Annotated in this window: 52 protein-coding genes and 2 pseudogenes (1 of these 54 running past the window's edge); 26 read left to right on the plus strand and 28 right to left on the minus strand. The window is 69.5% G+C overall.

From position 1 onward, the window contains the following. Positions 1 to 1,012, minus strand: a 1,012-nt coding sequence (gene zapE / locus JHC79_RS05605; RefSeq protein WP_296389167.1) for a cell division protein ZapE, incomplete at its 3' end; no start/stop codon positions are given. A gap of 34 nt (positions 1,013 to 1,046) precedes the next feature. On the opposite strand from zapE, the gene JHC79_RS05610 reads away from it, so the two are divergent. The 4 genes from JHC79_RS05610 to msrB are packed head-to-tail and all read left to right on the plus strand — an operon-like array spanning position 1,047 to position 5,058. Beyond that, positions 1,047 to 1,769, plus strand: coding sequence for a pyrimidine reductase family protein (locus tag JHC79_RS05610; protein ID WP_296389168.1), 723 nt, complete (start codon positions 1,047 to 1,049; stop codon positions 1,767 to 1,769). Positions 1,770 to 1,819: 50 nt separating this feature from the next. After that, the gene (locus tag JHC79_RS05615) at positions 1,820 to 3,394 is read left to right on the plus strand and encodes an alpha/beta hydrolase (RefSeq protein WP_296389170.1); all 1,575 of its coding nucleotides are present in this window, start codon (positions 1,820 to 1,822) and stop codon (positions 3,392 to 3,394) included. A 51-nt stretch (positions 3,395 to 3,445) separates the two neighbouring features. Beyond that, entirely contained in the window at positions 3,446 to 4,639 is a 1,194-nt protein-coding gene (locus JHC79_RS05620) for a glycosyltransferase family 87 protein (protein WP_296389172.1), read from the plus strand. Continuing rightward, the gene (gene msrB, locus JHC79_RS05625) at positions 4,636 to 5,058 is read left to right on the plus strand and encodes a peptide-methionine (R)-S-oxide reductase MsrB (protein WP_296389174.1); all 423 of its coding nucleotides are present in this window, start codon (positions 4,636 to 4,638) and stop codon (positions 5,056 to 5,058) included. The genes JHC79_RS05620 and msrB overlap by 4 nt, the downstream gene beginning before the upstream one ends. Positions 5,059 to 5,133: 75 nt before the next feature. Here the strand turns inward: msrB and hemQ are convergent, their stop codons facing one another. The 3 genes from hemQ to hemE are packed head-to-tail and all read right to left on the minus strand — an operon-like array spanning position 5,134 to position 8,286. Continuing rightward, positions 5,134 to 5,829, minus strand: coding sequence for a hydrogen peroxide-dependent heme synthase (hemQ, locus tag JHC79_RS05630; RefSeq protein WP_296389176.1), 696 nt, complete (start codon positions 5,827 to 5,829; stop codon positions 5,134 to 5,136). Then, positions 5,826 to 7,232 carry an FAD-dependent oxidoreductase gene (locus JHC79_RS05635; protein ID WP_296389178.1) on the minus strand — a complete coding sequence of 469 codons (1,407 nt, stop codon included), beginning with the start codon at positions 7,230 to 7,232 and terminating at the stop codon, positions 5,826 to 5,828. Before JHC79_RS05635 ends, hemQ begins: the two co-directional genes overlap by 4 nt. 13 nt (positions 7,233 to 7,245) lie before the next feature. Then, positions 7,246 to 8,286 carry a uroporphyrinogen decarboxylase gene (gene hemE, locus JHC79_RS05640; RefSeq protein ID WP_296389180.1) on the minus strand — a complete coding sequence of 347 codons (1,041 nt, stop codon included), beginning with the start codon at positions 8,284 to 8,286 and terminating at the stop codon, positions 7,246 to 7,248. Positions 8,287 to 8,359: 73 nt separating this feature from the next. On the opposite strand from hemE, the gene JHC79_RS05645 reads away from it, so the two are divergent. Both JHC79_RS05645 and JHC79_RS05650 read left to right on the plus strand, forming a co-directional pair. Then, positions 8,360 to 8,953, plus strand: coding sequence for a DUF3000 domain-containing protein (locus tag JHC79_RS05645; protein WP_296389181.1), 594 nt, complete (start codon positions 8,360 to 8,362; stop codon positions 8,951 to 8,953). Between the two features lie 12 nt (positions 8,954 to 8,965). Continuing rightward, positions 8,966 to 10,270, plus strand: coding sequence for a ribonuclease D (locus JHC79_RS05650; protein ID WP_296389182.1), 1,305 nt, complete (start codon positions 8,966 to 8,968; stop codon positions 10,268 to 10,270). A 4-nt stretch (positions 10,271 to 10,274) separates the two neighbouring features. On the opposite strand, the gene dxs is transcribed toward JHC79_RS05650, so the two are convergent. The 3 genes from dxs to JHC79_RS05665 form a co-directional block, all read right to left on the minus strand. Beyond that, positions 10,275 to 12,248: a 1-deoxy-D-xylulose-5-phosphate synthase gene (gene dxs, locus JHC79_RS05655; protein WP_296389183.1), complete on the minus strand. Its 1,974-nt coding sequence runs from the start codon at positions 12,246 to 12,248 to the stop codon at positions 10,275 to 10,277. Between the two features lie 92 nt (positions 12,249 to 12,340). Continuing rightward, a complete protein-coding gene (locus JHC79_RS05660; RefSeq protein WP_296389185.1) occupies positions 12,341 to 13,675 on the minus strand; it encodes a TRAM domain-containing protein in 1,335 nt (444 codons plus the stop codon). Continuing rightward, complete coding sequence (locus JHC79_RS05665; protein ID WP_296389187.1) at positions 13,672 to 15,699, minus strand: APC family permease; 2,028 nt, start codon at positions 15,697 to 15,699, stop codon at positions 13,672 to 13,674. The genes JHC79_RS05660 and JHC79_RS05665 overlap by 4 nt, the downstream gene beginning before the upstream one ends. Positions 15,700 to 15,789: 90 nt before the next feature. Here JHC79_RS05665 and JHC79_RS05670 point away from each other — a divergent pair, with 90 nt between their 5' ends. Further along, positions 15,790 to 16,455, plus strand: a complete 666-nt coding sequence (locus tag JHC79_RS05670; RefSeq protein ID WP_296389189.1) for a TrkA family potassium uptake protein — start codon at positions 15,790 to 15,792, stop codon at positions 16,453 to 16,455. An 82-nt stretch (positions 16,456 to 16,537) separates the two neighbouring features. After that, positions 16,538 to 17,197, plus strand: a complete 660-nt coding sequence (locus JHC79_RS05675) for a TrkA family potassium uptake protein (protein WP_253663341.1) — start codon at positions 16,538 to 16,540, stop codon at positions 17,195 to 17,197. Here JHC79_RS05675 and JHC79_RS05680 read toward each other — a convergent pair. Beyond that, the gene (locus tag JHC79_RS05680; RefSeq protein ID WP_296389241.1) at positions 17,187 to 17,816 is read right to left on the minus strand and encodes a DUF3159 domain-containing protein; all 630 of its coding nucleotides are present in this window, start codon (positions 17,814 to 17,816) and stop codon (positions 17,187 to 17,189) included. The two genes, JHC79_RS05675 and JHC79_RS05680, sit on opposite strands and share 11 nt — an antisense overlap. Before the next feature lie 64 nt (positions 17,817 to 17,880). Then, positions 17,881 to 18,252 (minus strand): OB-fold nucleic acid binding domain-containing protein, encoded by a 372-nt coding sequence (locus JHC79_RS05685; RefSeq protein WP_188492396.1) that lies wholly within the window; start codon positions 18,250 to 18,252, stop codon positions 17,881 to 17,883. A 102-nt stretch (positions 18,253 to 18,354) separates the two neighbouring features. On the opposite strand from JHC79_RS05685, the gene JHC79_RS05690 reads away from it, so the two are divergent. Beyond that, the gene (locus tag JHC79_RS05690) at positions 18,355 to 19,113 is read left to right on the plus strand and encodes an alpha/beta hydrolase (protein WP_296389195.1); all 759 of its coding nucleotides are present in this window, start codon (positions 18,355 to 18,357) and stop codon (positions 19,111 to 19,113) included. Here JHC79_RS05690 and JHC79_RS05695 read toward each other — a convergent pair. Together JHC79_RS05695 and dut are read right to left on the minus strand one after the other, a co-directional pair. Beyond that, positions 19,101 to 19,994 (minus strand): DUF3710 domain-containing protein, encoded by an 894-nt coding sequence (locus JHC79_RS05695; RefSeq protein ID WP_296389197.1) that lies wholly within the window; start codon positions 19,992 to 19,994, stop codon positions 19,101 to 19,103. The genes JHC79_RS05690 and JHC79_RS05695 overlap by 13 nt on opposite strands. Before the next feature lie 6 nt (positions 19,995 to 20,000). Further along, positions 20,001 to 20,501, minus strand: a complete 501-nt coding sequence (dut, locus tag JHC79_RS05700; RefSeq protein WP_296389199.1) for a dUTP diphosphatase — start codon at positions 20,499 to 20,501, stop codon at positions 20,001 to 20,003. 22 nt (positions 20,502 to 20,523) lie between these two features. Between dut and JHC79_RS05705 the strand changes: the two genes are divergently transcribed. Continuing rightward, complete coding sequence (locus JHC79_RS05705; RefSeq protein WP_296389200.1) at positions 20,524 to 21,039, plus strand: DUF3093 domain-containing protein; 516 nt, start codon at positions 20,524 to 20,526, stop codon at positions 21,037 to 21,039. A gap of 73 nt (positions 21,040 to 21,112) precedes the next feature. Here the strand turns inward: JHC79_RS05705 and JHC79_RS05710 are convergent, their stop codons facing one another. Then, positions 21,113 to 21,412, minus strand: coding sequence for a DUF4193 domain-containing protein (locus JHC79_RS05710; protein ID WP_188492388.1), 300 nt, complete (start codon positions 21,410 to 21,412; stop codon positions 21,113 to 21,115). Positions 21,413 to 21,806: 394 nt separating this feature from the next. Here JHC79_RS05710 and cei point away from each other — a divergent pair, with 394 nt between their 5' ends. Next, on the plus strand, positions 21,807 to 22,508 hold the full coding sequence (gene cei, locus JHC79_RS05715) for an envelope integrity protein Cei (protein WP_296389201.1): 702 nt from the start codon (positions 21,807 to 21,809) through the stop codon (positions 22,506 to 22,508). Between the two features lie 25 nt (positions 22,509 to 22,533). Here the strand turns inward: cei and JHC79_RS05720 are convergent, their stop codons facing one another. Next, the gene (locus JHC79_RS05720) at positions 22,534 to 23,382 is read right to left on the minus strand and encodes an inositol monophosphatase family protein (RefSeq protein ID WP_296389202.1); all 849 of its coding nucleotides are present in this window, start codon (positions 23,380 to 23,382) and stop codon (positions 22,534 to 22,536) included. 159 nt (positions 23,383 to 23,541) lie between these two features. Here JHC79_RS05720 and ppgK point away from each other — a divergent pair, with 159 nt between their 5' ends. Together ppgK and JHC79_RS05730 are read left to right on the plus strand one after the other, a co-directional pair. Next, entirely contained in the window at positions 23,542 to 24,339 is a 798-nt protein-coding gene (gene ppgK, locus JHC79_RS05725) for a polyphosphate--glucose phosphotransferase (protein ID WP_296389203.1), read from the plus strand. Between the two features lie 185 nt (positions 24,340 to 24,524). Then, on the plus strand, positions 24,525 to 25,895 hold the full coding sequence (locus tag JHC79_RS05730) for an RNA polymerase sigma factor (RefSeq protein WP_296389204.1): 1,371 nt from the start codon (positions 24,525 to 24,527) through the stop codon (positions 25,893 to 25,895). A gap of 90 nt (positions 25,896 to 25,985) precedes the next feature. On the opposite strand, the gene JHC79_RS05735 is transcribed toward JHC79_RS05730, so the two are convergent. Then, positions 25,986 to 26,537 (minus strand): hypothetical protein, encoded by a 552-nt coding sequence (locus tag JHC79_RS05735; protein WP_296389205.1) that lies wholly within the window; start codon positions 26,535 to 26,537, stop codon positions 25,986 to 25,988. A gap of 110 nt (positions 26,538 to 26,647) precedes the next feature. Here JHC79_RS05735 and JHC79_RS05740 point away from each other — a divergent pair, with 110 nt between their 5' ends. From JHC79_RS05740 to JHC79_RS05750, 3 genes are read left to right on the plus strand one after another with little or no spacing between them, the layout of a single operon-like run. Continuing rightward, positions 26,648 to 27,880, plus strand: a complete 1,233-nt coding sequence (locus JHC79_RS05740) for a histidine kinase (RefSeq protein ID WP_296389206.1) — start codon at positions 26,648 to 26,650, stop codon at positions 27,878 to 27,880. Next, the gene (locus tag JHC79_RS05745; protein ID WP_296389207.1) at positions 27,877 to 28,527 is read left to right on the plus strand and encodes a response regulator transcription factor; all 651 of its coding nucleotides are present in this window, start codon (positions 27,877 to 27,879) and stop codon (positions 28,525 to 28,527) included. Before JHC79_RS05740 ends, JHC79_RS05745 begins: the two co-directional genes overlap by 4 nt. A gap of 60 nt (positions 28,528 to 28,587) precedes the next feature. Next, positions 28,588 to 29,655 carry a DUF5685 family protein gene (locus JHC79_RS05750; RefSeq protein ID WP_296389208.1) on the plus strand — a complete coding sequence of 356 codons (1,068 nt, stop codon included), beginning with the start codon at positions 28,588 to 28,590 and terminating at the stop codon, positions 29,653 to 29,655. Positions 29,656 to 29,665: 10 nt separating this feature from the next. On the opposite strand, the gene JHC79_RS05755 is transcribed toward JHC79_RS05750, so the two are convergent. After that, a complete protein-coding gene (locus tag JHC79_RS05755; protein WP_296389209.1) occupies positions 29,666 to 30,073 on the minus strand; it encodes a DUF952 domain-containing protein in 408 nt (135 codons plus the stop codon). A gap of 19 nt (positions 30,074 to 30,092) precedes the next feature. Continuing rightward, positions 30,093 to 31,040: an EamA family transporter gene (locus JHC79_RS05760; protein ID WP_296389210.1), complete on the minus strand. Its 948-nt coding sequence runs from the start codon at positions 31,038 to 31,040 to the stop codon at positions 30,093 to 30,095. Positions 31,041 to 31,202: 162 nt separating this feature from the next. Between JHC79_RS05760 and JHC79_RS05765 the strand changes: the two genes are divergently transcribed. Then, a complete protein-coding gene (locus JHC79_RS05765) occupies positions 31,203 to 31,409 on the plus strand; it encodes a hypothetical protein (RefSeq protein ID WP_296389211.1) in 207 nt (68 codons plus the stop codon). Positions 31,410 to 31,520: 111 nt separating this feature from the next. Here JHC79_RS05765 and JHC79_RS05770 read toward each other — a convergent pair whose 3' ends face one another. Continuing rightward, the gene (locus JHC79_RS05770) at positions 31,521 to 33,215 is read right to left on the minus strand and encodes a DEAD/DEAH box helicase (protein WP_296389212.1); all 1,695 of its coding nucleotides are present in this window, start codon (positions 33,213 to 33,215) and stop codon (positions 31,521 to 31,523) included. 227 nt (positions 33,216 to 33,442) lie between these two features. Here JHC79_RS05770 and JHC79_RS05775 point away from each other — a divergent pair. Continuing rightward, positions 33,443 to 34,432 (plus strand): annotated as a pseudogene (locus JHC79_RS05775) (YihY/virulence factor BrkB family protein); the annotation flags it as partial. Between the two features lie 13 nt (positions 34,433 to 34,445). Here the strand turns inward: JHC79_RS05775 and JHC79_RS05780 are convergent. After that, positions 34,446 to 34,682: a DUF3039 domain-containing protein gene (locus tag JHC79_RS05780; protein ID WP_188492352.1), complete on the minus strand. Its 237-nt coding sequence runs from the start codon at positions 34,680 to 34,682 to the stop codon at positions 34,446 to 34,448. 83 nt (positions 34,683 to 34,765) lie between these two features. Between JHC79_RS05780 and JHC79_RS05785 the strand changes: the two genes are divergently transcribed. From JHC79_RS05785 to JHC79_RS05795, 3 genes and pseudogenes are all read left to right on the plus strand, one after another. Then, the gene (locus JHC79_RS05785) at positions 34,766 to 35,116 is read left to right on the plus strand and encodes a DUF3099 domain-containing protein (RefSeq protein ID WP_296389213.1); all 351 of its coding nucleotides are present in this window, start codon (positions 34,766 to 34,768) and stop codon (positions 35,114 to 35,116) included. 32 nt (positions 35,117 to 35,148) lie between these two features. Next, positions 35,149 to 36,663 (plus strand): methyltransferase, encoded by a 1,515-nt coding sequence (locus tag JHC79_RS05790; RefSeq protein ID WP_296389214.1) that lies wholly within the window; start codon positions 35,149 to 35,151, stop codon positions 36,661 to 36,663. 131 nt (positions 36,664 to 36,794) lie between these two features. After that, a pseudogene (locus JHC79_RS05795) lies at positions 36,795 to 37,862 on the plus strand (sigma-70 family RNA polymerase sigma factor); the annotation flags it as partial. A gap of 70 nt (positions 37,863 to 37,932) precedes the next feature. Here the strand turns inward: JHC79_RS05795 and JHC79_RS05800 are convergent. Both JHC79_RS05800 and JHC79_RS05805 read right to left on the minus strand, forming a co-directional pair. After that, complete coding sequence (locus JHC79_RS05800; protein ID WP_296389216.1) at positions 37,933 to 40,620, minus strand: bifunctional GNAT family N-acetyltransferase/acetate--CoA ligase family protein; 2,688 nt, start codon at positions 40,618 to 40,620, stop codon at positions 37,933 to 37,935. Between the two features lie 28 nt (positions 40,621 to 40,648). Continuing rightward, complete coding sequence (locus tag JHC79_RS05805; protein ID WP_296389217.1) at positions 40,649 to 41,956, minus strand: acetoin utilization protein AcuC; 1,308 nt, start codon at positions 41,954 to 41,956, stop codon at positions 40,649 to 40,651. 103 nt (positions 41,957 to 42,059) lie between these two features. On the opposite strand from JHC79_RS05805, the gene JHC79_RS05810 reads away from it, so the two are divergent. Beyond that, complete coding sequence (locus JHC79_RS05810; protein ID WP_253663360.1) at positions 42,060 to 42,743, plus strand: metal-dependent transcriptional regulator; 684 nt, start codon at positions 42,060 to 42,062, stop codon at positions 42,741 to 42,743. A gap of 5 nt (positions 42,744 to 42,748) precedes the next feature. Further along, the gene (gene galE / locus JHC79_RS05815) at positions 42,749 to 43,732 is read left to right on the plus strand and encodes a UDP-glucose 4-epimerase GalE (protein WP_296389218.1); all 984 of its coding nucleotides are present in this window, start codon (positions 42,749 to 42,751) and stop codon (positions 43,730 to 43,732) included. A 20-nt stretch (positions 43,733 to 43,752) separates the two neighbouring features. On the opposite strand, the gene JHC79_RS05820 is transcribed toward galE, so the two are convergent. The 4 genes from JHC79_RS05820 to JHC79_RS05835 form a co-directional block, all read right to left on the minus strand. Further along, the gene (locus JHC79_RS05820) at positions 43,753 to 44,814 is read right to left on the minus strand and encodes a DUF4192 domain-containing protein (protein WP_296389219.1); all 1,062 of its coding nucleotides are present in this window, start codon (positions 44,812 to 44,814) and stop codon (positions 43,753 to 43,755) included. Positions 44,815 to 44,908: 94 nt separating this feature from the next. Continuing rightward, positions 44,909 to 45,652, minus strand: coding sequence for a hypothetical protein (locus tag JHC79_RS05825; protein ID WP_296389220.1), 744 nt, complete (start codon positions 45,650 to 45,652; stop codon positions 44,909 to 44,911). Between the two features lie 56 nt (positions 45,653 to 45,708). Continuing rightward, positions 45,709 to 46,335 carry an MBL fold metallo-hydrolase gene (locus tag JHC79_RS05830; RefSeq protein ID WP_296389221.1) on the minus strand — a complete coding sequence of 209 codons (627 nt, stop codon included), beginning with the start codon at positions 46,333 to 46,335 and terminating at the stop codon, positions 45,709 to 45,711. Then, positions 46,332 to 47,420, minus strand: coding sequence for an S-(hydroxymethyl)mycothiol dehydrogenase (locus JHC79_RS05835; protein ID WP_296389222.1), 1,089 nt, complete (start codon positions 47,418 to 47,420; stop codon positions 46,332 to 46,334). The genes JHC79_RS05830 and JHC79_RS05835 overlap by 4 nt, the downstream gene beginning before the upstream one ends. A 260-nt stretch (positions 47,421 to 47,680) precedes the next feature. Between JHC79_RS05835 and JHC79_RS05840 the strand changes: the two genes are divergently transcribed. Both JHC79_RS05840 and JHC79_RS05845 read left to right on the plus strand, forming a co-directional pair. Further along, positions 47,681 to 48,718 carry a PAC2 family protein gene (locus JHC79_RS05840; RefSeq protein ID WP_296389223.1) on the plus strand — a complete coding sequence of 346 codons (1,038 nt, stop codon included), beginning with the start codon at positions 47,681 to 47,683 and terminating at the stop codon, positions 48,716 to 48,718. 3 nt (positions 48,719 to 48,721) lie between these two features. Next, positions 48,722 to 51,220: an RNA helicase gene (locus JHC79_RS05845; protein WP_296389224.1), complete on the plus strand. Its 2,499-nt coding sequence runs from the start codon at positions 48,722 to 48,724 to the stop codon at positions 51,218 to 51,220. Between the two features lie 11 nt (positions 51,221 to 51,231). Here the strand turns inward: JHC79_RS05845 and JHC79_RS05850 are convergent, their stop codons facing one another. The 4 genes from JHC79_RS05850 to JHC79_RS05865 all read right to left on the minus strand — a co-directional run bounded on the left by JHC79_RS05850 (position 51,232) and on the right by JHC79_RS05865 (position 57,047). Further along, complete coding sequence (locus JHC79_RS05850) at positions 51,232 to 53,733, minus strand: non-ribosomal peptide synthetase (RefSeq protein WP_296389225.1); 2,502 nt, start codon at positions 53,731 to 53,733, stop codon at positions 51,232 to 51,234. 84 nt (positions 53,734 to 53,817) lie between these two features. Further along, entirely contained in the window at positions 53,818 to 54,555 is a 738-nt protein-coding gene (locus tag JHC79_RS05855) for an SDR family oxidoreductase (protein ID WP_296389226.1), read from the minus strand. A gap of 78 nt (positions 54,556 to 54,633) precedes the next feature. Continuing rightward, positions 54,634 to 55,767: a GDSL-type esterase/lipase family protein gene (locus tag JHC79_RS05860; protein WP_296389227.1), complete on the minus strand. Its 1,134-nt coding sequence runs from the start codon at positions 55,765 to 55,767 to the stop codon at positions 54,634 to 54,636. A gap of 41 nt (positions 55,768 to 55,808) precedes the next feature. Then, positions 55,809 to 57,047, minus strand: a complete 1,239-nt coding sequence (locus tag JHC79_RS05865; protein WP_296389228.1) for an aminotransferase class III-fold pyridoxal phosphate-dependent enzyme — start codon at positions 57,045 to 57,047, stop codon at positions 55,809 to 55,811. Positions 57,048 to 57,111: 64 nt separating this feature from the next. On the opposite strand from JHC79_RS05865, the gene hrpA reads away from it, so the two are divergent. Further along, a protein-coding gene (gene hrpA, locus JHC79_RS05870) for an ATP-dependent RNA helicase HrpA (protein ID WP_296389229.1) crosses the window boundary here: on the plus strand, positions 57,112 to 57,671 show its start. The gene runs 3,430 nt beyond the window's last position; 560 of the gene's 3,990 nt are visible here — the first part of the coding sequence; the start codon lies at positions 57,112 to 57,114; its stop codon lies beyond the right edge, outside the window.

Raw genomic sequence — 57,671 nt, forward strand, 5'->3', positions numbered from 1 at the left:
AGGTGGCCTTCTCGGCGAAGCGGGACAGCGCCAGCAGCCGCGACGTCGCGCGCAGGTACTTCTTGCGGTAGCCGCCGGCCAGCATCTCCTCGGTGAAGATCTCGTCGAGTTTGCATCCGGAGACCATCAGCGGGATACCCGCGTCGTAGAGCCGGTCGGCCAGGACGACCATCCGCAGCGCGACGGTCTGGTCCGACGCCGGGTGCACGTTCGACACACACACCAGGGTCACCCCGTCGACGAGTGCCTTGTACTTGGACGGGTGCAGCTTGGCGAGATGGGCGCACAGCTCGTCGAAGTCGTCGAGGGTCGCACCCTCGGTCTTCTCTGCCAGGGCGCGCAACTCCTCGTCGGAGGCCGGGTCGGGCGCAGGCGGGAGATCTCGGTGGCGGTAGTCGGGACCGTCGACCCGGATGGTCTCGAACACACCGGAGAGCTTTCGGATCTCGCGCAGGAAGTCCTGCGCGGCGAAACGACCCTCACCGAGCTGCCCGGGCAGCGTGTTCGACGTGGCCGCGATCGACACTCCCTGCGCGGTGAGCTCGGTCAGAAGTCGTGACACGAGCATGGTGTCGCCGGGATCGTCGAGTTCGAACTCGTCGATGCAGATGACGCTGTGCTTCGACAGTCGCTCGACCGATGCGGTGAACCCGAGCGCCCCGACGACGTGGGTCACCTCGACGAACGTCGCGAACGCCTTCGGCTCGGGCATGAGGTGGTAGATCGAGGCGAGCAGGTGGGTCTTGCCGACACCGAAACCGCCGTCGAGGTAGATGCCGACGCCCTGGCTCGGGCTGCGCTTGCCGAGCATGCTGCGTTTGCCCTCGCGCGCCTTGCGCGCCTTGGTGACGAACTCGCGCCCGGCGTCGACCGCCGCAGACTGACTCGGTTCGTTCGGGTCGGGGATGTAGCTCTCGAAGCTCACCTCGTCGAACATCGAGGGCGGGACCATCTCGTCGACCAGAGCCTCGGGCGGCACCTGGGGAGTGCGATCGCTCAACCGTGCCGTCATGTCCCGACAGTAGCGACGCCGTAAGAATGATCTCGTGTACCTCTTGGATAAAGCGACCCAGCTCACAGTCGACCGCGCGAGGCTGACCGACCTCTACGCCCATCCGCCGGCCTCGGACCTCGACGGCAGATGTCACGTACGCGCCAACATGGTGACGTCCCTCGACGGTGCCGCCATGGTGGGCGGGGTGTCGGGTGCTCTCGGAGGCGACGGCGACCACGAGATCTTCGAACTCCTCCGTGACCTGTGCGATGTGGTGCTGGTCGGGTCGGGCACCGTCATCGGCGAGGACTACGGACCCATCCGCGGAGATTCCGACGCCGACACCGCGCCCCGGCTGGCGATGGTGTCGGGCTCGCTGAGCATCGACCCGGACCAGGCCAGCGTCGCCGCCCCCACCACCGTGATCATGACCTGCGCGTCGGCTCCCGAGGACAACCGTCGCCGACTGCTCGACGCCGGGGCGACGCTCGTCGACTGCGGTGAGACCGAGGTCGAGCTCCCGCGTGTGCTGTCCGCACTGGCCGAGCGGGGTCGCCTCCGGGTGCTGTGCGAGGGCGGGCCGGGGCTGCTGGCGAACCTGTACGCCGACGACCTGGTCGACGAGCTGTGCGTCACGATCGGCCCCGCCATCGTCGGCGGCTCGTCCGGCCGCATCACGCACGGTCCCGACGGCGCGCCGACCCGACAGATGCGCCGGGCGCACGTGCTCGCCGACGACGAGGGCTACCTGTTCACCAGGTGGGTTCGCGCCTAGTGCGCACGCACCCACACCGGCACCTCCGAACGAGCCACTAGGCTCGCGGCATGCGCTCTGTCTTGCCGGTTCGACTGCTGTGCGCGCTGTCGGTGGTCGTGGCGCTGGCCGCCGGGTGTGCCGTCGGCCCCGACACCGGTCCGGAGCTGGTCATCGACAACGGCAACGACGGCAACGGACCGGCGTCGAGTGCAGGACCTCCCCCACCACCGCAACTGACCGCGCCGAACGCCGACCTGGCGTGGAAACCGTGCGCGAGTCCGGTCACCGCACGCTTCGGTCTGCCCGCCGTACCCGCGGGTGTGCTGGTCGACTGCGCCGAGTACCAGTCGAGCATCACCCCCGGCGTCGCCACCGTCGACTCCGTCGTCGTCTCCGCCGTCCGCGTCCGCCTGGCCGCGACCCCCGCCGCGGCCGCACCCCTGGTCCTCACCTCCGGCACCGACATGCCGTCGGCGCTCACCGCCATGCTGCTCGCCTCCGCCCCCGGCCGCTCGCTGCTCGCCGACCACCCGATCGTCGCCGTCGACCGCCGCGGGATCGGTGAGAGTTCCCCGCTGGACTGCCTGACCGTCCGCGAGCGCAATTCGCTGCTGGACAACGGTTTCGACAGCAGCGACGTCGCCGGCGGCACCGCGGCCCGACAGCAACGACTGATATCCACCGCCGCCGAGGCCGCCGACGGGTGTTCGGAGACGATCAGTCCGTACCAGGTGGCGTTCACCGCCGCGAACGCCGCGAGCGACATCGAACGGCTCCGCACGATCTGGAAGGTCGACCGGATCGGGCTGCTCGGCGTCGGGTCCGGGTCCGATGTCGCGCTCGCCTACTCGGGGCTCTACCGCAACCGTGTGGGACGCATCATCCTCGACACCCCGACCCCCTACCTCACCTCGGCCCGGGCACGCGGGCAGCAGCTCGCCGCGGGAACCGACGCGGCGCTGGCCCAGTTCGCGACCGTCTGCGCCGCCGCGCGCTGCGCGCTGGGGTCCGACCCACGCAGAGCCATCAACGGCCTGATCCAGCAGGCCGCGCGGGGGCAGCTCGCAACACTCTCCGACGCCGACGTGCTGAGCGCGCTGACCACCGAGTTGGCGCTGACGACCTCCGACCGCGCGGCGACCGTGTTCCGGGTGGCGTCGCTGCTGCAGTCCGCCGTCACCGGTGACGTCGCCCCGCTCACCGCGGCGGTCGCTCGCGCCCGGGCGATCCGCGGTGGCGACGGGCAACTGCTGTCCCGCTGCAACGACACGTCGCAACCTGTGGGCCAGAACGAGATCGGCGACCTGGTGACCTCGTGGACCCAGCAGTACCCACTCACCGGCGCCGACACCGCGCTGTCACTACTGCGCTGCAACGGGTGGCCGGCCGGCCCGGCCGCGCCGCGACCCGCCGGTTTCGACGTCGCCGTGCTCGTGCTCAACGGCGGCACCGACACGATCAACGGCGCGACCGGCGTCGGCGCGGTCGAGCCGCTCGTCCTCGCCGCCAGGGGGACCTCGAGCACCGTCACCTGGGATGGCCTGGGCTACTCGGTCGCCGCCCATTCCGACTGCGCGGCCGACATCGTCGGGCGCTACGCGAACACCGGCACCGTGCCGGACACCGGCGCCTGCCCCTCCTAGTCCTCGGGGTGCCGCGGGCAGATCGGGCGCGGGCCGTAGTACGGTTCGCGGGTGCCGGTTGCCGACAGACGTCTGTTCCCGACCATGGACGTACCGCGGATCGCGTCCGTGGTCCTGTGGCCGATCTCCGTACTCCTGATCATCCAGCGGTCGATCATCCTCGGGGTCAACGGCGATCGGACCGATGACTTCACCCCGGTCTACAACGCCGCCCTGCGGTTCCTGCGCGATCAGCCGGTGTACGCCGAGAACTACAACACCGTCGACCCGCACTACCTGTACCCGCCGTCGGGGACGCTGCTCATGGCACCGTTCGCCTACATCGACCCCGAGCGAGCCCGCTGGTTGTTCATCGCGGTCTCGGTCGTCGCACTGATCGTCTCGGCGTGGTTGCTGGTCAAGCTGTTCGGTTACGCGGTGTCGTCGGTGGCCTTCCCTGCCGTGCTGTTCTTCTTCTTCAGCACCGAGACGGTCGCGCACACGCTGATCTTCACCAACTTCAACTCGTTCGTGTTGCTCGGCGAGCTGGCGTTCATGCTGCTGGCCCTGCGCCGACGGGATCTGTGGGCCGGTGTCCCGCTGGGCATCACGTTCGCGGTCAAGCCCGTGCTCGCGGTACTGCTCCTGCTGCCGCTTCTGAACCGTCAGTGGAAGGTGTTCGTCGGGGCCGTCGGTGTCCCGCTGGTGCTGACCGCCCTGGCGTGGCCGATCAGCGTCGACCCGATGTCGTTCGTCAAGCGGACCGTTCCGTACCTGACCGAGGCGCGCGACTACTACAACAGCTCGATCGCGGGCAACGGTGCCTACTTCGGGGTGCAGTCGTGGCTGATCTACGTGCTCCGCATCGCCTTCGTGCTGATGGCCGTGTTCAGCCTGTGGTTCCTCTACAAGCACTACCGCAGGACCGACGAGCTGCTGTGGATGGCGACGTCGTCGGGTGTCCTGCTCGGCACGTCGTTCCTCGTGCTCGGACTCGGCCAGGGCTACTACTCGATGATGCTCTTCCCGCTCCTGATGACCGTGGTGCGTCCCGGGTCGGTGATGCGCAACTGGCCCGCATGGCTCGGCGTGTACGGCTGCATGACGTTCGACGCTTTCTATTCGACGCGCTGGGCGGCGTTCGGTCGTGCCCTGGAGTACAACAAGGTGACCTGGGGCTGGTCGCTGTTGATGATCGTGGTGTTCTGCGTCCTGCTCTTCCGTCACCTCGACCTCCGACGCGATCGCGCTACCGTAGAGGTATGACTACCGAGTCCAATGCAGGCCCCACCGGGATCGAACTGACCGACGAGCAGTGGCGCGAGAAGCTCACCCCCGAGGAGTACCGCGTGCTGCGGCAGGCGGGTACCGAGGCGCCGTTCGTCGGCGAGTACACCGACACCACGACCACCGGTGTCTACCGCTGCCGGGCGTGCGACGCAGAGCTGTTCCGCAGCGACCAGAAGTTCGAATCGCACTGCGGTTGGCCGTCGTTCTTCAGCCCGCTGGCTGGCGAGGCCATCATCGAGAAGGTCGACCGCTCGATGGGCATGAAGCGCACCGAGGTGCTCTGCGCGAACTGCGGCAGCCACCTCGGACATGTCTTCGAGGGTGAGGGCTACGACACCCCCACCGACCTGCGGTACTGCATCAACTCGGTGTCGATGCGCCTCGAAGAGGCCTGACCCGGCTCCCCCTGTCGGCTCGTCCAGGGGCGCTCATCACGCCTTCGGCGTCGGTGAGCGCTCGTCGAAACGCGCTCAGGGCAGCGCGCTGACCAACTGCTCGACGTCGACGCGTGGACCCGTGAAGAACGGGGTCTCCTCGCGCACGTGCATCCGCGCTTCGGTGGCGCGCAGATCGCGCATGAGGTCGACGATGCGGTGCAGCTCCGGCGCCTCGAACGCCAGCAGCCACTCGTAGTCGCCGAGGGCGAACGACGAGACGGTGTTGGCGCGGACGTCCTTGTACTCACGGGCGGCCATGCCGTGGTCGGCGAGCATCTTTCGGCGATCCGCGTCGGGCAGCAGGTACCACTCGTAGGAGCGCACGAACGGGTAGACGCAGATGTACCGACCCGGTTCCTCGCCGGTGATGAACGCAGGCAGATGGCTCTTGTTGAACTCGGCGGGCCGGTGCAGCGCGACGTTGCTCCAGACGGCGTTGCTCGCGCGTCCGAGCGCGGTGGTGCGACGGAAGTCGGCGTATGCGCGCTGTAGGTCCTCGACGTCGGTGGCGTGCCACCAGATCATGAAGTCGGCGTCGGCCCGTAGACCGGCGACGTCGTAGAGACCGCGGACGACGACACCGGTGGTCTCGAGCTTCTCGAAGAACGTGCGGGTGTCGGCGATCAGCTCGTCGCGGTGCTCCGGGAGCTCCCCGGGGCGGACCGAGAAGACCGAGAACATGAGATAGCGGACCGTGGAGTTGAGTTCGGCGTAGTCGAGGCGGGTCATGGCTCCATCGTGCCACCGGGGCCCGCGCCCGCCACCGCGAGATCGGTCACCACCTGTTCGACGGCGACCCCCGCACGGGCGATGCAGGCCGGCACGCCGACCCCGTCGTAGGCCGAACCGCACAGGGCCAGGCCCGCCGGGCGGTGTGCGGCCACCTCGGCGACGAGGTCGCGGTGCCCCGGTGCGTAGCGTGGCAGCCCGACCGGCCAGCGCTGGACGGCTGCGTCGATCACATCGCGCGACGTCACCGCGGGTCCGGAGCCGCTCAGTTCGACGATCGTGCCCAGATCGGTGATCGCGGCGTCGATGAGATCCCGGTCGGATGTGTCGTCCACGGGGTCACCGAACCGCCCGAAGGACGCCCGCACGAGTCCGGGCCCGGCGGACAGGTGCGACCACTTGCGCGACGACAGGGTGATGGCCTTTGCCGTCGTCGCCTCGCCGGTGGCCACGAGCACACCGGAATGGTCGGGCAGGTCGACACCGGGTGCGACGGCCAGCAGGACCAGGGCCGAGCTGGCGGTCTCGATGCGTCGCAGTGGTGCGGCGAGGGCGGGCGCGCCGACCGCGAGCAGCTCCGCCGCCGCCGGCGCGGGCAGCGCGACGATCACGGCGTCGTAGCCCACCTCGTCGATCGTCCACCCGTGGCCATCGGGGATGAGAGCGCCGACCGGATGATCGAGATGCAGACGGGCGCCGGAGGTCTCGACCAGTCGGTCGACGAGGAGCCGGTATCCCCCGTCCAACGCCCCGAACACCGGTGCGCTCGACGACGGCGGCAGCAGCGAGGTGACCGCGGCGCCGAGGCTGTCGGCACCCGCGTCGAGGCGGGCGGCCAACTGCGGCAGCGCCGCACGCAGGCCGATGTCGTCCGACCGGCTGGAGTACACCCCCGACAGCATGGGATCGACACTGCGGTCGACGACCGAGCGACCGAAACGGTCGGCGACGAGGTCTCCGATCGAGACATCGCCGTCCGAGGACCAGTCCAGACCGCGCGTGGCCTCACCGAGCATCCGCTCCCGGTCGGCCGGGACGATCAGCTCGGCCACCGCCGACACGTCGGCGGGGACACCCATGAGGGTGGGCCGGGGCAGCGGATGCAGGCGACCGCCGGCGAGCACCGCGGGCCGACGGGTGGTGGGCGTGACCACGTGATCGGTCAGACCCAGCTCCTCGATGAGAGCGACCGCCTCCGGTCTGCGCACGATGAACGACTCGGCGCCGGAATCGAGGAGCTGACCGTCGAGGAGCTGGGACGCGAGCAACCCGCCGGGCGAGGGCGACGCCTCGTACACGTCGATCACGGCCTCTGGCCCCAGACGCTGTCGGAGGCGTAGGGCGGCGACCAGACCGGACACCCCGCCGCCGATCACCGCGACGCGCGGATCGGTATCGGTCATCGCGTCACGCGGTTCACAGCGAGTGGACCAGCTCGACGATCTTGGTCAGCACGTCGGGATCGGTGGCGGGCAGGACGCCGTGGCCGAGGTTGAAGATGTGCCCGCCGGCACCGGCGGCCACCGCCCGATCCCCCTCGGCGACGATGCGGCGCACCGACGCGGCGACGGTGTCCCAGGAGGCGGCGAGCATCGCGGGATCGAGATTGCCCTGCAACGCCTTGCCCCCTCCGACGCGGCGACCGGCCTCGTCGAGCGGGATCCGCCAGTCGACGCCGACCACATCGGCGCCGACGTCGCCCATGGCGTGCAGGAGCTCACCGGTCCCGACCCCGAAGTGGATACGGGGGCGACCGAAGTCGGCGACCTCGGCCAGCACCCGCCGGCTGTGGGGGGCCACGAAATGCTCGTAGTCGGCCAGCGACAACATCCCCGCCCAGGAGTCGAACAGCTGCACCGCGTCGACCCCGGCCTCGAGCTGGACACGCAGGAAGGTGATCGTGATGTCGGCGAGCTTGCCCACCAACTCATGCCACGTGTCGGGCTCACCGTGCATCAGTGCCTTGGTGCGCTCGTAGTTGCGGCTCGGGCCGCCCTCGACGAGGTAGGACGCAAGCGTGAAGGGTGCCCCGGCGAATCCGATCAACGCGGTCTCGTCGTCGAGCTGCTCGCGGATCGCGCCGATCGCGTGGCCGATGGACCCCACCGCCGCGGGGACCAGCCGCGGTAGCGCGCGTACCGCGGCGCGATCGCGGACCGGGGAGGCGATGACCGGGCCGGTGCCGGTGACGATGTCGAGGTCGATGCCCGCGGCCTTGAGCGGCACGACGATGTCGGAGAAGAGGATGGCCGCGTCCACGTCGTGCCTGCGGACCGGCTGCATCGTGATCTCGGCGACCAGTTCGGGGTCGAAGCAGGACTCCAGCATCCCGCGGCCGGCGCGGATCTCCCGGTACTCGGGCAACGAGCGTCCCGCCTGCCTCATGAACCACACGGGGCGACGGCTGGGTCGCTCTCCGGTCGCGGCGGCGATCAACGGCTTCCGGAGCTGGGTCATCACGGTGCCAATGCTGCCACGGCTGCGGCGCGCCTCCTACCTCCGGCCACCCGGGCCGCCTACGGTCGCTCGTGTGACCTCACCCGGGGCTTGCGCGGAGCCTGTCGATTTCCGTAGCGCTGTCGACTCGATGCACCAGGCCCGTATCCGTCCGGAGATCGAGGTCGGCAGCATCCGACCGCCGCAGCGCCTGGCCCCCTACAGCCACGCACTCGGCGCCGAGGTGCGCCAGCCCGAACCCGACGGCGAGGTGCCCACCGACTCCGAGGGCAGCGCCTTCGGACGGCTGATCCTGCTGCACGACCCGGACGGCCACGAGGCCTGGAACGGGACGATGCGCCTGGTCGCCTTCGTCCAGGCCGAGGTCGAGGCTGCACTCGCCACCGATCCCCTGCTTCCCGAGGTGGCCTGGAGCTGGCTGTCCGAGGCCCTCGCCGACACCGAGATCACCGCGCTCGGAGGTACCGTCACGTCGACCACCTCGGTCCGGTACGGCGACATCTCCGGTCCGCCCCGTGCGCATCAGCTCGAACTCCGCGCGTCGTGGACGGCCACCGGGATCGCCCTCGCCGGTCATGTCGAGGCGTTCTGTGAGGTCCTGTCGTCCGCAGCGGGGCTTCCGCCGACCGGGGTCACCAACCTCGGCGTCGGCACCACCGCCCCGTAGACAAGGCACCCGATGACCGAATCCGGTCCCCCCGACGTCCCCACACCCGAGGACGAGTCCGTGGACTCCCCCGTGGTCGACGAACCCGAGATCACCCCGCTCACCGAACCGGCCGACGGTGTCCCGCCCGTGCTCAGCACACCGGCGGAGTTCGCCGACGCTGGCGCCCGCCTCGCCGGCGGTGAGGGGCCGATCGCCCTCGACACCGAGCGCGCCTCCGGATTCCGCTACTCCGGTCGGGCCTACCTGATCCAGATCCGCCGTCGCGGGACCGGATCGTTGTTGATCGACCCGATCGACCATCCCGACGCCCTCGGCCCGGTGATCGCGGCGCTCGACGGCCCGCAATGGGTCCTGCACGCCGCCGACCAGGACCTACCGTGTCTGCGCGAACTCGGGTTCGTGTGTGCCGACCTGTTCGACACCGAACTCGGCGGGCGCCTGCTCGGCATCCCCCGGGTCAATCTGGCGGCGATGGTCGCCCACCACCTCGGGCTCGGACTGGCCAAGGGGCACGGTGCCGCCGACTGGTCTCGTCGGCCGCTGCCCGATGACTGGTTGAACTACGCCGCTCTCGACGTCGAGGTGCTGGTGGAACTGCGCGACGCGGTGGCCGCCGAGCTCGTCGCGACGGGCAAGGACACGTGGGCGGCGCAGGAGTTCGACCACGTGCGGACCAAGCCCGACCCCGCACCACGGGTGGATCGCTGGCGGCGCACCTCGTCGCTGCACACGGTGAAGTCGACGCGCGCGCTGGCCGCGGTTCGCGAATTGTGGACCGCGCGTGAAGAAATTGCCGTCACCCGTGACATCGCGCCGGGACGGGTGCTGCCGGATTCGGCGATCGTCGCCGCGGCGCTCGCCGCCCCGCGCTCCGTCGACGAACTGACCGCGCTCCCGGTGTTCGGCGGGCACCGACAACGCCGTCAGGCCCGACGCTGGCTCGACGCGCTCGAGCGTGCCCGTCGCCTCCCCGATTCCGAACTCCCACCGCGCTCGGCCGGCGGCGTGGGCCTGCCTGCGGTCAACCGGTGGGCGGGACGCAATCCCGAGGCGGCGCAACGCCTCTCGGCTGCGAGAACCGCGCTCGCGGCGACATCGGAGCGCGTGGGTACCCCCGTGGAGAATCTGCTCCAACCCGATCTGCTGAGGCAGATCTGCTGGGACGGGGTGGCCGAGCCGGTCACGATCGAGGCGATCGATGAGCGACTCGCGCAGGGTGGGGCCCGACCGTGGCAGCGGGATCTGTGCGCGCCGCTGCTCCTCACCGCGTTCACCACCCCACCCGAGGCGGACGAACCCGCGGCCGAGGCCTGAGCGGCTACTGCTGTTCGGCGCGGCGGCGCTCAGTGGACCGGGCGTCGGTGGACCGGGGATCGGGCGTTTGGGGGTCGGTCACGTCGTCGACCGGGGACGACGACTGCATCGTCGACACCGTCGAGGTGATGGTCCGGGCGATGTCCTGCGCCGTCAGTCCCAGATCGCCGAGCAACTCACCCCGACTGCCGTGGGTCAGGAACTCCTGCGCGATCCCGAGGTTGTGCACCGGGACGTCGAGACCGGCGCCGCGCAACCGGTCGCCGATGGCCGATCCGACGCCGCCGTGCACGCCGCTGTCCTCCACGGTGACGACCAGTCGGTGCGTCCGGGCGATCTCGACGATCGAGTCGGCCACCGGGAGCACCCAACGCGGGTCGATGACCGTGGACTCGATCCCCTGCCGCGCCAGGCGTTCGGCGGTGTCGACGGCCAACGCGCAGAACGCACCGACGCCGACGATGAGGACGTCGGAGGCCTGCGGAGAGGAGCGGTAGAGGACATCGGTCCCGTCGGAGAGCCGTTCCACGGAGCGGATGTCTTCGGGCACAGCGCCTTTGGAGTATCGCAGGGCGGTCGGACCGGTGTCGGTGTCGAGCGCCTCGCCGAGTTCTTCGCGCAACCGGACCGCGTCGCGGGGTGCGGCGACCCGGAGCCCTGGAACGAGCGCCATGAGCGACAGGTCCCACATGCCGTGATGACTCGGGCCGTCCGGACCGGTGACGCCCGCGCGGTCGAGGACCAGGGTCACCGGCTGCTTCAGCAGCGCGACGTCCATCAGCAACTGGTCGAAGGCGCGGTTGAGGAATGTCGAGTAGATGGCGACGACGGGATGCATCCCACCCAGGGCCAGACCCGCGGCGGACGTGAGCGCGTGTTGCTCGGCGATGCCGACGTCGAACAGACGATCCGGGAAACGCTCGCCGAACGGCGCGAGGCCGGTGGGGCCGGCCATCGCCGCGGTGATCGCGACGATGTCGTCGCGGCGTGCACCGGCCTCGAGCAGGGCGGCGGAGAACACCGACGTCCAGTCCTGGGGCGGCACGCTGGTGGCACGCCCGGTGAGCGGGTCGCTGATACCGATGGCGTGCATCTGGTCGGCCACGTCGGCCTCGGCGGGTGCGTATCCCATGCCCTTGCGGGTCACGGTGTGCACGATCACCGGTCCGCCGAACGACTTTGCGTGCGCGAGAGCGGTTTCGAGCGCCTCGAGGTCGTGGCCGTCGACGGGTCCGACGTACTTCACGCCGAGGTCGGTGAACATGGCCTGCGGGGCGAGGAAGTCCTTGATGCCGCTCTTCATGCTGTGCAGTACCGCGTAGGCGAGCGATCCGACCATGGGCACACCGGTGAGCATGCGGCGACCGTCGTCGAGGAGTTTCTCGTAGCCCGGCTGCAGTCGGAGTCCGGCCAGGTGACTGGCGAGGCCGCCGATCGTCGGCGCGTACGAACGCCCGTTGTCGTTGACCACGACGATCAGCGGGCGGTCGCCGGCGGCGATGTTGTTCAGCGCCTCCCAACACATGCCACCGGTGAGCGCCCCGTCGCCGACCACGGCGACGACGTGACGCTGCTCGTCGCGGAGCTCGAAGGCCTTCGAGAGTCCGTCGGCGTAGGACAGCGACGCCGACGCGTGCGACGACTCGACCCAGTCGTGCTCGCTCTCGGCACGCTCCTGGTAGCCGGTCAGACCGCCGCGCTGGCGCAGCGTGTCGAACTGGTCGCGGCGGCCGGTGACGATCTTGTGTACGTACGACTGGTGGCCGGTGTCGAAGATGACTGCGTCGGACGGGGAGTCGAAGATCCGATGGATCGCGAGCGTGAGCTCGACCACGCCGAGGTTCGGACCCAGGTGTCCCCCGGTGGCCGCGACCTTGTCGATGAGGAACGCGCGGATCTCGCCGGCCAGATCGACGCACTCAGCGGCCGACAGGTCCTTGAGGTCCTGCGGCGAACCGATCCGATCCAACACACCCATCGACGCTCCTTCCACGTGCGTTCGGCCAGTCTACGGAAAGCCGGGGGGCCTGCGGCGCCGTCGTCACGTGTCGTGGCCCACCGTGGCGGAGTTCACCGGGTCGGGACGAGTGCCGCGATCGCCTCGACGTGGTGCGTCATCGGGAAAGCGTCGAATCCCTCGATCTCGGCCGGTCGGTACCCGAGATCGCGGTAGGTGCCGAGGTCGCGGGCAAAGGTGGCGGCGTCGCATCCGATGTGGACGACGAGGCGCGGCTCCGCGGCACAGATCGCGCCGACGACCCCCGCCCCGGCGCCCGCACGCGGCGGGTCGACGACGACGATGTCGGGCGCGTCGAGGGTGTCGACGGCATCGGCGACGGGTGCCCGGACGATCCGCACCCGGTGGTCGCCGGCGAACGTGGCCTCGGCTGCGGCCACCGCGGCCGTGTCGGCCTCGACGACGAGCACGCGATCGAGACCGTCGACCGAGTCGACGAGTTGACCGGCGAAGACCCCGACACCGCCGTAGAGATCCCAGGCCACGCGTGCGGACGGGGCGTAGGCCTGCGCCATCGACACGATCGTGGCGCCGTAGCGGGACGGTGCCTCGCGGTGGGCCTGCCAGAACGCGGTGACCGGGAGGTCCCAGCGTCGGTCGTCGACGCGGTGCACGGCCATCGCATCGCCGGCGATCACCGTCTCCACGCTGCGGGGTCGGGCGGCACGCGAGCGTTGGGCACGCCCGCGGTCACCGCTGTAGGACCGGTTGCTGCGTCGGCGTCCCTGCCGGTCGCGGGTCCGTCGATCCGACGGCTCGGGTGGCCCCTCCGAGGTGATCTCGGTGAGGTGGCGGGCTCCGTCGTCATCGCGCACCACGACGAGCTCGGATCCGGGACGGTATCGGTGCGCGGTGAGGTCGGCGAGCAGACCGTCGACGGGTTGCGCGCAGTCGACACCGACGACGATCGCGTCGGAGGCGTGTACGTGCATGCCGGGGGTACCGGTGGCGTCGACGCCCATCCGTACCCGGGTGCGCCACCCGGTGGGCGCCCCGAGCGAGCGGACCGGGACCTCGAACTGCCCGGCCTCGAACCCGCCGACCCTCTCGAGCAGATCACTGATCACGAGGCTCTTCATCGTGCGAGCGTGGGTGTCGTCGACGAAGGAGAGATCACAGCACCCCGCCCCCGCCGCCGCGGCCGGACACAGCGGGTCGATCCGATGGGGTGAGGGGTCGAGGATCTCGATGACCCGGGCGTGGCAGAACGACGGCTTGCGGGCGTCGGTGACCTCGACGAGCACTCGTTCGTCCGGCAGCGCGTTGCGCACGAACACCGCACGGCCGTCATGGCGTCCGACGACCACACCGCCGTGTGCCGCGCGCAGGCCGTCGATCTCGAACCGGTCCCCGACGGTGACCGTCGTCGCGGGCCGTTGATCGCTCACGAGTCGGCCGGACCGGAGGGTCGGTCACCGGGGACCATGCCGCGGCGGGTGTCACCCGGGGCGTTGTAGACGCGATCGCGGTTCTTGCGCCGGTCCGATGAACTGAGCTGCCACGGAACCGAGGTCACCATCACTCCCGGCTCGAACAGCAACCGTCCCTTGAGTCGTAGCGCCGACTGGTTGTGCAGGATCTGCTCCCACCAGTGACCGACGACGTACTCCGGGATGAACACGGTGATGACGTCGCGGGGCGACTCCCGCCGCAGGCGACGCACGTAGTCGATGACCGGGCGGGTGATCTCGCGGTACGGCGACGCGATCACCTTGAGCGGGATGGAGATGTCGCTGCCCTCCCACTCGGCGACCAGGCGGCGGGTGTCGCGGTCGTCGACGTTGACCGTGATCGCCTCGAGGTTGTCCGGGCGGGTCGCCCGCGCGTAGGCCAGCGCCCGCTTGGTGGGCAGGTGCAGCTTGGACACCAGGACCACCGAATGCGTACGACTGGGCAGGATCGTCTCGAAGTCGGTGTTGTCGAGTTCGGTCTGCACCGACGCGTAATGCCGGTGGATGAGCTGCATCAGGACGTAGATGGCGACCATCGTGACGATCGCGATCCATGCCCCGGCCAGGAACTTGGTGATGAGCACGATGATCAGGACCGTGCCGGTCATCAGCAGGCCGATCGAGTTGATGACCCGCGACCGCTGCATGCGGTTGCGCGCGCTCGGGTCGGTCTCGGTGCGCAGATGTCTCGTCCAGTGCCGGACCATGCCGATCTGGCTCAGGGTGAACGACACGAACACACCGACGATGTAGAGCTGGATCAGGGCGGTGACCTGTGCACCGAAGGCGGCGACGAAGACGATCGCGGCGATGGCCAGGAACAGGATGCCGTTGCTGAACGCCAGCCGGTCGCCGCGGGTGTGCAGCTGGCGCGGCAGGTAGCGGTCCTGCGCCAACACCGAACCGAGGACCGGGAAGCCGTTGAACGCGGTGTTCGCGGCGAGCACGAGGATGAGTGCGGTGACGATGGTGATGAAGTAGAAGCCGGGGGTGAAGTCGCGGAACACGGCGTGCGCGAGCTGCGCCACGAGCGACTTCTGCTGGTAGTCGGCCGGCGCACCGGTCAGATCCTTGGCCGGGTTCTCCACGTACTTCGCGCCGATCTTCTGGGCGAGCACGATGATCCCCATCAGCAGCACGACCGCGATCCCGCCGAGCAGCAGCAACGTCGTCGCGGCGTTGCGCGACTTGGGCTTCTCGAACGCGGGGACGCCGTTGCTGATGGCCTCGACACCGGTCAGCGCCGCACATCCGGACGAGAAGGCCCGCGCGATCAGGAAGACGAAGGCGATCCCGACGAGATGGCTGTTCTCGGCCTTCACGCCGAAATCGGCGGTGTCGGAGGAGACGTCGGTGCCCAGGATGAAGATCTGGATGAAACCCCAGATCAGCATGATCACCATGCCCGCGATGAACGCGTAGGTGGGGATGGCGAACGCGGTCCCCGATTCACGGATACCGCGCAGGTTGATGCTGGTGATCAACACGATGGCCGCGATACAGAACAACACCCGGTGCTGCTCCACGAACGGGATCGCCGAACCGATGTTCTCCGCTGCCGAGGAGATCGAGACCGCAACGGTGAGAATGTAGTCCACGAGCAGGGCGCTGCCGACGGTCAGACCGGCGCGAGGCCCCAGGTTGACCGTGGCGACCTCGTAGTCACCACCGCCGGAGGGGTAGGCGTGCACGTTCTGCCGGTAGCTGGCGACCACGACGACCATCACCACCGCGACGGCGAGACCGATCCAGGGTGTGTAGGTGTACGCCGAGAGGCCCGCGACCGAGAGGACCAGGAAGATCTCCTGCGGGGCGTAGGCCACCGAGGACATCGCGTCCGAGGCGAACACCGGCAGCGCGATGCGCTTCGGCAGCAGTGTGTGTCCGAGTTTGTCGCTGCGAAACGGGGTACCCAGAACCATCCGCTTCGTTGCGACGGACACCTTCGACATTCGGGACACGTGGCAACCATAGGGCGTGGTGGGTCCCCGGGCGACGCGGGGCGGTACGGTTCGATGCGCAGGTCCGAGCGCCTACCGAGGAGGCCGCAGGTGCGGGTTGTGATCATGGGGTGCGGCCGCGTCGGTTCGTCGCTGGCCCTCGCCCTCGAGGACAAGGGACATTCGATCGCCGTCGTCGATCGAGACGAGTCGGCGTTCCGTCGCCTCGGTCCCGGTTTCCGCGGCACCACCGTGCGCGGAGTGGGCTTCGACCAGGACATCCTCCGGTCGGCAGGGATCGCCGAGGCCGATGCGTTCGCCGCGGTGTCATCCGGCGACAACTCGAACATCATCGCCGCCCGCGTGGCACGGGAGACCTTCGGTGTCGAGAAGGTCGTCGCCCGGATCTACGACGCGAAACGCGCCGCGGTCTACGAACGTCTGGGCATCCCGACCGTCGCCACCGTCCCCTGGACCACACAGCGGTTCGTCGCCGCGCTCGGCGAGGGCAGTCCCGCCACGGCGTGGAAGGACCCCTCGGGGTCGGTGGTGGTCACCCTGATGGCGTTCCACGAGTCCTGGGTCGGCCAGACGGTCAAGGCCTTCCAGGAGGAGACCGGAGCTCGTGTGGCCTTCATCAACCGACTCGGCAATGCGCTCCTGCCCGAGCCCCGCACGGTGCTGCAGCAGGACGACAACGTCTTCGTCGCGGTGCTGCGTGACAACCGGGAGAACGCCGCGGCGATCGCCGGCGCGCAGCGGGACGGCGGCCAGTGAACATCTCCGACCACCGGGTGGCTCGCGCCCGGCCGATCCGCCCGTCCGTGGGCGGCACCGTCTCAACCGAGGGAACACGTCGATGAAGGTGGCCATCGCCGGTGCCGGCGCGGTCGGGCGGTCGATCGCCCGCGAACTGCTCAGCAACTCCCACGAGGTGATGCTTCTCGAGCGTCAGCTCGACCACATCGACTCCTCGGCCGTGCCGGGTGCGAGTTGGGTCAACGCCGATGCGTGTGAGCTCGACAATCTCGAACAGGCCCAGTTGCAGACCTACGACGTGATGGTCGCCGCGACCGGCGACGACAAGGCGAATCTCGTCGTCAGCCTGCTGGCCAAGACCGAGTTCGCCGTGGGCCGTGTCGTCGCCCGCGTGAACGACCCCCGCAACGAGTGGCTCTTCGACGAGGCATGGGGTGTCGACGTCGCGGTGTCCACCCCGCGCATCCTCGCCTCCCTGGTCGAGGAGGCGGTGTCGGTGGGTGATCTGGTGCGGCTGATGACGTTTCGGCAGGGTCAGGCCAACCTGGTCGAGATGACCCTGCCGCCGAACACGGCGTTCGCCGGGAAACCGGTACGCAAACTGGATCTGCCGCGCGACGCCGCGCTGGTGGCGATCCTGCGGGGTGGACGGGTGATCGTGCCGCAGTCCGACGATCCGGTGGAGGGCGGCGACGAGCTCGTCTTCATCGCACCCGCGGAGGTCGAGGAGGCACTCCGCGAGGCGATCCTCAATCTCTAGAGGCGATCTCGCCGGTCGGCTCGGAATCGGTGTCGGCCTCGGTGTCGAGCACCGACTCCTCGATGCGTTCGGCCCGGCGCACCAGTAGCACCGTTGCCAGGGCGGCCAGAGCGGTCAACGGCCACCCCATCCCGATACGCGCCGCGGCGAGCAGACCGGTCTGGTCGGAGTCGTAGAGAAACGACTGGACCAGATATCGCACCCCGAACAGGGCGGCCCAGATGGCGGTCGCGATGTCGTATGCGATCAGCGTCCGACGGTGTTTGCGCCAGGCGGTTCCGTTGGCGTTCACCACGTTCCAGATGACACCGACCAACGGCCAGCGCACCACGATGGACAGCACGAACACCCCGGCGTACAGCACTGACGTCCAGATCCCGAACAGGAAGAAACCCTTGGCGTCGCCGGTGCGGTGGGCGATGAACACACAGATGGCGACACCGAACAGCCCGGATACCGCCGGCTGGATCGGTTCGCGACGCAGCAGTCGGAACGCGAGGACGGCGACGGCGACGGCAACGGCCGCGACGATGGCCGGGGTGAGGTCGAAGATCGAGTTGACCGTGACGAAGACGACGATGGGGACCGTCGAGTAGATCAGACCGGCGATGCCGCCCATCTGCTCGAGCAGGGTCGGGGCGACCCGTTCGACCTCTTCCGTCACCGTCGGGTCGGACTCGGGGTCAGTCGTCACCGAGGAGCTCGTAGTACGGGTTGTAGATCACCTTCGCGCCGTCCTTCTCGCCCAGCCGACCGCGGACGGTGAGCTTGCGGCCGGGCTCGATGCCCGGGATGCGATTGCGGCCGATCCACTTCAGGTTCACCACATCGGTGCCGTCGAAGAACTCGGCGACCACACCGGTCTTGGCTGCCTTCGAGCAGGTCTGGACGGAGCGGAGCTCGCCGAGCATGCTGACCTCTTCACCACGCGCGCAGTCACACGCGCGTTGGGCTCCGGTCGCCTGCGACTCCTCGGAGATCTTCTCGGCGTCGAGCTGCTCGAGATCCTCGGTGAGCCTCTTGGTGAGGCGTTTGAGGTATCCGGCTGCGGTCATCTCCACCCTTTCGGTGCCTGCGGCACTGGGGCTGCTCTGCCCCTCTTGCGCCAGCGTAACCCCCGTCCGCGCAACCCACCACCTGCGGGGCAGTATCGCGGTATGACCGACTCCGACACCGAATTCGCGACCGTCTCACCGAGGCCATCTGCCCTGGTCGCGCTGCCGGGAACCGGATCGGACGCCGACTACGCCCGGCGGGCCTTCACGCCGGCCGCGCGGGCACTCGGGCTCGAGTTGATCGCGGTGGACCCCTCGGCCGACGGCATCGAGGTGGGATACCGGAGGGCGCTCGACGCCGCTGCCGCGCAGCACCGACACCTCCTGGTCGGCGGCGTGTCGATCGGGGCGTGCGTGGCACTGGACTGGGCCGTGGACGACGAGCGGTGTGTCGGCGTGTTCGCGGCGTTGCCACCGTGGCTCGGCTCCGCCCACGATGCACCGGCGTCGCACAGCGCGCGGTACACCGCCGAGCTCATCGACCGCCTCGGCCTCGAGGGTGCGATCGCGGCCATGGTCGCGGGCAGCCCGGCGTGGCTCGGCGCGGAACTTAGTCGGTCGTGGTCGGCCATCGGGCCCGTGCTGCGCGCACATCTCGACGAGGCCGCCGTCCTGCCGATCCCGACCCGCGACCGGGTGGCAGCACTGCGGGTCCCGTTGATCATCACCGCGGCGGTGGACGACCCGGTGCACCCGATCGCCGTCGCCCGACGCTGGGCCGAGTGCGCACCGCAGGCGGTCCTGCGGTCGGTCACCCTCGAGCAGTGGGGCGCCGACGCCGCGATCCTCGGACGCGAATGCGTCCGCGGGTGGCTCGCGGCGATCGGCGCGCAGAGTCCGTCGCGGTCTCAGCGACCCTGACGGCGACGCAGGCGTTGCAGAGCCGATCCCGACGAGCGACGGGCCGGCTCGGGCTCGGGTTCGGGTTCCGGTTCGACCTCGGCGACAGGGTCGGCGTCCGGATCGGGCTCGGCGATCACCTGGGCGCGGGCGATCTGCTCCCGCGCGCCCTCCCCCTCGGTCAGCGAGTCGATGACCAGCTCGTCGGCGGGTGTCGACTCCTCGACGGCGTCCACCGTGGCCGCGCCCGGCTCGGCGCCCTCGGTGGCCATGTGTTCCTGGGCGGCGGCGACCTGCTCGGCCAACACCGGCGGCAGGATGACCGGCAACGCGTCGCGCGGTGGGTGTGGATCCGACCCGCGCCGTACGACCGACTCGCTCAGCACCGCACGCGCGACCGGGGCCAGGTCGTCGGCGAGTTCGGGCGGGCCGCTGCACACGCAACGGACCATCCAGCGCGGCCCGTCGACACCGATGAACCGGTGTACCGCGCCGGGGACGGCGGCGACCACCTCGCGGCCCCAGTGACCGTCCTCGATCGCGGTCTGCGCGCCCTCGGTCTGCAACGACTCGACGAGCTCGCCCACGACCTCACGCCACATGCCCGGTGACCGCGGTGCCGCGAACGCGGCGACGCTGATACGTCCGTGCGGTGTGACGAGGTAGACCGCCTGCGGTTGGTGGTCGGCGGTCATCTCCACGGTCACCTGGCCGCCCTCGACCACCGGGACGAGAACCGACCCCAGATCGAGGTGCGAGTTGCCCAGGTCGATCTCGGACGCCAGGTCCTCGATGTCGTACGGACCGCGACCGGCGCCGATCTCGGCGGGTCCGGAATCCGGACCCGTGGCGGGGTCGACGTCGGTGGTGTCCTTGGAACGGGATCCGCGTCGCGCGGCCATATCTCCTCAGCCTTCTTCGTCCGGGGCGGGTCGGTCGGTGTCCGACAGCAGCGCATGTCCGCCGCTGGAACCGTAACCGCCTGCTCCCCTGCTGGTCTCGTCGAGTGAGTCCACTTCGACGAATTCCGGTAGCTCGACCCGCTGCACGAGCAGCTGTGCGATCCGGTCGCCGCGGGCGATCGAGATCGGCTCGCCCGGGTCGAGATTGATCAGGCACACCTTGATCTCGCCGCGGTATCCGGCGTCCACGGTGCCCGGTGTGTTGACGATGGACAGACCCGCGCGGGCCGCGAGACCCGAGCGGGGATGGATCAGCCCGACCGTCCCCACCGGGAGCGCGATCGCGATGCCCGTGGGCACCAGCACGCGTGCGCCCGGGGCCAGGACGGTGTCGATCGCGCTACACAGATCGACGCCTGCATCACCGGGATGGGCGCGTACGGGAGCGGGGATCGTGGGATCGAGTCGCCTGAACGCGACCGTCCCCACCTGCACATCGACTGCCACGAACGCAGACTACGCTGGAGCGGTGGCTTCGTTCTCATCGACCGACGCGAGGAATTCCCCGCCGGTCACCGACCGTTTCAGCGAACGTCTGCGCGTCCCGTGGTGGTGGTGGCTGGCCGCGGCCGTCGTCGTCGGCGTCTTCGGGTACGAGCTGCAACTGTCGCTGCACAAGGTGTCGTGGAGCCCCGTCGTCTACGTGATCCTGGCCCTGCTGGGCGCGTGGATGTTGTGGTCGATGGGACGGGCGCAGATCCGGGTGAGCACCGACGGGGAACTCTTCGCGCACAAGGCGCATCTACCGGCGACGGTGATCACCCGGGCGGCCACCATCCCGGCGACGGCCAAGAGTTCGGCGTTGGGACGTCAGCTCGACCCGGCGGCGTTCATGATGCACCGCGCGTGGGTCAAGACGATGGTCCTGCTCGTCCTCGACGACCCGGACGATCCGACGCCGTACTGGTTGGTCAGCACGCGCCGCCCCGGAGAGCTGATCGCCGCGCTCGGCATGACCGACGCCGCGGCGACCGACGAGGCCTGAGCCGCAACGTTGCCGTGAAACGACGATGCGCCGACCCGCCCGAGGGCGGATCGGCGCATCACCGATATGTGTGTCAGGCGCAGTCGACGCAGATGCGCGAGTTGCCGTTCTCCCGAGCCAGACGGCTGCGGTGGTACACGAGAAAACAACTCGTACAGGTGAACTCGTCGGCCTGCTTGGGGACGACACGCACCGAGAGTTCTTCGCCGGAGAGGTCTGCTCCCGGGAGTTCGAACGACTCGGCGGTGTCGGCTTCGTCGACGTCGACGGACGCGGCCTGCGCCTCGCTGCGACGTGCCTTCAGTTCCTCGAGCGAGTCCTCGCTGAGGTCCTCGGTCTCGGTGCGACGTGGGGCGTCGTAATCAGTTGCCATGGGGTTTCCGCCTTAACTTCAATACTTCCGACTAGCGCTGCCGCCCGGACATCTCACTTGGTGTCCGACGGCGCCATCACTGCCGTCGACCCGGTTTCTTCGAGTCGGCCGCTCTGCCCCAACACAACGACGGTTATGGGCAATTTGTTGCCCGTGCGGAGCGGAACTTCAGTGATGTCTGCCACACCCGGCGAAACCGTGTTTCTGTGGCTGGAACCCGGGGAGCGGGCGAAGCGTAGCGCAATGGATTCCCAGGGTCAACAGCGAGTCGCAGGGTGATCATGCGCGGTCGGCGTTTAGAGTGTGATGCGCTGCCCCGGAAGGTGCCGACACGACGTGGTCGGCCACGACGACGTCGCGGGCGCGGCCGACCCTCCGGAAGGATGTCAGACCCGTGGTTTCGCAGATCACCACCGGATTCCCCACCGACGATCACGGACGGCCGTTCCGGCGTCGCCGTTACATACCGTTCGCCATCGCGACGATCGTGCTGCTCGTCCTGGGGATCATCATCTGGGCGAGCGCGCTCGCCGACGGCGACTCGTCGTCGGTGAACACGTCCTGCAACCAGCCGCCCGCGCCGTCCGCCGCGCCCTCGGAGTCCGCGGGTGCCCCCACCTCCGCGGCAGCCGCCCCGTCGCTGACGACCGTTCCCTCGGCCGACCTGATCGACGTGGCCCCCGGGGCACTGTCCACCTTCCAGGTACGTGTGCTCAACGCGTCCGCCCAGCGGGGACAGGCACGAACGGTGCTCGACGACCTCACCTCGCAGGGGTTCACCCCCGCCACCGACACCCCGTACGCCGACGACACGATCTACGACCAGAACCTCGCGTGCGTGGGACAGATCCGATTCGGGCAGGCCAGTCGCGCCGCGGCCGCCGCCCTCTGGCTGGCCGAGCCGTGCGCCGAACTCATCGACGACGGCCGCAGCGGAGCGGTCGTCGACCTGGTGCTCGGCACCGGTTTCACCAGCAAGGAGCAGTCCCAGGACGCTCAGGCCGCACTCGAGTCGCTGCGCTCGGCCGACCCGAAGAATCCCAAGACCGGCGCGGATCCGGCCCTGGTCCGCGCGGTGCACAACTCGTCCTGCTGATCGCCGCGTCGCCCACGACGCAGGGTCAGGGCAGGGACCCGAGTGCTCCGATCCGTTCGAGCAGCGCGGTGAACTCGGTCGCGATACCGGGCGCGACCGCCATCGTCACCGCGCCGTCGGACCCACGGGTCTCCGGTCCGGGCACGCTCACCACGGCCCCGGCCTCCTCGGCGATCAGCGCCCCGGCAGCCCAGTCCCACGGGTTGAGTCCGTGTTCGAAGTGCGCGTCGACCGACCCCGACGCCACCATGCACAGGTCCAGCGCGGCGGATCCGACGCGCCGCAGATCCCGCACCTCAGGCAGCAACTCGGCGATCACCGCGCCCTGCGCACGACGTCGTTCCTCGTCGTAGCCGAACCCGGTGGCCACCAACGCCAGGGCCACCGAGGTCACATCGGTGCAGCGCAGTGGTGTCGGTCCGGACCCGTCGTCGCGGAACGCACCCGCTCCGCGTGTCGCCGAATAGGTGATGCGACGGGCCACGTCGACCACGGCGCCGGCGACAGAGACCCCGTCGACCTGCGCGCCGATCGACACCGCGTAGGCCGGGATCCCGTAGAGGAAGTTGACCGTGCCGTCGATCGGGTCGACCACCCAGCGGACTCCCTCGGGTACCTCCACCGTGCCGCCGTCCTCTTCCCCGAGGACGGTGTCCTCGGGGCGCAGACGGGTCAGCGCCGCGCGGATCAGGGTCTCGGTCTCGGTGTCGGCCACGGTGACCGGATCGGTCGGCGTGCTCTTCGTGGTGACCGACGACGACCGCGGCGGCGCCTCGGCATCGTCGAACAACTCGCCCCTGCGGACGCGGGCGTGGTCGGCGGCGGTCTCGGCGATCTCGATGGCGATGGCGGTCAGTTCCGCGGCGGATGTCACCCGGCAACCTCAACACACGGCGCACCCCGGTGTCGCCGCCACCCGGCCGACACCCCCCGGTGCGGGCGGGCCGTATCGCCGACAGCGAGCGGCGTTCCGACGGCATGACTAGCCTTGAGCGCGTACCGGAGTCGGACGATCGCATGGAGGACACACGTCATGTCGCAAGCCGCCAGCCCGGGTGCGGACGCACCCATCACCGACACGCTCGGCCGCGCCTTCGGCGTGGACGTCGGCGGGTCCGGCATCAAGGGCGGCATCGTCGATCTCGACACCGGCGAACTCGTCGGTGACCGGTTCAAGGTGCTGACCCCCCAGCCCTCCACGCCGGCTGCGGTCGCCGCGGGCATCAAGGAGGTCGTGGACCACTTCTCCTGGGACGGCCCGGTCGGCGTCACCCTGCCCAGCGTCGTCTCCGGGGGCGTGGTCAAGACGGCCGCGAACATCGACAAGGGATGGATCGGGAGCGATCCCTACGCCCTGTTGGCAGGCGTTCTCGGCGACCGTCCGCTCGCGGTCCTCAACGACGCCGACGCGGCCGGCATGGCCGAGGACGCGTACGGCGCCGGACGCGACGCCAAGGGCATGGTCATGTTGCTGACCTTCGGCACCGGCATCGGTTCGGCGATCCTGTTCCACGGCAAGCTGCTGCCCAACACCGAGCTCGGACACATGGAGGTCGGCGGCAAGGAGGCCGAGCACCAGGCGTCGTCGAAGATCAAGGAGGACAACGACTGGTCCTACGAGAAATGGGCGGGGCACGTGTCGAACGTGCTGACGGCCTACGAGAACCTCTTCTGGCCCGATCTGTTCATCGCCGGCGGCGGCATCAGCCGCAAGGCCCACAAGTGGATCCCGCACCTCACCAACCGCACCCCGGTGGTCCCGGCCACGCTGCAGAACACGGCTGGGATCGTCGGTGCCGCGATGGCCGTCGGCGCCCGTCTGAGGGTCTGACCCGGCCCCGATCGGCGCAGGTCCGGGGCGTCAGCCGGTGTCGGTGGGCGTGGTGTGGAGACCGAGCGGCCCAGGAATCGTTACAATGTGTCAGTCGGCACCAGTTACCGGCCCTCAAGTCCCCGCTCCACCGAGGTGATCGCTCGGTGTGAAGCCACATGTTTGAAGTCTGTGAAAGGTCGTACGTGGCAGCCACCAAAACTCGCCAGGAAACCGAGAGCGAGTCACAGGACGTGACCGCATCGGCGCCGGCGAAGAAGACCTCGGCCCGCAAGGTCGCCGCCAAGAAGGCACCCGCGAAGAAGGCCCCGGCCAAGAAGGCCGCGCGTAAGGCCGTCGCGAAGAAGGCGCCCGCCAAGGCCGCCGACGGTTCGGCACCCGACGAGGCCACCGCCGAGACCATCGACGACATCGACGCGCCCGAGGGCGAGATCGATGCCGAAGAGATCGTCGTGGACGACGTCGAGGTCGATGACGACGACGACACCACGACCGCCAAGGTGAAGCCGGCCGCGAAGGCCGACGCCGAGGAGATCGAAGAGCCCACCGAGGAAGACAAGAAGTCCGGCGACTTCGTCTGGGACGAGGACGAGTCCGAGGCGCTGCGCCAGGCCCGTAAGGACGCGGAGCTCACCGCATCGGCGGACTCGGTCCGCGCCTACCTCAAGCAGATCGGCAAGGTCGCCCTCCTCAACGCCGAGGAGGAGGTCGAGCTCGCCAAGCGCATCGAGGCCGGACTCTTCGCCACCGAGCGGATGCGTCGCATCGCCGACGCCGGTGAGAAGCTGACCGTCGCGCAGCGTCGCGACCTGAGCTGGATCTCCCGGGACGGCAACCGCGCCAAGAACCACCTGCTCGAGGCCAACCTGCGCCTCGTCGTGTCGCTGGCCAAGCGCTACACCGGTCGCGGCATGGCATTTCTGGACCTCATCCAGGAGGGCAACCTCGGTCTGATCCGCGCGGTCGAGAAGTTCGACTACACCAAGGGCTACAAGTTCTCCACGTACGCCACCTGGTGGATCCGTCAGGCCATCACGCGCGCCATGGCCGACCAGGCCCGCACCATCCGCATCCCGGTGCACATGGTCGAGGTCATCAACAAGCTCGGCCGCATCCAGCGCGAGCTCCTCCAGGATCTGGGCCGCGAGCCCACACCGGAGGAGCTGGCCAAGGAGATGGACATCACGCCGGAGAAGGTGCTGGAGATCCAGCAGTACGCGCGTGAACCGATCTCGCTCGACCAGACCATCGGCGACGAGGGCGACAGCCAGCTCGGTGACTTCATCGAGGACTCCGAGGCAGTCGTGGCCGTCGACGCCGTGTCGTTCACCCTGCTGCAGGATCAGCTGCAATCGGTGCTCGAGACGCTGTCCGAGCGTGAGGCGGGCGTGGTGCGTCTGCGCTTCGGTCTCACCGACGGTCAGCCGCGCACCCTCGACGAGATCGGCCAGGTCTACGGCGTGACGCGTGAACGCATCCGTCAGATCGAGTCGAAGACGATGTCGAAGCTGCGCCACCCGTCGCGCTCGCAGGTACTGCGCGACTACCTCGACTAGTCCCACCCGCTCACACGACTGCGCCGCCCCGGAGATCCTCCGGGGCGGCGCAGTCGTCGGTCGAAGGGTCGGTGGTGTGTTCGCTCACGCTTATGAGCGGATCCTGCTCCCCTGGTCGAACAGTGCCCACGCGGGGCCGGTCGCGAACCAGATCGCGGTGATGATCCCCACCAGCGGGAAGATGCCGTACAGGTCGTGCGCCTGCTGGTCGTCGGCGACCGTGAGAGCCAGACCCAGGACAGCGACGCCGGCGACACCAGCGGCCAGCAACCACCGCGCGAAGCCGATGAACTCGTGGTGGACGGCCTCCGGCCCGTGTTTCGGACGCGGCGTGGGCGCCGGTCCGTCGAAGAACCAGTGCGCGCACCGCACATCGGCCCACCGGATCATCGAGTGTCCGAACGCGACCGTCACCCCGAGGTAGATGCCCGCGATCCGGTGGATCTGCTCCACCGGGGCGCCGGAATGCAGGTCGAGGGCCACCGCCACGAGGAGCACCAGATCGACCACGGGCACCGTGCGCAGGATGAGCGTCGACGCGCGGGGAGCCCGCAGGCCGTAGCGCACCGCGAGTCCGGCGAACACGACCACCCAGAAGCCGATCTCACAACCGATGATGACGAGGAGCACGGGGGATTCCATGTCCCCCAGCCTGCTGGGCATGCCCGTCGTGCACATCGGCCGCACGCACGAGATCACCGGGGCACCGTCATCACTTCGGACGATTCGCCCGCCGTGTCGCACGTGGTGTGATGGTCGTCCCGAACGAGGAGGAGGCGGCGGCGATGTGGAGTCGGGTGGCCGAACGGCCGCGTCTGCGTGACGTCCTCGTGTGCCTGGCGTTCCTCGCGCTCGGCCTCGTCCTCTACGCCGCGGATCTGACCGTCATCGGGGGCAACTCCGGGTCACCGTTCGATCTGCCACGCTGGGTCGCGCTGATCACCCTGGTGACCGCGTGCGCCGTCCAGTCGCTGCGATCCACCGCACCCGGGGTGTCCTTCGCCCTGTGCCTCGCCGTTGTCGCGGTCGATGTCGTTCTCGCACAGTCGATATCGGTCTGGCTGGTGCTGTCCGACATCGCCTACGCCGTCGCGCTCTACGCCGGCCGCCGCACCGTGCACGTGATGTACGCGACGGTCGGGGCCATCACGGTGCTCGCGGTCGCGTCGGTACTCGCCGTAGACGGCAGCTGGCGTTCGGTTCTGCTGATCCTGCTCTGGTTGCTGGCGCTGGTCATCTCCCCCATCGGGTACGGACGCGCCATCGCCGAGCACCGGCTGGCCGCGCGGAGCGAGCGTGAACGGTCGCTGGCCGTCGCACAGCTGGCCGCGCGTGACCGTGCCGACGCCGTGGCCGATGAACGCCGCCGTCTGGCCCGCGATCTACACGACATCGTCGCCGGACACCTGTCCGGCATCGCGTTGCAGTCGGCCGCCGCGCTGCGCGCCGGGCCCGGCGCGCCCATCACCGCCGAGGTGCTGGCCTCGGTGCGCAGCAACAGCGTGGAGGCGTTGGGTGAGATGCGCACCATGATCGAGGTTCTCGGAGGCCTCGACACCGAGGCCGGGCCCGACGACCACCAGGAGCAGAGCCGCCGGACGGCATCCCTGCGTCGCCTCGACCGCCTCGTGACCACGGCGCGCACGGCGGGTTCACCGGTGACCGTGACCGGGGAGGTGCCTACCGAGATCCCGCCGTCCACCGACGTCTGCGCCTACCGGATCGTGGCCGAGGCGCTCACGAACGCGGCCAGACACGCTCCCGCACAGCCCATCTCGATCACCCTGGGCGCCACCGACACCGATCTGACCGTGACGGTGCGCAACCCGCTGGCCGGCGATGGCCACCCGCTCTGCGACGTGCGACCGTCGCACGGGTTGGTGAACATGGCGCTGCGGGCCGAGTCCGTGGGCGGGCGCTGCTCGGGCGCGGTGCACGGAGAGCACTGGGTCGTCGATGCCTCGCTCCCCCTGGCGGCGCGGTGAGCATCACCGTGGTGATCGCCGACGATCACGCCGCCATCCGTTCCGGCCTGGCGCTGCTGCTCGGTCAGATCGACGACATCGCCGTCATCGGCCAGGCGCGCGACGGGGACGAGGCGATCGAGATCGTGCACCGATTGCACCCGGACATCCTGCTGATGGACATCCGGATGCCCGGCACCGACGGCATCGCCGCGACCGCGGCGATCACCCGTGCAGACGCAGCCGCCGTACTCGTCCTCACCTCGTTCGACATCGACGACAACGTGTTCGACGCCCTCCGCGCCGGGGCGAGCGGGTTCCTGCTCAAGACCGCGGAGACCGAGGACATCATCGACGCCATCCGTGCCGTCGCCCGTGGGGACGCAGTGCTCGCGCCCGCGGTGACGCGGCGCGTCATCGCCAGGGCGACCGCAGCGGCCACCTCCGATTCGGCGACACCGGACCGACCGGGAGTCGACCTGTCGGTACTCACCGACCGGGAACTGGGCGTACTCGAGTGTCTGGGCCACGGCCTGTCGAACGCCGAGATCGCCCGGGAGCTGTTCATCTCCCAGACGACGGTGAAGACGCATGTGTCGCACATCCTGACCAAGCTCGATCTGCAGTCCAGGGTGCAGGCGGCGATCCTCGCCCGGGGATCCCGGTGAACACCGCCCGTCCTGAACATGTGCACGGCACGGACAGACGAGCTGTGATCCAATCACTCGGTGCTGGGACTTCTCCGACCGTGCCTGCGCGGGTCCGACCCCGAGGTGACCGAGCTGTGGCGCGCCCACATGTGCGGCGTCTGCGTCACCTTGCGCGACCGACATGGGCAGTGGGCCCGGGCGACCCTCAACACCGACGCCATCGCGGCATCGGTGCTCCTCGAGGCGCAGCAACCGATCTCCGATCGCCGAAACCGGGCCGGCCGCTGTGCTTTTCGCGGGATGCGGCCGGCCCAGGTCGTCGGGGTGGACTCGCTCAGCGTCCGCCTCGGGGCGACCACGTCGCTCGCGCTCGCTGCGGCCAAGGCCGCCGATGAGGTCGGCGAATCCGCAGCGAACCTGTCCGGGCACACGCGGATGCGGGCATCGGTCGCGAGAGGCGTCGCCGGACCACTCCGTCGACACGCAGGTCGTGACGAGACCGTCGGCGCAGCACTCGACACCACGCTGATCGTCGATCGCATCGCCGGGCAGGCGTCGATCGAACAACGATCGGTCGAGCTCGACGAGATCGTTGCGGAAACCGAACGTGCGTGTGCCGACGTGTTCGCCGCGACCGCCGAACTCGCGGGCCGACCCGACAATCGCGCACGATTGGCAGTCATCGGTGCCGCGTTCGGGCGATGTGGCCACCTCGTCGACGCCGTTGCGGATCTCTCCTCCGATCGCGCCACCGGCGCCTACAACCTCATCGACGCGACGGGGGTGTCGATCGACGAGCTACGACATGAGTGTCGGCGCCTCCATCGGGTCATCACCGAGGAGGTCGCCCGGCTGTGGCTGCGCGACGACCGCCTCGTGCGCGCGATGTTGATAGGTGGCCTCCGGCACTCGATCTCCGATGCTTTCGCGGACGTGACGCCGTCTGCCGGTGAGCGACGCCCGCGAGACGAGAAGCGAGTGCTTGTCGCGCTCGGGGCGGCGATGTGTGCACTCGCTCCGCGGCAATCCGCGGCCGACGGGTCCGAGGACGGGTGGTGCAAGAGTTTCGTCAAGGACTGCTGCGGGGACTGCTGTTGCGACTGTTCGGACTGCTGTGATTGCGCCGACTGCTGCGACTGCAGCTGAGGTATCGGCCTCAGTCGAGGGTCGTGCGAGGCGCGAAGGTTCCGTCCGGGCCGGGAAGGAAATCGTGTACCCGGGCCACCGCGGTGACCGGGAGCGGGCCGTAGAGGTGCGGGAACTGCATACCGTCGGGGTGCGGTGGATCGCCGTCCTCCCAGACGATGTCGGCGGGCACCCGCGCCGGATCGATCTCCAGCAGGACCAGATCCGTACGGTCCCGGTAGATCGCGTTGGCGGGGATGTGCACCTGCTCGAGCGCCGACAGGTGGATGAAGCCCACCTCATCGAGTGACTCGGGCGCCAGCCGCCCGTACGCGTGCGCACGGACCCAGTCCGGCTTGGCGCACAGATGCACGAGCGGCGACGGGTGCGCCTGCGACGAGGGGGACGCGGAGGAGGGAGATCGAGTCGAATCGGTCATCGCTGTCCACGGTGCCACATCACCCGGGCACCGCGGGCGCAGAACCCACCTCGTCGGCACGATCGGTGCCCGCGGACAGGGTGATCGCGACGATCACCAGGGCGATTCCGACGAGTTCGGTGATCGTGGGGACCTGCGCCAGCACGACCGCGCCGACGAGCACCGCGGTCGCGGGCAGCAGCGCCAGCATGAGCGCGAACCGCCCCCGCCCGATCCGGGTGAGCACCACCTGGTCCAGCACGTAGGGAATCACGCTCGACAGCACGCCGACGGCCGCGACCGCGGCCACCACACCTACCGACAGCCCGACCGATCCTGTGATCTCGCTCACGCCGAGGACGACGGGCGCGCTCAGCAGACCGGCGACCGCGAGCCCGACGCCGAGGTCTTCCACGCCGGTCCGCCACCGTCTCGGACCGCCCTGCTCGGTCGCCGTCGCGCCCGACACCCGCGCTCCGAGAACGATGTACCCCGCCCACAGGACGCCCGCGAGGATCGCGAACGACAGACCGAACACCGACCCGCTCGGTGACGCCCCGCTGGCCAGGACGACACCGGCCACCACCGCGACGATGGCCGCGACGCCGCGTGGCCCTCGGGTCGACACGGCGGCGACGGCGGTCGGTCCGATGAACTCGATGGCGACCGCCACCCCCAGGTCGATGTCGGAAATGGCCAGGTAGAACGCGACGTTCATCCCGGTGGTGACCAGACCGAACATCGTCGCGCGCAGCAGACGTCGTCGGTCACGCACCACCCAGACCGGTCGCGTGATCGCGACCAGCACGATTCCCCCGGTGACCGTGCGCAGCCACGCGATCACCGCGGGGTCGGTGTGGTCGAACAGGGGCACCGCGATGCCCGCACCGAGGTATTGACACACCGCACTGACGACGAACAGCACCCAGACGAATCGAACCGGATCGCCGGACGGACGCCTGCTCGAGCGAGACGTGAGCGCTCTCACCGCCGCCTCCCACCACGTGTTACGGGTGCATGACGAGACAAGTCCCCGGGCGCGGGAACAATACGGGGACGCGAATCGTCTGAGAGAGTGAGAGAAGCCCACCATTCCTGGTGGGTCAGCTCGCGAAGGGAAGCGTTCGCGCTCGCCCGGGACGGAGGAACCATGTCAGATGTCATCACCACCACCTCGATCTCCATGCCCCTCACCGCTGCCGACCGTTGTGACCGTTGCGGGGCAGCAGCACGCGTACGCGCCGAACTCCCCGCGGGAGGCGAACTGCTGTTCTGCCGCCATCACTACAACGAGCACGAGGCGCGCCTGGCGGACCTCGGTGCCACAGTGACCCGTTCCGAAGAAGAACTGGTCTGACCTCATAGCCACTGACCTCCGGTGTCCCCCACGGGTGCCGGAGGTCAGTGCTATCCGGACCGATGCGGTTCGTCGCGTGCCGGTCGGTGCCGGCGACGCAGAGATCTCGCGTCACTTCCACTGACGAAGCGCACTGATGCGTTCCTTGAGCTGATCCACGGTGGCCATCGCCGTCGGCGGCCCACCGAGTCGTGACCGCAACTCGTTGTGCACCAGACCGTGGGGTTTGCCGGTCCGATGATGATGCATGGCGACCAGACCGTTCAGTTCCCGGCGCAGCGCCGCCAGCTGCGGACCCGTGCCCACGTCGGGTCGGGGCGTCGGCGCCACGGGTTCCGCCGATCGAGCCGCGACCTGCTCGGTCTGACGCTTGCGCAACAGATCCCGGACCTGGTCGGCGTCGAGCAGACCGGGTAGACCCAGATAGTCCGACTCCTCGTCGCTGCCCGCGAACGTGGCGGTGCCGAACGAGGAACCGTCGTAGATGACCTGATCGAGTTCGGCGTCGGCGTGGAGCGAGATGAACGCCGGCTCGTCGTCACCCGGCTCGTCGGCGACCTTGTTGGCCTCGGCGAGCAGCTTGTCGTCGAAGCCCTCCTCCTCGCGGTGCGGCTTGCCCAGCACATGGTCGCGCTGCGCCTCGAGTTCGCTGGCCAGGCGCAACAGCACCGGCACCGACGGCAGGAACACGCTCGCCGTCTCCCCCGGTCGCCGCGAGCGTACGAATCGGCCGATGGCCTGCGCGAAATACAGGGGGGTCGAGGCGGAGGTGGCGTAGACCCCCACGGCCAGACGCGGCACGTCGACTCCCTCGGAGACCATGCGGACCGCGACCATCCATCGGTCGTCGGACGCGCCGAACTCGTCGATCCGCGACGACGAACTCGGATCGTCGGACAACACCAGCGTCACCGGTGACCCGGAGATCTCCTCGAGCAGTTCGGCGTAGTCGCGGGCGGTCTTCTGGTCGGTGGCGATCACCAGCCCGCCGGCATCGGGCACGCCACCGGCCCGCAACTGACCGAGGCGGGTGTTGGCGGCGGTGAGCACGGCCGGGATCCAGTCGCCGTGGGGATCGAGAGCGGTGCGCCAGGCACGGGCGGTGTGCTCGGCCGACAACGGCTCGCCGAGACGCGCGGAGAACTCCTCACCGGCGTTGCTCCGCCAGCTCGCCTGTCCCGAGTAGGCCAGGAAGACCACGGGGCGCACCACACCGTCGGCAAGGGCGTCGGCGTAGCCGTAGCTGTGGTCGGGCTTCGAGCGCAGCGCGCCGTCGCCGTCGGGTTCATAGGTGACGAACGGGATCTGTGAGTCGTCGGAGCGGAACGGTGTCCCGGTGAGCGCGACCCGACGCGTCGCGTCGGAGAACGCCTCGGCGATCCCGTCGCCCCAGCTCTTGGCGTCACCGCCGTGGTGGATCTCGTCCATGATCACGAGGGTCTTGCGGTTCTCGGTGCGTACGCGGTGCCGGAAGGGATGGGCGGCGACCTGGGCGTAGGTGACCACGACACCGTCGTAGTCGGCGCTGGTGGCGCCCGCGGAGTTGCTGAACCGGGCGTCGAGCGCGATGCCGACCCGCGCCGCGGCCTGCGCCCACTGGTACTTGAGGTGCTCGGTGGGTGCGACCACCGTGATCTGCTCGACGGTGCGGTCGCCGATGAGCTCACTGGCGATCCGCAGACCGAAGGTGGTCTTGCCTGCGCCCGGCGTCGCGACGGCCAGGAAGTCCCGTGGCGCGGTGGCCAGGTACTTCGTCAGAGCGCGGCGTTGCCATGTCCGGAGCGACGCGGACGCGCCCGGAACCATAACCTCGGAAATCGACAACTCCTCGACGTACAGCGGCTGGTGACACCGTGAAACGGCCGCTTCGACGGCGCGCGGGTCGAGGATTATCGTACCCCGCCGCGGCGACGTCCCACCGACACGCGAACGGCCCGGGTCGCCCATCCGCGGACACGATCGGGGATGCTGATGACATCGATGCCACCGGCGATGTTGACGAGACGGGTCCTGGGCGCTCCGCGTCCCGGAGCGGTCCGCCCGTGGTGCGAAGCCTGCCCCGATTGTTCTGGCGCACCATCGTCAAGGCCTGGGACGACTCGATTTTCGGCATGTCGGCGCAGGCCGCCTTCTGGCAGACGCTGTCCCTGCCGCCCCTGCTGCTGGGGCTGCTCGGCAGTCTGGGCTATGTCGGCGGGTGGTTCGGCCCCGACACGCTCGAGACGATCCGCAGCGGCATCGTCGAGTTCGCGGGCGGGGTGTTCAGCGACAACGTCGTCGACGAGATCATCACGCCGACGGTCAACGACGTCCTCGCGCGCGGACGCGGCGAGCTGATCTCGCTGGGATTCGTACTGTCGCTGTGGTCGGGGTCCTCGGCGATGTCGAGCTTCGTCGACTCGATCAACAAGGCCCATGATCAGCATGACGTGCGAAACGCGGTGTGGCAGCGGGTGTTCGCGCTCAACCTCTACGTCGTGTTCCTGGTCGTGTCGATCTTCATGCTCCCGCTGGTGGCGCTGGGACCGACCTACATCAACGAGATCATCCCGGACGCGTGGCACCCGGTGAGCACGAACCTGATCGACTTCGGCTACTACCCCGCCGTGGGCGTCCTGCTGATCGTCGCGCTGACCACGCTCTACCGGATCTCACTGCCCAAGCCACTGCCCTGGCACCGACTGGTCGCCGGTGCGGTGCTGGCCGCGGTGGTGTTCTGGGGCGCCAGCGCCGCGCTGCGCGTCTACCTCGGCACGATCACCAAGACGGGGTACTCCTACGGGGCGCTCGCCACACCCATCGCGTTCCTGCTGTTCACGTTCTTCCTGGGTTTCGCCATCGTGATCGGCGCACAGTTCAACGCCGCGATCCAGGCCACCTGGCCCACCCTCGCACCGACCCACGTCGAGCAGGTCAAGGACTGGGTGTCCCAGCAGACCACCGACCTCACCGATCAGTTGAAGTCGATGCCCAAGCGGATGCAGACCGGACCCATCCGCAAGCAGACGCGCCCGCCGCGGTGATCCGCTGCCGGACTCACTCGTCCTTCTTCATCTTCTCGTAGATCTTCTTGCACTTGGGGCACACCGGGGAGCCCGGTTTGGGCGAACGGGTCACCGGGAAGACCTCACCGCAGAGCGCCACCACGTGGCTGCCCATGACCGCACTCTCGGCGATCTTGTGCTTCTTGACGTAGTGGAAGAACTTCGGTGTGTCGTCGTCGGTGGTCTCATCGGTGTCGACGTCGGGGCGCTCGATCGTCTGGGTGTCCATGGCAGACATTGTGCCCGATGTCTCAGGGTCTCCACACGTTCATCTGAGCTGCACCGATGCATTACTGAACAGAAAGTGCAACAGTGGAGGACGTGGCACATGAAGAGGCACGTGAAGCGATTCTCATCACCCAGGCGCAGGTGTCCCAGGACGCCCAGCACAAGGCCCGGGTGCGTCGATACCTGACGCTCATGGCCTTCCGCGTTCCAGCCCTCGTCATCGCCGGCATCGTCTACGGCGCCACCGGCTCAGGACTGCTCGCGCTGGCGGTGATCGCCCTGTCGATCCCGATCCCGTGGGTGGCGGTCCTGATCGCCAATGACCGCCCGCCCCGCGAGAAGGGCGAGATCCCCCGATACAAGTGGTCCGGCGAGGCCAACCCTCCCGCGGTCGAGGCGACCCATTTCCGTCAGCTCAAGGGTCACGACAACTGATCTCGGCGCCGCACGTGGCACCCTGATCACCCATGACCTCGCCACCGATCACCCCGGTCGATGACCTGTACACCATCGCCCCACGCCTCCGAGAGGCGTTCGAGGCGCATCGCTACGACGCCGACGGGGTGCTCGACCTGCTCGGGGTCGACGCCCACGCCGCGCTCGGACGGGCCGAACCGGTCCCGGTCCGGCGGGCCTGCCGCGACGCCGGCGAACTCGGCACCCTGATCCGGCTGCTGCTGCTCGACGACGCGTGTCCGCGGTCGGAGGTGGCCGCGGCTCTCGGCCCGGTCGAGGTGGACGCGGCCGTCGCGGTCGGTCTGCTGCACACCGACGGCGACGATGTCCGCGCGGCGATCGACGTCCGTCCCCTCGACTCCGGTCACGGCACCCGCTGGCTGTTCTCCGACCTCGACGGCGCGATGCGGCCGACGACGATCACCCCCGATCACGTCCTCGGCGTCGGGCAGGCGTCACTGTCGCTGCTACGGGCCACGGTCGAGCCGGCCGGACGCGTCCTCGACCTGGGAACCGGATGCGGCGTGCAGGCGGTGCACGCGTTGTCGTCGGCCGACCACGTCACCGCCACCGACATCACCGCGCGGTCGCTGGCCATGACCCGCGCGGGACTGGCCGTCAACGACATCGCTCCGGACCGGTACGACCTGCGGACCGGACCCTGGTTCTCCCCCGTCGGATCGCAGAGGTTCGACCGGATCGTGGCGAACCCGCCGTTCGTGGTGGGACCACCGACCGTGACCCACAGTTATCGCGACTCGGGGCTGGACCTCGACGGTGCCAGTGAACTCGTGGTGTCCGGAGCCGCCGATCACCTCACCGACGGTGGGACCGCGTGCATGCTCGCCTCCTGGGTGATCACCGGCGACGACTGGCGCGACCGGGTCGCGTTGTGGATCCCCGATCACGGCGTCGACGCATGGGTGGTGCAGCGCGATGTCGCCGACCCGGCGCTCTACGTCGGGACGTGGCTGCGGGACGCCGGATACGACCCGCGGTCGGGCGCCGGGGCCGCACTCGCCGACGACTGGCTGGCGCATTTCGAGCGTTCCGGGGTCGAGGGCATCGGTTTCGGTTTCGTGTTCCTGCGCTCCACCGGCGAGCCCACCGATCTGATGGCCGAGGAACTCTCGCACGCGATCGACGACCCACTCGGTCCCGAGGCATCGGACTATCTCGACCGGGTCGCCTGGCTGCGCACGGCGGACCTGCAGACGTCCCGGTTCTCTTCCGCGGACGGTATTGCGTTGGAACAGGTCTCGACCCTGTCCGCGGGATCGGCCGCCGACGGGGTCGGATGGGGTGAGGTCGTCGCACGCCTGCACCGCACCGACGGCCCGCGCTGGACCCACGAGATCGACTCGTGGGGCCGCTCGTTGGTGGCCGGCCTGCGGGCCGACGGACTGCCCCTCGAGGACGTGGCGACACTGCTGGCCGCGGCGACCGGCGAGGAACCCCCACCCGGCGCCATCGAGGGGTTCGTGTCGGCCCTGGTCCGCCACGGCCTGCTGCTCCCTGCACCCTGAGGTCCGGCCGGCACCCCATCGGCAGGTGTGACGGGCGTCTCCCGGGTTCCCGATATCGGGATGTCTCACGGGTTCTCAGCATCTTCTCAGAACGGAGAACGCATCGGCGCAGGTCAGCCGGGGTGGGGCGAGAACGGGCGGGGGAACTATTCGCGGTCGGCGAACCGTTGGACCCTATGAAGACACACGCTCGCGAGGAGGCCGATATGACCATCACCACCGCCACCACGACAAGGCCCGCAGACACCGTGCGGCCGCAGATGACCGATGCGGATCTCGATGCCCAGAGCCCGGCTGCAGACCTCGTCCGGGTGTACCTCAACGGGATCGGTCGCACCGCTCTCCTCAACGCCGAGCAGGAGGTCGAACTCGCGAAGGCGATCGAGGTCGGCCTGTACGCCAAGCACGTGTTGGCCACGAAGAAGCGGCTGTCGCCGACGAAGAAGCGCGATCTGGCGCAGCTCGTCCGCGAGGGCGAGTCGGCGCGGTCGCATCTGCTGGAGGCCAACCTCCGACTCGTCGTGTCGCTGGCCAAGCGCTACACCGGCCGCGGGATGCCGTTGCTCGACCTCATCCAGGAGGGCAACCTCGGTCTGATCCGCGCGATGGAGAAGTTCGACTACGCCAAGGGTTTCAAGTTCTCGACCTACGCCACCTGGTGGATCCGTCAGGCGATCACCCGCGGCATGGCCGACCAGAGCCGCACCATCCGTCTCCCCGTCCACCTCGTGGAGCAGGTCAACAAGCTCGCCCGCATCAAGCGTGAGCTGCACCAGCAGCTCGGCCGTGAGGCGACCGACGACGAGCTCGCCGCCGAATCGGGCATCCCGGCGGAGAAGATCGCCGATCTCCTCGACCACAGCCGCGACCCTGTGAGCCTGGACATGCCGGTGGGCAGCGACGAGGAGGCGCCCCTGGGCGACTTCATCGAGGACGCCGAGGCCACCTCGGCCGAGAGCGCCGTCATCGCCGGTCTGCTCCACACCGACGTCCGCAGCGTGCTGTCGACCCTCGACGAGCGTGAGCAGCAGGTCATCCGCCTGCGCTTCGGCCTCGACGACGGTCAGCCGCGCACCCTCGACCAGATCGGCCGGCTCTTCGGGTTGTCCCGTGAGCGTGTCCGTCAGATCGAGCGTGAGGTGATGGCCAAGCTGCGCCAGGGCGACCGCGCCGAGCGGTTGCGCGCCTACGCCAGCTGAGTTGGCGTTCCGACACGACGGCCCCCGATCATCCGATGATCGGGGGCCGTCGTCGTCGGCTCGAGGAGCGTCAGCTCAGCCGGCGCGGTCCCGCGTCGCGCCGGGACGGGACCGGTCCGACCCGGACACGACCGGAGAGCACGACCGCGCCCGACACCGACGCCAGCACGGGGTCGAGTACGAGCTCGCGCACCTCCGGGATGTCGTCGACGAGCGTCGACACCCGCACCAGCAGATCGACCAGCGCATCGGTGTCCACCGCGGGTTCACCCCGGTAGCCGGCCAGCAACGGTGCCGATCTCGGCGCGCCCACGAGATCGCGGGCATCGGCCTCGGTGAGCGGGATGGCCCGGTAGGCGTGGTCGCCGAGCAGGTCGAAGGTCGCCCCGGCCAACCCGAAGGCGATGAGCGAGCCGAACGACGGGTCGTCGCGCACCCGGATGACCGTCGCTACGCCGCGGGGTGCCATGCGCTGGACGTGGAGCCGTCGGTCGCCGGTGAGCGCGACCAGTTCGTCGAACGCCGCCCGGACGGTGCCCGGACCGGACAGGTCGAGGCGGGCCCCCTCTCCATCCAGCCGACCCCGCCACCGCGACGAGACCGCCTTGACCGCGACCGGGAACCCGAGCGACCGGGCCGCCTCGGCGGCCGCGTCGGCGTCGGAGACCTCGGCGAAGTCGGTCACGTGCACGCCGTAGCGCGCGAGCAGCCGCGCCGAGTCCTGCTCGTCGAAGGCCAACGTCTCGTCGGTCCCCACCTGGGTCGAGACGATCGCGGCCCGCACCATCTCGCGCGCGGTGTCGGAGTCGACATCGGCCGGCCGGATGACCTCCGATTCCGGCGTGGCACGCCACTGCGCGTATCGCCACGCCTGACCCAGGGCGGACGCGGCCCGCTCGGGCGCGGGATAGGACGGGATCGACCCCCACGTCGGCACCCCCGACTCGTCGCGCACGGTCAGGTTGTCCGGGATGCCCTCGACGGCGAGGAACGTCGACACGACGGTCTTGTCGGCGCCTGCGGTCGCCTCGGTCAACGCCCGTGCGTAGGTGTCGGCGGCGACCGCGACCGGCGGGACGAACACCGCGATGACCGCGTCGACCCCGTCGTCGCCGATCACCCGGTGCAAAGCCTGGGAGAACTCGTCGGCCGCGGCGGCCGGACCGAGGTCGATCTGCTCGACGACGCGGAGGCCGAAGCGCTCCCCCGCGGTCGCCGCCAGGACCCCCAGCACGGTCGAGTTGCCGACGATGCCGACACGCGGGCCGCGCGGAAGGGGCTGGTAGGCCAGCACGGTCGCGCAGTCGAAGAGGTCGGCGATCGTGTCGACCTGGATGACGCCGGACTGTTCGAGCACCGCGCGCGCACTGGCGTCGTCGAGGGTGGAGTCGCGCCGCACCTGCGACGGCGCCACCGACGAGCGTCCCGACTTCACCGCGACGATGGGCTTGTTGCGCGACACCCGACGTGCGAGACGGGAGAACTTGCGGGGGTTACCGAAGCTCTCGAGGTAGAGCAGGATCACGTCGGTCTGCGGGTCGGTGTCCCAGTACTGGAGCAGGTCGTTGCCGGACAGGTCGGCGCGGTTGCCCGCGGAGACGAACGTCGACAGGCCGAGTTGCCTGCGGGCGGCGGTGTCGAGGATGGCTATGCCCAGGGCCCCGGACTGGCAGAAGAACCCGATGCGCCCACGGCCCGGCACCCGCGGCGCGAGCGTCGCGTTCAATGCGACATCGGGGCTGGTGTTGATCACACCCAGGGCGTTCGGTCCGACCAGGCGCATCCCGTGCGCGCGGATCTCGTGGACCAGCGTCCGCTCGGCGACGGCGCCGACGTCACCGGACTCGGCGAAGCCGGCCGACACCACGACCATCGTCTTCACCCGTTTGCTCAGACAGTCCTGCAGCACGTCCTCGACGGTGTCGGCGGGCACGGCCACGATCGCGAGGTCCACGGGGTCGGGGATGTCGCGGACCGAGGGATAGGCACGGATGCCGCGGACGGCGCGGGCCTCGGCGTTGACCGGGAACACCGGTCCGGTGAACCCACCGCTGATCACGTTGGCCAGCAACGCGTTACCGACCTTGCTCGGATCGGTCGACGCGCCGATGATCGCCACCGACGTCGGTCGCAGCAGGTTCGCGACGCTGCGCGACTCCGAACCGAGTTCGCGGGCGTTGCGGACGGTGCGCAGGGCGTCGGTCGGGTCGATGAGGAATTCCACGTGCACCGTCGACCCGTCGAAGCTGCGGGTCAGCTGGTAGCCGGCGTCGCGGAACACCGCCAACATGGCCCGGTTCTCGGTGAGGACCTCGGCCTCGAACCGGGTGAAGTCGTTCTCCGCGGCCGCGCCGGCGAGGTGCTCGAGCAGGACGGTGCCCAGGCCACGTCCCTGGTGGTCGTCGGCGACGACGAACGCCACCTCGGCCGACTCCGGGCGACCGAGGCTCGCGAGACCCTCGTAGATGCCGACGGCGATGATCTCGCCGCCGAGCAACGCCACCAACGCGACTCGGGTGCGGTGGTCGAGCGTGGTCATGTGGACGACGTCGCGGGGCGACATGACCGGGTAGGGGCCGAAGTAGCGCATGTACCGCGTGCGCTCGGAGAGCTTCGAGTGGAAAGCGACGATCCGGTCGGCGTCGGCCGGGACGATGGGCCGCAGGTGCACGGCACCGCCATCGGAGGCGAGCACGTCGGCGATCCAGTGTCGTGGGAAGTCCCACGGGCCGCCTCCGGTCTCGATCGGACCGGTCACGGCCGACCCGCCGGTATCCGCGCCGGCGTCAGTCACGGGGATCAGCCGGATCGAGTCCGTGCAACGGGAACACCGCGGACCGGGTGGCGAGGATGGCCGCGTCGGTGGACTGGTGCAGGTGAGCCGAGATCCCGTCGGGTGCGTCCTGCCCCCAGTTGCCCTCCCACGCGTGGAAATCGGTGTCACCACCGTCGGACATGGTGTGCGCGGGGACCTCGGTGACGAAGTCGGGGTGCACGGTGCGTGCGGCGAGGGCGGCCGTGTCACACCAGTCGTCACCGGTGGGGGTCGAGGGGTCCACGTCGCGTCCCAACGCCGCGGCCATCAGATGGGTCCAGATCCGCGGCACGACGTCGGCGACGCCGTAACCGCCGCCGCCGACCGCGAGCCAGCGTCCGTCGCAGTGGGTGTCGGCGAGGTCGCGCATCGCCAGGATCGCGGCGCGCTGGCCGTCGATCGTGAGCCCGAGGTCGGTGAGCGGGTCGGCGCGGTGACTGTCGGCGCCGCACTGGCTGACGATCACCTGCGGTCGGAAACTGCGGACCAGCGACGGCACCACGGCGTGGAACGCCCGCAGCCACAACCGGTCCGGGGTGTGCGGGGGCAGCGCGAGGTTGACGGTGGTGCCGTGTCCCGTCTCCGGTCCGATGTCCTCGGGGTATCCCGTGCCCGGCCACAGCGTCGCCGGGTGCTGATGCACCGACACCGTCAGCACCCGCGGGTCGCCGGCGAACCTGTTCTGGACACCGTCACCGTGGTGGGCGTCGATGTCGATGTAGGCGATGCGGTCGAATCCGCTGTCCAGCAGGTGGGCGATCGCCACGGCGCAGTCGTTGTAGACGCAGAACCCCGACGCGCGGGCGGGCATGGCGTGGTGCATCCCACCGCCGATGTTGACCGCTCGGCGTACCGACCCGGTCGCGATGGCGTCCGCGGCGGCCACCGTGCCCCCCACCAGCAGGGCCGAGGCCTCGTGCATCCCCGGGAACACCGGGTTGTCGACGCTGCCGAGGCCGAAGATGCGTTCGGCCACCGCGGGCGAGAAGCCCGACACCGACCCGCCCGCGGCCATCTCGCCCGCCGCGCGCACCGCCGCGATGTACTCCCGTCGGTGCACGGTCTCGAGTAGTGCGTCGCCCGCCGACGCGGGCGCCCGCATCTCGACGCCGTCGAGCACGCCGAGGCCGTGCGCGAGGGACATCGTCAGCGCCAGACGGATCGGGTTCATCGGGTGGCTCTCACCCCACCGGTAGCGCAGGAAGTCCTCGCTCCACACGATCAGCGAGTCGTCCGCCGCGGGGCCGGTGTCGGCGCTCGCGACCGTGTCAGAACTCATGGGCCCAACGGTAGTGGTCCGCGGCTGTGAAAGATGTGGCTCGGATACGGGTAATCTGGTCACCGGCTCGATGGGACTGGCCGTATGACGGAGGGTTGGCACTGTGAACGATCTGGTGGACACCACCGAGATGTACCTACGCACGATCTATGACCTGGAAGAAGAGGGCATCGTCCCGCTGCGCGCACGCATCGCCGAGCGCCTCGACCAGAGTGGCCCCACGGTGTCGCAGACCGTTGCCCGGATGGAACGGGACGGCCTGCTGCGCGTCGCGGGTGACCGGCAGCTCGAGCTCACCGAACACGGCCGCACCCTGGCGATCTCCGTGATGCGCAAGCACCGGCTCGCCGAACGCCTGCTCGTCGACGTGATCGGCATGCCCTGGGAAGACGTGCACGCCGAGGCCTGCCGGTGGGAGCACGTGATGAGCGAGAACGTCGAGCGTCGACTCGTCGAGGTGCTCGAACACCCCACGACCTCGCCCTACGGCAACCCGATCCCCGGCCTCGAACTGCTCGGTGTCGAGAGCGGCCCGGCGGTCGGCGACGCCACCCGGCTGTCCGACCTCCCCGAGGGTGAGCCGGTCGCGGTGATCATCCGCCGTCTGTCCGAGCACGCTCAGGACGACCCGAGCCTGATCACCGCACTCCGTGAGGCCGGTGTGGTCCCCAACGCGCGCGTCACCGTGACCAGCGACCCGGGGTCGGTGACCATCAACACCCCCGGACACGCAGGGCTGCGGTTGTCCTCGGAGATGGCCCACTCGGTGCACGTCGAGAAGGTCTGAGAAGGGTGAAGCTCCTGGTGACCGGCGGCGCCGGTTACGTCGGAAGCGTCTGTGCCCGCGTCATGATCGACGCCGGGCACGACGTCACCGTCGTCGACAACCTGACCACCGGCAACCGGGACGCGGTTCCCGAGGCGGCCGCCTTCGTCGAGGGTGACGTGGGCGCGTTGGCGTCGGAGATCCTCGGCGGCGGGTCCTTCGACGGGGTGCTGCACTTCGCGGCGCAGTCGCTGGTCGGCGAATCGGTCGAGCAGCCCGAGAAGTACTGGCAGGGCAACGTCGTCGAGTCGTTGAAGCTTCTCGAGGCGATGCGCACCACCGGGACCCCCCGGCTGGTGTTCTCCTCGACCGCCGCCACCTACGGCGAGCCCGACGCGGTGCCGATCGTGGAGTCGTCGCCGACCCGGCCGACCAACCCCTACGGCGCGACCAAGCTGGCGATCGATCACGCCATCACCTCCTACGCCAACGCGCACGGACTGGCGGCGATCAGCCTCCGGTACTTCAACGTCGCCGGCGCCCATGGCGGGGCCGGTGAGAACCGGCGCGTGGAGACGCACCTGATCCCGATCGTGCTGCAGGCGGCGATGGGACACCGGGAATCGGTGAAGATCTTCGGCACCGACTATCACACCGACGACGGCACCGCGGTCCGCGACTACATCCACGTCTACGACCTGGCGCGTGCGCACGCGCTCGCGCTCGAGGCCGCCGTCACCGGCCGACACGCGATCTACAACCTCGGCAGCGGCTCCGGTTTCTCCGTGCGGCAGGTCATCGAGACGTGCGCCGAGGTCACGGGTCTCGACATACCGGTCGTCCACGCGCCGCGTCGCGCGGGTGACCCGGCGGTGCTGATCGCGTCGAGCGACAAGGCCATCGGCGACCTCGGCTGGGAGCCGACCAACACCGCGCTGCCGACCATCGTGGCCGATGCGTGGGAGTACACCCAGGCCCTCGGCGACCGCGCCCACTCCGCCTCCGCCTGATTCCCCTCGGCCTGATTGCCTCAGCCGGCCGCGCGCTCGGTGGGCGCGGGCATGATCACGCCGAGCCTGTCCGCGGCGGCGTAGCTGGTGGGGAGCAGTTCTTCGAGGGTCGACGGCCGCAGTCCGGCCCGCAGCGACCGGTCGAGAAGCGCTGCCAGCGAGTAACCCACGTCGGAGTCGAGTGCGCAGTCGAGGGCGACGCCCGCCATCGCCCCGTCTCCGCGCACATAGTGCAGGTGGCCCAACAGCGTTGCTGCACAGGCCCTGCCGCCCCCGCGCAACCGTCGGGTCAGCTCGGCCCACACCGCCTCGGCCGCGTCGGAGACGTCGGAGACCGCCAGGGCCAGCAGCGCATCGCGCACCGGGGGTCGGCGGATCGCCGCCTCCAGGACCCGCAGCTGCACGCAGTCGACGTGGGTGTCGAGCCCGTGCAGGACGGCGTCGAGCACTCGCCGCAGCAGCTCGCTGTCGTCGACACCGGCGGCCGCGGCCTTCGTTCGTGAGTCGACGGCGTAGGTGCACGAGGGGTCGGCACAATGCGTCGTGCGGGCCGTCGAGTCGACCATCTCGCGGCGCGATCGGAGCACGACGCGGCCGGTGGTGACCGCGTGCGCCACGGCCATCGCACTCGACCGCGGATCATCGAGGATTCCTCGGTCACCATGGGTGCCCATCGCTCCCCACCGGGTCAGCCACGGTTCACCCAGAGCCATGTCCGCGACCACGAAACCGGTGTACAGACCCACGTCCTCGAGACCCGAGTCGATCAGTGCGAAGAGGTGATCCCAGCACGGGGCGTCGATGTCAAAACGGTCATCGATGACGAGGGCGATGACACCGGATGTGTTGTCGCGCAGACATATCTCGCACAGGTGGGCGATCATCACCTCCATCGCCTCGGTGGCGATGCCGTCGGAGTCGAGGTCGAGATCGTGTCGCATGGTCACGCCGATCCTGGTGCCGCTCGCGTCGAACGCCAGCAGGACCAGGGATCGTTCGGGGATGAAGCCCACCATGGCGGGCACGGCGGCGATGAGGTCACCGGGGTCGCGGAAGGTGACGGTGCGCGGTTCTGTGGTCATGTCAGCCACTGTGCGTCCCGACGACGACATCGCCGGGCCTCGGCAGGGTGCGACGGTCAGGTTGTGCACAGGAGGGCCGACACCCACAGTTGCGCTACCCCGACCGCGACTTCTGCACCGCCTTGGTGAAGATCGCGTCGAGCGCTTCCCCGTCGGGTCGTGAGCCGGAGAACGACAGATAGCTCGCGAAGACACGGACGCCGTCGTTCTGGGCCGCGAGCACGGTGGTGGACTGGGTCAGCGTGGTCGGCGCCTGTCCCGAACGCACGACACGGCGAAACGCCAGCGACTGCTGGGACTCGACGGGCGAGGGGGGCAGCACCTCCGCACTCACCTGCGCGGTGACGCCCCCGATGTCGGTGGTGTACGACGCGCACCGGCGGATCTGGTCCTCGAGGTCGGACAACGGTGTCTGTGACGTCGTGGTCACGACGGTGAGGGCGCCTCCGGTGCTCGACATGCCCACCAGCACCACCGATTCGCCGTCACCCGACGGGATCTGCGGGGGCTCACACCCCGACGGGGTCACCGTCGTCCCCGGGGCGTGACCACTGAGGTCTGCGAGCGCCTGCCCGGCCTGCTCACTGCGCAACCGGGTCGCGGGGTACGACGCCGGGAAATCCGCCGGTGTCAACGACAGCCGGTCGAGCCGGGCCGACGAACCGTCCGACGAACCCGAGGGTGCGCCCGACGCGGCCACCGGGTCGCCGTCGACGCCGTCGGCGCAGCCGGCCACCGCGATGAGCACACACAGCGCCAGCGCACCCACTGCCGCCGACGAACGCCTCGACGACCGTCGGACGGGACGGCCGTCGAGGCGGCGAGGCAGGAATGTCACCACGCAACTGTGCCACCGGACGGCGGTCCGGGACGGGACCGACACGACGACGCGGCTCAGTTCCCCCGCGCGATCCATTCCTCGAGGTGTGGGGCCTCCGCCGACACCGACGTGGAATCGCCGTGCCCGGTGCGCACCGACGTCTCCGGGTCGAGGGTGAAGATCTTGTCGCGGATGGACTCGATGATGGTCGGGAAACTCGAGAACGACCGCCCGGTGGCACCCGGTCCGCCGGAGAACAGCGTGTCGCCGCTGAACAGGACGCCCGCCTCGGGTGCGTACAGGCAGCACGACCCCGGCGAATGCCCCGGGGTGTTGATCAGGATCAGCTCGGTGCCGGCGACGGAGATCCGTTGGCCGTCTTCGATGTCACCGTGGTCGACCTCGGGATGGGTGTCACGCCACAGCATGTCGTCACCGGGGTGCAGGAGGATCGGCGCGTCGAGGCGGTCGCGTAGTTCCGGGGCGACGGTGATGTGGTCGTTGTGCCCGTGCGTGGCGACGATGGCGCGCACCGTACGCCCGGCCACGGCCTCGACGATGGGGTCCGCGGAGTGGGCCGCGTCGATGACGACGACCTCGTGGTCGTCACCGACGATCCAGATGTTGTTGTCGACATCCCAACTGCCGCCGTCGAGTTCGAATTTCCCGGACGTGACCACGTGGTCGATGCGCAGGCTCACAGGAGCACCACCGAACGCAAGACCTCGCCGGCCTCCATCTTGTGGAACGCCGACTCGATGTCGTCGAGTCCGATCCGTTCGGTCACGAACTTCTCCAGCGGCAGCCGTCCCTGCTGATACAGGTCGACCAGCATCGGGAAGTCGCGTTCGGGAAGGCAGTCGCCGTACCAGGACGACTTGAGTGCGCCACCGCGGGAGAAGAAGTCGACCAGCGGCAGTTCCAGTGTCATCTCGGGGGTCGGCACACCGACGAGGACCACGACGCCGGCGAGATCCCGCGCATAGAACGCGGTCTCATAGGTCTCCGGTCGACCGACGGCATCGATGACCACGTCGGCGCCGTTGCCGTCGGTGAGCTCCTGGATCGCGGCGACGACGTCGTCGACCTGCGATCCGTCGATGGTGTGCGTGGCCCCGAGGTCGGTGGCCCAGTCCAGTTTCCGCTGATCCCGGTCGACGGCGATGATCGTCGTCGCACCGGCCAGGCGGGCGCCCGCGATCGCCGCGTCGCCGACGCCACCACATCCGATGACCGCGACACTGTCACCACGGACCACCCCACCGGTGTTCATCGCCGCGCCGAGCCCGGCCATCACCCCGCACCCGAGCAGACCCACCACGGCGGGGTCGGCGTCGGGGGCGACCTTGGTGCACTGCCCCTCGTGGACGAGCGTCTTGTCGGCGAACGCACCGATGCCCAGCGCAGGGGTGAGTTCCGTTCCGTCCTCGAGCGTCATCGGGACACTCGCGTTGAACGTGTCGAAGCAATACCAGGGACGCCCCCGCTTACACGCCCGACACTGTCCGCACACCGCGCGCCAGTTCAGGACGACGAAATCTCCGACGGCGACATGGGTCACCTCGTCGCCGATCTGCTCGACCCGCCCGGCCGCCTCGTGGCCCAGCAGGAACGGGTACTCGTCGTTGATCCCGCCCTCGCGGTAGGCGAGGTCGGTGTGGCAGACCCCGCACGCGGCGATGTCGACGATCACATCGCGCGGCCCGGGGTCGGGCAGGGTGATCGAGACCACCTCGGTCGGCGCCCCCTTGCTCATCGAGACAACCCCGCGAACCTGCTGTGGCATGCGTTTTCCGCCCTTTCGTGACGTCTGTCGGGCACATCCGGTCGATGGACACCTGTCCAGAACATCTCGCGACCAGTGTGTCGTGCATCTCCGAGTTTGTCATGCGCGAACGGGCATACCTGCTCCGCGGGGAACACCCGACCCCGTCGCGGTCGTTGCACAGAGGCGAACGTCCCCACACAGATATCTCGGCCCCGGCCGAGAGTCATTTGGCCGTCGATGCGGCGGTGGGCGACAATTGCGCCGACAAGGAGGCCACGATGGACGAGAAATCCACGTTGTACGAGCTGGAGTTTCCCGTACCCCAGGTGACCGGTGACGAGGGCACCGGCCCGGTTCTGGTTCACGCGATGGAGGGTTTCGCGGACGCGGGACACGCCGTCGCGTTGGCGGCCGAACATCTGCGCGACAGCCTCGAGTCCGAGCTCGTCGCCACGTTCTCCACCGACGAGCTGATCGACTACCGCTCGCGTCGTCCCACCATGGAGTTCTCCGGCCAGGAGTTCACCGACGTCGAGATGCCCACGCTGACGATCCACGCGATCCGCGACAACGCCGGTCGGCCGTTCCTGCTGCTCGCCGGCGCGGAACCGGATCTGCGGTGGGAGCGGTTCGTCGAAGCCGTGCGACGCCTGTCCGATCATTTCCAGGTGTCGTCGGTGGTCGGCCTGAACGCGATCCCCATGGCCATCCCGCACACCCGACCGTCGTCGATCACCGCGCACGGTTCCGACCAGGAGATGCTCGGCGACCTCCCGCGGTGGGGCAGCGAGCTGAAGATCCCCGCCAGCGCCTCGATGCTCGTGGAGCTGCGGATGGCGCAGAGCGGGTACGACACCGCGGGCCTGTCGGTGCACGTGCCGCACTACCTGTCCCAGGCGCAGTACCCGGGCGCATCGGCCACGCTGATCCAGTCACTGGCCAAGGTCACCGGGCTGGACCTGCCGGTCGCCGCACTCGAGAACGCAGCGGCCAAGGTGCGCACCCAGGTCGACGCCGAGGTCTCGGGCAACACCGAGGTCGAATCGGTGGTGTCGGCGCTCGAGAACCAGTACGACGCGTTCAACAGTGCGCAGACCGAGAAGGCGTCGCTGCTCGCGGCCGAAGAGGCGCTACCCAGTCCGGACGAACTCGGCGCCGAACTCGAACGCTTCCTCGCTGACCAGGTCGACACGTCGACCGCAGACCAGGTCGACACGTCGACGGCAGACCAGGTCGACACATCGACCGCAGATCAGCCGGACGTGACCCCGGACGACGACTCCGACGACGATGCGCAGCCGGGTTCTGCCGGGTGATGCGTGAGCGGTGACGCACCGGCCACCTTCATCCCCTCGGGGACGTCGGACCCCGACGAGCTGTTCGACGAGTTCTCCCGCTGGGCGGAATCGCGGGGTCTGACGTTCTATCCCGCGCAGGAGGAAGCGCTCATCGAGCTGGTCTCCGGGGCCAACGTACTCCTGTCCACCCCCACCGGGTCGGGTAAGTCCCTGGTCGCCGCGGGCGCGACGTCGTTCGCACTCGGTCGCGGTCAGCGCACCTTCTACACCGCGCCCATCAAAGCGTTGGTCAGCGAGAAGTTCTTCGACCTGTGCGCACAGTTCGGGGCCGACTCGGTGGGCATGATGACCGGCGACGCCACCGTCAACGCGGGCGCACCGATCATCTGCGCCACCGCCGAGGTGCTCGCCAACCTCGCGCTGCGCACCGGGGCCGATGCCGACGTCGGACTGATCGTCATGGACGAGTTCCACTACTACGGCGACACCGAACGCGGCTGGGCCTGGCAGGTCCCGATCGTCGAGCTGCCGCGCGCCCAGTTCCTGCTGATGTCGGCCACCCTGGGGGACGTCACGTTCTTCGCCGACGACCTCCGACGCCGCACCGGCCGCGAGACGGCGTCCATCACCGGCACCCAACGGCCGGTCCCCCTCGACTACTCCTACGTGCTGACCTCGGTGCACGACACCATCGAGCGGTTGATCGAGGCCGACCGGGCACCGGTCTATGTCGTGCACTTCACCCAGGCGTCTGCGGTCGAACGCGCCCAGGCCCTGCTCAGCGCGAACATCTGCAGCCGCGAGCAACGCGACGCCATCGCGGTCGCGATCGGTGATTTCCGATTCACCTCCGGCTTCGGCAACACGCTGTCGAAACTGGTCCGCGCCGGGATCGGTGTGCACCACGCCGGGATGCTCCCCCGCTACCGACGACTCGTCGAACGCCTTGCGCAGCAGGGACTCCTCAAGGTGGTGGCCGGCACCGACACCCTCGGTGTCGGTATCAACGTCCCGATCCGCACGGTGCTGCTCACCGGCCTGACGAAGTACGACGGCGTCAAGACACGCCATCTGCAGGCACGCGAGTTCCACCAGATCGTCGGTCGCGCCGGCCGGGCCGGCTACGACACCCGCGGCTTCGTCGTCGCCCAGGCCCCCGAACACGACGTCGAGAACGCGCGTGCGACCGCGAAGGCCGGCGACGATCCGAAGAAGCTCAAGAAGATCCAACGCAAGAAGGCCCCGGAGGGTTTCGTCTCGTGGGGCGAGCCGACCTTCGAACGGCTCATCGCCGCGCCGCCCGAGCCGCTGCGGTCGCACTTCAAGGTCACCACCTCGATGGTGATCGACGTGATCGCCCGTCCGGCCAACTGCTTCACCTCGATGCGTCATCTCCTCGAGGACAACCACGAGCCGCGCGAGCGGCAGCGCAAACACATCCTGCGGGCGATCGAGATCTACCGGGGACTGCGCACCGCGGGCCTCGTCGAGTCGATGGAGCCGGACGCCTCGGGCAAGGCCGTACGGTTGACCACCGACCTCCCGGCGAACTTCGCGTTGTCGAACCCGTTGTCCTCCTTCGCGATCGCAGCGCTGGAGATCCTGGACACCGACGACCCCGGCTATGCGTTCGACGCGCTGTCGGTCATCGAGTCGACCATCGAGGACCCCCGACCGATCCTGCGCGCGCAGCGCAGCGCCGCACGCGACGTCGCCATCGCCGAGATGAAGTCCGACGGCATCGAGTACGACGAGCGAATGGAGCTGCTCGAGGAGATCACGTGGCCCATGCCGCTGTTCGACCTCCTCGAGGGGTCGTTCGAGATCTACCGGCGCGGACACCCCTGGGTCTCCGGCACTCCCCCGTCACCGAAGTCCATCGTCCGCGAGATGGTCGAGCAGGCCATGGGGTTCAACGACTTCGTCGCACGCTACAAACTCGCGCGCAGCGAGGGAGTCGTGCTCCGCTACCTCACCGACGTCTACCGGTCGGCACGTCACGGCCTACCGACCGCGCAGCACACCCCCGAGCTCGACGATCTCATCGAGTGGCTCGGCGACCTGGTGCGCCGGGTCGACTCCAGCCTGATCGACGAATGGGAACAGCTCACCCACCCCGATGACGACAGCGCACCCACCGACGCCCGTCCGCCGACCACCGGTCCGAACCTCCGCGCGTGCCGGGTGCAGGTACGCAACCACATGTTCGCACTGATCAGCGCCGTATCGCGGCGGGACTGGCCCACGCTCTACCGGACCCACCCCGATGTCGCGTGGAGCGAGGAGCTCGCCGAGTACTTCGACGAGTACGGCGAGCTCGACGCCGGACCGCAGGCCCGCAGTCCGCAGCTCTTCGCCCTCGACGAGAGCGACGACGTGTGGCGGGTCCGTCAGACCTTCGACGACCCGCAGGGCGACCACGGGTGGTCGTTGACCGCGCAGGTGGAGATCGCGACCGACCCGGACGTCGACGAGTCCGATCGAATCCGTGTGACGGACATGGAGATCCAACCCGGCTGAACCGGGCGCCGTCAGGCGTCGAGCACGTCGTCGACGATGGTCGCCACCTCACCGACGTAGGGCTCGTGCAGGAGTTCGACGTGCCCGCCGCGCACCGGCCGGATGTCGACCGCACCGCTGGTCACCGCCTGCCACCACTGGCGTCGATGACGGGTTCCTGGCGCGGCGAGAACGGTGATCGGGGCGTCGATCCGGCGCAATCGGTGTCGGTCGGTGAGGCGTCCACCGAGGCGGTAGAAGATGATCCACTGCGTCACCGGGTCGAAGATCACGCGTCCGGCCAACGGGATCTTGGCGACCAACGCCACCAACTGCCGCTTCGACACCGAGACGTCGGGTTGGTACTGCACCTCGGGTTCATCGATCTCGTCGGGGTCGGCGGCGGGCGGATCCTCGGGGTCGAGATCGGCGATCAGCTTCTCGGACAACGACGTGTCGATCGCGATCAGGTGACGCGTCTGCTCACCTCGCTCGGCGAGCTGCGCGGACATCTCCAGCGCCACGACACCGCCCATCGAGTGTCCGGCCAGCAGGTACGGCCCGTGCGGCGCCACTGCGGTGATCAGGTCCACATAGCGGCGCGCCATCGCGGTGACGCTGCGATCGGGGCGTCCTGTCCGTTCGAGCCCGAGAGCCTGCAGGCCGTGGACCGGCCGGCCCGGTGTGAGGTGTCGGGCCATCGCCATCAGTGACGACGCCGGACCGCCTGCACCGGCGACCACGAAGAGCGGGGTCGTCTCGACGGTGTCGGGGGACGCGGTGCGGATCGGCACCAGAACGCCGTTGCCCTCGCGGACACCGCCGCCGTTGCGGTAGTGGTCGCGGATGCTCGTCGCCAGCACCGCGATCGTGGGGGTGGTGGTGAAGGCGGCGAAGTCGATGTCGCCGTTGATGCGTTGACGGACGGTGGTCGAGATCCGGGCGAGCGCCAGCGAATCGGCACCGAGCGCCATCAGGTCCGCATCTGCGTCGATGTCGTCGGTACCCATCGCCAGCGTGACCGCGTAGCGGGCGACCGAGTCGACGATGTCGGGTGCGCCACGACGCCTGCGTGCGGTGGCGCGCACGCGGGGTTCGGGCAGCGCGGCCCGGTCGAGTTTGCCGCGTTCGGTTCTCGGCAGTGCCGCCAGGGCGACGACGTACCGCGGCACCATCCATTCCGGCAGGACCGACCGCAGCTCACCGCGGATCCGGTTGTCCGAGTCGGCCTCCGCGGTGATCGGGCCACTGACGTAGGCGACCAGCTCGGTGCCGCCGTCGATGTCGGTGGCGCAGACGAACGCCTCCTGCACCCCGTCCTGGCCATACAGTGCCGACTCCACCTCACCGGGCTCGACGAGATACCCCCGGATCTTGACCGCATCGTCCACCCGGCCGGCGAGGTGCAGGGTGCCGTCGGGTCCGAGATGCCCGCGATCGCCGGTGCGATACGCACCGACCCCCGCCTCGTCGGTGAAGAACCGAGTCGACGCTCGACCGAGGTACCCGGCGGCGATCGGGCCGCCCACGACGACCACCTCGCCGACCGAGCCGGCGTCGATCCGAAATCCGTGCTCGTCGACGATGTGGACGCGGCGGTCGGGAAGCGGATGCCCGGCGGCGATCCGCCCGACGGGGAGGGCGTCGTGCGGCGTCAGCACGGAATGGCCGATCATCCCCACCTCGGTGGCGGCGTACCAGTTCACGATGGCCGGGGCCGGCTGTGAGACGTGTCGGGTCTGTTCCACGTCGGATCCGGTGGCGGCCTCCCCGTAGTAGGCGACCTGGCGAACCGTCGAGATGGGATCGACTGCCCCCGATCGCGCGGCCGAGCCGAGCGCCCGCGCGGCCACGACCGAGCTGTGCAGCGTGGTCACCGACTCCGACCGCAGCCAGGTGGCCAGCGAGACCAGGTCGGTGTCGCGGGGGTCGGCGCACACCACCGTTGCGCCGCAGGCGATCCCGGCGAGCACGGTGTTCATGCCCGCGCTGAAGCCGAGCGGGAGCAGGTCTCCGAGACGGTCGTCCGCGCGCAACCCCTGGCCCTCGACGATGTCGCGCACCTTCGCCAGCAGGGTCCGGTGAGCGAGCATGACGCCCTTCGGATCTCCCGTCGATCCCGAGGTGTAACAGATCATGGCGATCGCGTCGGGGTCCACGTCGGCGGAGGACTCGGACTCACGGCCCCTCGGGCGGCACGTCGGGAGATCGTCCATCGTCGACGCCGTGCAGGCGTCGACGATGCGGGCGACCCGCTCGGCGGGCAGGCCGGTGTCGATCGCGACCAGCGCCCGTCCGGACATCATCACCCCGAGCGAGCGTGCGACCGCGTCGACGGTCCCGTCCTGGTGGACGGCCACCGGCGACCACGTGTCGCCGAGAGCCAGGTGCCGGGCGTACCCGGTCGCGGCGACGAGCAGGTCGCGGTAGCTGATCCGACCGGTGGAGGTGACGATCGCAGTGGCGCCCGGCACCGATCGCGCGGTGGCGGTCAGGAGACCGCCGACGGTCTCCGCGTGCTCCGGTGGCCGCACTGATCCGAGTCTCTGCCGCATTTGTCGGGATTCAACCAGAGCTCGCAGGACCTCGCAGCGCGGAGCGACCCCGGGCCACCGACGTCAACGGAAGGTGTAACCGCCGTCCGGGTAGACGACCGATCCCGTCATCGCGCCGTTGAGCAGCAGATGAACCACCGACTGCGCGACCTCGTCCTCGGTGATGAGGCGACCGATCGTGGCCGCGCTCACATACTGGCCGAACGCGGCGCGGCGGACGTCCGGATCACGCGTTCGCCAGAGGTTCCCGTCGATGGTCCCCGGCGCGACCGCGTTGACGCGGACGGGCGACAACTCGACCGCCAATCCCCGGGCCAGGCCCTCGACGGCCGCGTTGGCGGCGATGTAGGCGGGCGCGCTGCCGGGCGGACGGACGCTCGCCGCGCCCGACATCAACACGATCGACGCATCGTCGGCCAGCCGGGGCAGCGCCGCCTTCACGACGCGGTACTGGCCCCAGAACTTCGACTCGAACGGTGTCGCGGCCTCGGCCTCGCCGAGGTCGCGCATCGGGCCCGTCACATAGGTGGCCGCGGTGGTGAACACCCCGTGGACGATGTCGATGTCGCCGAAGAAGGCCGAGACGCTGTCGGCGTCGGATGTGTCCACCGTGCGCCACCGCGCGCCGTCGCCGAGATCGGCGGCGGCGTCGGCGAGCGTCTGCTGTGTCCGACCGCCGAGGACGACCTGTCCGCCGGCCTCGACCACCGCGCGCGCCACACACAACCCGACACCCGACCCGCCTCCGATGAGCACCACGGTGCGATCGACGAACGCGGTCGGGGCCAACCAGGAGCTCATCTGCGCGAGGCTACCGCAGGCCACCGGCCAAACCGATTCGCCGTCAACTCATCTCGAAACGTGAACCCACTCGGTTGATCAGCCCGCGAACGGCCCGCCGGGACCGAAGGTCAGCTCTGCGAACCGCTCGGCGATCCGTCGGTGTCCCGCCGCATCCGGGTGCAGCGCATCCGGCAACGGCAGCTCGACGGCGTCGGCGGGACCGTAGAGGTCGAGGCCGTTCACATGATGCAGCGTCGGATCGTGGCGGCGGCGCTGCGCGACGATGTCCGCCAGACGGTCGCGGATCACCCTCAGCGTGAGCTTCCCGGCTGCGGTCTCCGCGGGATCACCGGTCGCCCGGAACCGGACCTCGCCGGCGGCCAGGGCCGCGACGTCGAACGCACCGGGGCCCGGGGTGTCCTCGTGGATCGGGCAGCAGATCGACGACACGACCACGAGCGGGGTGTCGGGGTGGCCGTCACGGATGGTGTCGAGGAACCCGTGCACGGCCGGACCGAACGCGCGCAGGCGAATCAGGTCGGCGTTGACCAGGTTGATCCCGATCTCGACGCTGATCAGGTCGGCCGGGGTGTCCCGCATGACCCGGGCGACGCACGGGTCGAGCAACGCGTTGCCGCCGAATCCCAGATTGGTCAGCTCGACGCCGGTGGCGGTGGCGGTGAGTGCGGGCCAGGTGCGCGACGGACTGCCCGCGTTGGACCCCTGGCTGATGGAGCTGCCGTGGTGAAGCCACGCCCGTCGCGCGGAGGCGCGGACGGGTTCGACGGCCGCGTCGGACCGGATCGCGACTATCTCGGTGGTCTCGTTGTGCGGCAGCCAGATGTCGATGTCCTCGGCGCGCCCGGACAGTCCGTCGAACCGCAGCGTGGCCACCTCGCCCACATGGGTCTGCACCGCTCCGGTGGCCATGTCGACCGACAGCGTGGTGGCCGTCGCCGCGCTCGCCTGCGCCACGAGTCGGCCGTCGACGAGCAGATCATGGAGCCCCACGGGCCGCGGCGGTAGTCCCGGGTAGACGACCCTGGTGGCGCGGACGTCCACCTCGACGGTGGTCGCGGCCGAGCGGAACGTGATCCGTACCCCGGCGGGCTGGGTCTCGGACATGGCGAGACGGTCGTCGCCGACCTGGTCGAGGGCCCACTGCGGCAGTCGGTGCGGCAGGACGCCGTGCTCGGTCTCCTCGAGCTCGATGGCTCCACGAACGGTCATCGCCGACACCGGGATGTCGAACCAACCGTCAGCCCCGGGCGTCAGGGGACCAGGTGGTCGAGTGCGTCACCGATGCGCTGCGCCAGTTCGTGGACCTGTTCGGTCGTCATCACGAACGCCGGCGAGATCTGCAGAGCACCCTGACCCGCGGCGCGACCGCTGACCCCGTGGGCGCGCAGTGCGGCCACGGCGGCAGGCGCGGTGGCGGGGTCGGCCAGCTGGACGGCGGCGATCGCGCCGATGCCGCTGCGGACCTCGGACACCGCGACGTGGTCGGCCAGCGGCGCGAGTGCGGTGTGCAGGTCGGATTCGATTCGCGCGGCCTCACCGACGAGCCCCTCGCGTTCGATGATGTCGAGGTTGGCCATCGCCGCCGCGGCGGCGCCCGCGTGACCGCCGTAGGTGTAGCCGTGACGCCACCAGACCCCACCTGAGTAGAACGGCTCGGCGATGTGCGGCGCGATGAACACGGCACCCATCGGGACATACCCCGACGTCAGCCCCTTGGCCGTGGTCACCATGTCGGGCGCGAGATCGAATCGCTGTGAGGCGAACCAGGATCCGCCGATGCGGCCGAAGCCGGTGACCACCTCGTCGGCCACGAACAGGACGTCGTGGTCGCGGCAGATCTGCCGGATCTCGGAGAGGTAGCCCTCCGGGGGGAGATAGACACCGCCCGCACCGATCACCGGTTCGCAGAAGAACGCGGCGACCGAGTCGGCACCCACGCGCTCGATCAGGCCGAGCAGGCTCTTCGCGTCGTCCCAGTCGATGGTGGCGGCGTCGGCCATCAGCTCGCCGTACCCGTCGCGGTTCGGCGGTAGCCCGGACAGCGCGGTGCCCGCGACGTGCATCCCGTGATAGGCCTTCGTCCGGCCGACGATCAGCTTCTTGTCCGGCTGACCCTTCTCGTGCCAGTACCGACGGGCGAGCTTCGCCGCGGTGTCGATGGAGTCGCTGCCGCCTGAGGTGAAGAACACCTTGCTGCCCGGCACCGGGGCGATCTCTCCGAGACGCTCCGCGAGTTCGATGGTGATCGCCGGGGCGATGTCGCCGAAGCCGGAGTAGTGGGCGAGGGTGCCCAGCTGGCGTCCGACGGCGTCGCCGATCTCGGTCCGGCCGTGACCGACGTTGGTGAACCACAGGCCTGCGGTGGAGTCGAGATACTGCCTCCCCTCGGTGTCCCAGATGTGGACGCCCTCGCCTCGTGCGATGGCGAACGGACCGTTCGCGCTCACTGCGCCCATGTCGGCGAATCCATGCCACAACGTCGATGTCATGGCACACATCATGCCTCCGGCGTCCACACCCATCGATTCCGACGCCACCGGCACCGTCTCGGCGATGACGAATATCCTGGAGACCATCATGTCCAACCAGACCCGTCGGCCCCGTCCGAGCACCGACACCGACGGCGACGCGATCGCGTGGGACGAGGTCTCGATCGCCGACGAGCACCGGCTGCGACGCCGCCGGTCCCGGCTGCGCACCGACACCGACCGCAACCGCTTCACCGGCGCCCTGCGGTCCGCGCAGGCGCGACTCGTCCGCCGTCGGGAGTCCGTACCGACGCTCGTCTACCCACCCGAGCTCCCCATCTCGGGTGCCCGGGAGGAGATCGCGGAGGCGCTGGCGAACCACCAGGTGATCGTCGTCGCCGGCGAGACCGGATCGGGTAAGACCACCCAGCTGCCGAAGATCTGTCTGGAACTCGGGCGCGGCGTCCGCGGCACGATCGGGCACACCCAGCCCCGTCGGATCGCCGCTCGCGCGGTCGCCGCCCGCATCGCCGAGGAGACCGACACCGAACTCGGCCGCACCATCGGTTTCTCGGTCCGCTTCGACGACAAGTCCGGCGACGACACCCTGGTCAAGGTGATGACCGACGGCATCCTGCTCCGCGA

Source organism: Williamsia sp., from assembly GCF_016462415.1.
Classification (GTDB): Bacteria; Actinomycetota; Actinomycetes; order Mycobacteriales; family Mycobacteriaceae; genus Williamsia_A.

Coding starts and splice junctions, on each gene's coding strand:
- JHC79_RS05805 (WP_296389217.1), bottom strand. CDS start 41,956: ATGAGTTCTGACACGGTCGCGAGCGCCGACACCGGCCCCGCGGCGGAC.
- JHC79_RS05855 (WP_296389226.1), bottom strand. CDS start 54,555: ATGAGCTCCTGGTTGGCCCCGACCGCGTTCGTCGATCGCACCGTGGTG.
- JHC79_RS05865 (WP_296389228.1), bottom strand. CDS start 57,047: ATGACATCGACGTTGTGGCATGGATTCGCCGACATGGGCGCAGTGAGC.
- JHC79_RS05680 (WP_296389241.1), bottom strand. CDS start 17,816: ATGGGCGGCATCGCCGGTCTGATCTACTCGACGGTCCCCATCGTCGTC.
- JHC79_RS05770 (WP_296389212.1), bottom strand. CDS start 33,215: ATGGTTCCGGGCGCGTCCGCGTCGCTCCGGACATGGCAACGCCGCGCT.
- ppgK (WP_296389203.1), top strand. CDS start 23,542: ATGTCGCAAGCCGCCAGCCCGGGTGCGGACGCACCCATCACCGACACG.
- JHC79_RS05860 (WP_296389227.1), bottom strand. CDS start 55,767: ATGACCGTTCGTGGAGCCATCGAGCTCGAGGAGACCGAGCACGGCGTC.
- JHC79_RS05635 (WP_296389178.1), bottom strand. CDS start 7,232: ATGACCGATACCGATCCGCGCGTCGCGGTGATCGGCGGCGGGGTGTCC.
- JHC79_RS05780 (WP_188492352.1), bottom strand. CDS start 34,682: ATGGACACCCAGACGATCGAGCGCCCCGACGTCGACACCGATGAGACC.
- JHC79_RS05735 (WP_296389205.1), bottom strand. CDS start 26,537: ATGGAATCCCCCGTGCTCCTCGTCATCATCGGTTGTGAGATCGGCTTC.
- JHC79_RS05675 (WP_253663341.1), top strand. CDS start 16,538: ATGAAGGTGGCCATCGCCGGTGCCGGCGCGGTCGGGCGGTCGATCGCC.
- JHC79_RS05765 (WP_296389211.1), top strand. CDS start 31,203: ATGTCAGATGTCATCACCACCACCTCGATCTCCATGCCCCTCACCGCT.
- hemQ (WP_296389176.1), bottom strand. CDS start 5,829: ATGACCCGCCTCGACTACGCCGAACTCAACTCCACGGTCCGCTATCTC.
- JHC79_RS05835 (WP_296389222.1), bottom strand. CDS start 47,420: ATGCCACAGCAGGTTCGCGGGGTTGTCTCGATGAGCAAGGGGGCGCCG.
- JHC79_RS05685 (WP_188492396.1), bottom strand. CDS start 18,252: ATGACCGCAGCCGGATACCTCAAACGCCTCACCAAGAGGCTCACCGAG.
- JHC79_RS05695 (WP_296389197.1), bottom strand. CDS start 19,994: ATGGCCGCGCGACGCGGATCCCGTTCCAAGGACACCACCGACGTCGAC.
- dxs (WP_296389183.1), bottom strand. CDS start 12,248: ATGGGTGTGTTGGATCGGATCGGTTCGCCGCAGGACCTCAAGGACCTG.
- JHC79_RS05755 (WP_296389209.1), bottom strand. CDS start 30,073: ATGACCGATTCGACTCGATCTCCCTCCTCCGCGTCCCCCTCGTCGCAG.
- JHC79_RS05820 (WP_296389219.1), bottom strand. CDS start 44,814: ATGACCACAGAACCGCGCACCGTCACCTTCCGCGACCCCGGTGACCTC.
- JHC79_RS05710 (WP_188492388.1), bottom strand. CDS start 21,412: ATGGCAACTGATTACGACGCCCCACGTCGCACCGAGACCGAGGACCTC.
- hemE (WP_296389180.1), bottom strand. CDS start 8,286: ATGACCCAGCTCCGGAAGCCGTTGATCGCCGCCGCGACCGGAGAGCGA.
- JHC79_RS05650 (WP_296389182.1), top strand. CDS start 8,966: ATGACCGAATCCGGTCCCCCCGACGTCCCCACACCCGAGGACGAGTCC.
- JHC79_RS05790 (WP_296389214.1), top strand. CDS start 35,149: ATGACCTCGCCACCGATCACCCCGGTCGATGACCTGTACACCATCGCC.
- JHC79_RS05740 (WP_296389206.1), top strand. CDS start 26,648: ATGGTCGTCCCGAACGAGGAGGAGGCGGCGGCGATGTGGAGTCGGGTG.
- JHC79_RS05840 (WP_296389223.1), top strand. CDS start 47,681: ATGGACGAGAAATCCACGTTGTACGAGCTGGAGTTTCCCGTACCCCAG.
- JHC79_RS05615 (WP_296389170.1), top strand. CDS start 1,820: ATGCGCTCTGTCTTGCCGGTTCGACTGCTGTGCGCGCTGTCGGTGGTC.
- msrB (WP_296389174.1), top strand. CDS start 4,636: ATGACTACCGAGTCCAATGCAGGCCCCACCGGGATCGAACTGACCGAC.
- JHC79_RS05690 (WP_296389195.1), top strand. CDS start 18,355: ATGACCGACTCCGACACCGAATTCGCGACCGTCTCACCGAGGCCATCT.